General features: G+C 33.8%; 42 protein-coding genes and 4 riboswitches (2 of these 46 running past the window's edge). Of the genes, 14 read left to right on the top strand and 28 right to left on the bottom strand.

The features are described from left to right. Window positions 1-363: the 3' portion of a LysR family transcriptional regulator gene (locus ABEY15_RS07510; RefSeq protein WP_429889498.1), read on the top strand. Its footprint begins 546 nt before the window's first position; only the last 363 of its 909 coding nucleotides appear in the window; its start codon lies off the left edge, out of view; its stop codon occupies window positions 361-363. Between the two features lie 51 nt (window positions 364-414). On the opposite strand, the gene ABEY15_RS07505 is transcribed toward ABEY15_RS07510, so the two are convergent. Then, a complete protein-coding gene (locus ABEY15_RS07505) occupies window positions 415-1449 on the bottom strand; it encodes an AI-2E family transporter (protein ID WP_429889497.1) in 1035 nt (344 codons plus the stop codon). 362 nt (window positions 1450-1811) lie between these two features. Here ABEY15_RS07505 and ABEY15_RS07500 point away from each other — a divergent pair, with 362 nt between their 5' ends. After that, window positions 1812-2249, top strand: coding sequence for a hypothetical protein (locus tag ABEY15_RS07500; RefSeq protein WP_429889496.1), 438 nt, complete (start codon window positions 1812-1814; stop codon window positions 2247-2249). A 13-nt stretch (window positions 2250-2262) separates the two neighbouring features. Beyond that, window positions 2263-2385: a hypothetical protein gene (locus tag ABEY15_RS07495; RefSeq protein WP_429889495.1), complete on the top strand. Its 123-nt coding sequence runs from the start codon at window positions 2263-2265 to the stop codon at window positions 2383-2385. Window positions 2386-2397: 12 nt separating this feature from the next. On the opposite strand, the gene ABEY15_RS07490 is transcribed toward ABEY15_RS07495, so the two are convergent. Genes ABEY15_RS07490 through ABEY15_RS07480 form a run of 3 tightly spaced genes read right to left on the bottom strand, consistent with a single transcriptional unit; the run spans window position 2398 to window position 6058 of the window. Further along, on the bottom strand, window positions 2398-2904 hold the full coding sequence (locus tag ABEY15_RS07490) for a (2Fe-2S)-binding protein (RefSeq protein WP_429889494.1): 507 nt from the start codon (window positions 2902-2904) through the stop codon (window positions 2398-2400). Next, window positions 2904-3737, bottom strand: a complete 834-nt coding sequence (locus tag ABEY15_RS07485; RefSeq protein WP_429889493.1) for an FAD binding domain-containing protein — start codon at window positions 3735-3737, stop codon at window positions 2904-2906. Before ABEY15_RS07485 ends, ABEY15_RS07490 begins: the two co-directional genes overlap by 1 nt. Window positions 3738-3739: 2 nt before the next feature. Continuing rightward, complete coding sequence (locus ABEY15_RS07480; protein WP_429889492.1) at window positions 3740-6058, bottom strand: xanthine dehydrogenase family protein molybdopterin-binding subunit; 2319 nt, start codon at window positions 6056-6058, stop codon at window positions 3740-3742. Window positions 6059-6428: 370 nt separating this feature from the next. Between ABEY15_RS07480 and ABEY15_RS07475 the strand changes: the two genes are divergently transcribed. Genes ABEY15_RS07475 through ABEY15_RS07465 form a run of 3 tightly spaced genes read left to right on the top strand, consistent with a single transcriptional unit; the run spans window position 6429 to window position 10016 of the window. Further along, window positions 6429-7820 (top strand): spore germination protein, encoded by a 1392-nt coding sequence (locus tag ABEY15_RS07475; RefSeq protein WP_429889491.1) that lies wholly within the window; start codon window positions 6429-6431, stop codon window positions 7818-7820. Beyond that, window positions 7807-8877 carry a GerAB/ArcD/ProY family transporter gene (locus ABEY15_RS07470; RefSeq protein WP_429889490.1) on the top strand — a complete coding sequence of 357 codons (1071 nt, stop codon included), beginning with the start codon at window positions 7807-7809 and terminating at the stop codon, window positions 8875-8877. Before ABEY15_RS07475 ends, ABEY15_RS07470 begins: the two co-directional genes overlap by 14 nt. Next, complete coding sequence (locus tag ABEY15_RS07465; RefSeq protein WP_429889489.1) at window positions 8874-10016, top strand: Ger(x)C family spore germination protein; 1143 nt, start codon at window positions 8874-8876, stop codon at window positions 10014-10016. The genes ABEY15_RS07470 and ABEY15_RS07465 overlap by 4 nt, the downstream gene beginning before the upstream one ends. A gap of 46 nt (window positions 10017-10062) precedes the next feature. On the opposite strand, the gene ABEY15_RS07460 is transcribed toward ABEY15_RS07465, so the two are convergent. From ABEY15_RS07460 to ABEY15_RS07435, 6 genes are all read right to left on the bottom strand, one after another. Further along, complete coding sequence (locus ABEY15_RS07460) at window positions 10063-10962, bottom strand: LysR family transcriptional regulator (protein WP_429889488.1); 900 nt, start codon at window positions 10960-10962, stop codon at window positions 10063-10065. A 324-nt stretch (window positions 10963-11286) separates the two neighbouring features. Then, the gene (locus ABEY15_RS07455) at window positions 11287-19323 is read right to left on the bottom strand and encodes a S8 family serine peptidase (protein ID WP_429889487.1); all 8037 of its coding nucleotides are present in this window, start codon (window positions 19321-19323) and stop codon (window positions 11287-11289) included. A 454-nt stretch (window positions 19324-19777) separates the two neighbouring features. Then, window positions 19778-23959 carry a S8 family serine peptidase gene (locus ABEY15_RS07450; RefSeq protein WP_429889486.1) on the bottom strand — a complete coding sequence of 1394 codons (4182 nt, stop codon included), beginning with the start codon at window positions 23957-23959 and terminating at the stop codon, window positions 19778-19780. Window positions 23960-24556: 597 nt separating this feature from the next. After that, on the bottom strand, window positions 24557-25813 hold the full coding sequence (locus tag ABEY15_RS07445; RefSeq protein WP_429889485.1) for an MFS transporter: 1257 nt from the start codon (window positions 25811-25813) through the stop codon (window positions 24557-24559). 223 nt (window positions 25814-26036) lie between these two features. Beyond that, window positions 26037-26888 (bottom strand): lipase family protein, encoded by an 852-nt coding sequence (locus ABEY15_RS07440; protein ID WP_429889484.1) that lies wholly within the window; start codon window positions 26886-26888, stop codon window positions 26037-26039. A gap of 17 nt (window positions 26889-26905) precedes the next feature. Continuing rightward, window positions 26906-27757, bottom strand: coding sequence for a lipase family protein (locus tag ABEY15_RS07435; RefSeq protein ID WP_429889483.1), 852 nt, complete (start codon window positions 27755-27757; stop codon window positions 26906-26908). A gap of 433 nt (window positions 27758-28190) precedes the next feature. On the opposite strand from ABEY15_RS07435, the gene ABEY15_RS07430 reads away from it, so the two are divergent. Continuing rightward, window positions 28191-29321, top strand: coding sequence for a Ger(x)C family spore germination C-terminal domain-containing protein (locus tag ABEY15_RS07430; protein WP_429889482.1), 1131 nt, complete (start codon window positions 28191-28193; stop codon window positions 29319-29321). Between the two features lie 143 nt (window positions 29322-29464). Here ABEY15_RS07430 and ABEY15_RS07425 read toward each other — a convergent pair whose 3' ends face one another. The 5 genes from ABEY15_RS07425 to ABEY15_RS07405 all read right to left on the bottom strand — a co-directional run bounded on the left by ABEY15_RS07425 (window position 29465) and on the right by ABEY15_RS07405 (window position 34560). After that, on the bottom strand, window positions 29465-31369 hold the full coding sequence (locus tag ABEY15_RS07425; RefSeq protein ID WP_429889481.1) for an APC family permease: 1905 nt from the start codon (window positions 31367-31369) through the stop codon (window positions 29465-29467). Between the two features lie 78 nt (window positions 31370-31447). After that, window positions 31448-31582: riboswitch (cyclic di-AMP (ydaO/yuaA leader) on the bottom strand. Between the two features lie 205 nt (window positions 31583-31787). Then, complete coding sequence (locus ABEY15_RS07420; RefSeq protein WP_429889480.1) at window positions 31788-31976, bottom strand: hypothetical protein; 189 nt, start codon at window positions 31974-31976, stop codon at window positions 31788-31790. A 108-nt stretch (window positions 31977-32084) separates the two neighbouring features. Next, complete coding sequence (locus tag ABEY15_RS07415) at window positions 32085-32273, bottom strand: hypothetical protein (RefSeq protein ID WP_069033508.1); 189 nt, start codon at window positions 32271-32273, stop codon at window positions 32085-32087. 255 nt (window positions 32274-32528) lie between these two features. Further along, window positions 32529-33182 (bottom strand): potassium channel family protein, encoded by a 654-nt coding sequence (locus tag ABEY15_RS07410; protein WP_429889479.1) that lies wholly within the window; start codon window positions 33180-33182, stop codon window positions 32529-32531. 37 nt (window positions 33183-33219) lie between these two features. After that, the gene (locus ABEY15_RS07405; protein ID WP_429889478.1) at window positions 33220-34560 is read right to left on the bottom strand and encodes a TrkH family potassium uptake protein; all 1341 of its coding nucleotides are present in this window, start codon (window positions 34558-34560) and stop codon (window positions 33220-33222) included. 184 nt (window positions 34561-34744) lie between these two features. On the opposite strand from ABEY15_RS07405, the gene ABEY15_RS07400 reads away from it, so the two are divergent. Continuing rightward, entirely contained in the window at window positions 34745-35998 is a 1254-nt protein-coding gene (locus tag ABEY15_RS07400; protein ID WP_429889477.1) for a cation:proton antiporter, read from the top strand. Window positions 35999-36060: 62 nt separating this feature from the next. Here ABEY15_RS07400 and ABEY15_RS07395 read toward each other — a convergent pair whose 3' ends face one another. The 7 genes from ABEY15_RS07395 to ABEY15_RS07365 all read right to left on the bottom strand — a co-directional run bounded on the left by ABEY15_RS07395 (window position 36061) and on the right by ABEY15_RS07365 (window position 44175). Then, window positions 36061-36423, bottom strand: coding sequence for a MerR family transcriptional regulator (locus ABEY15_RS07395; protein WP_429889476.1), 363 nt, complete (start codon window positions 36421-36423; stop codon window positions 36061-36063). 10 nt (window positions 36424-36433) lie between these two features. Then, entirely contained in the window at window positions 36434-37144 is a 711-nt protein-coding gene (locus ABEY15_RS07390; protein WP_429889475.1) for an SDR family NAD(P)-dependent oxidoreductase, read from the bottom strand. 199 nt (window positions 37145-37343) lie between these two features. Continuing rightward, complete coding sequence (locus ABEY15_RS07385; RefSeq protein ID WP_429889474.1) at window positions 37344-39680, bottom strand: histidine kinase; 2337 nt, start codon at window positions 39678-39680, stop codon at window positions 37344-37346. 51 nt (window positions 39681-39731) lie between these two features. Further along, window positions 39732-40292, bottom strand: coding sequence for a potassium-transporting ATPase subunit KdpC (gene kdpC / locus ABEY15_RS07380; RefSeq protein WP_429889473.1), 561 nt, complete (start codon window positions 40290-40292; stop codon window positions 39732-39734). A 24-nt stretch (window positions 40293-40316) separates the two neighbouring features. Next, the gene (gene kdpB, locus ABEY15_RS07375) at window positions 40317-42356 is read right to left on the bottom strand and encodes a potassium-transporting ATPase subunit KdpB (RefSeq protein WP_429889472.1); all 2040 of its coding nucleotides are present in this window, start codon (window positions 42354-42356) and stop codon (window positions 40317-40319) included. Window positions 42357-42392: 36 nt separating this feature from the next. Next, the gene (kdpA, locus tag ABEY15_RS07370; RefSeq protein WP_429889655.1) at window positions 42393-44066 is read right to left on the bottom strand and encodes a potassium-transporting ATPase subunit KdpA; all 1674 of its coding nucleotides are present in this window, start codon (window positions 44064-44066) and stop codon (window positions 42393-42395) included. 31 nt (window positions 44067-44097) lie between these two features. Continuing rightward, window positions 44098-44175 carry a potassium-transporting ATPase subunit F gene (locus ABEY15_RS07365; RefSeq protein WP_088012318.1) on the bottom strand — a complete coding sequence of 26 codons (78 nt, stop codon included), beginning with the start codon at window positions 44173-44175 and terminating at the stop codon, window positions 44098-44100. A gap of 468 nt (window positions 44176-44643) precedes the next feature. Next, window positions 44644-44787, bottom strand: a riboswitch (cyclic di-AMP (ydaO/yuaA leader). Between the two features lie 136 nt (window positions 44788-44923). Continuing rightward, a riboswitch (cyclic di-AMP (ydaO/yuaA leader) is annotated at window positions 44924-45062 on the top strand. A gap of 115 nt (window positions 45063-45177) precedes the next feature. Between ABEY15_RS07365 and ABEY15_RS07360 the strand changes: the two genes are divergently transcribed. From ABEY15_RS07360 to ABEY15_RS07335, 6 genes are all read left to right on the top strand, one after another. Next, window positions 45178-45564, top strand: a complete 387-nt coding sequence (locus ABEY15_RS07360) for a DUF2294 domain-containing protein (protein WP_429889471.1) — start codon at window positions 45178-45180, stop codon at window positions 45562-45564. Window positions 45565-45585: 21 nt separating this feature from the next. Further along, a riboswitch (cyclic di-AMP (ydaO/yuaA leader) is annotated at window positions 45586-45730 on the top strand. Window positions 45731-45836: 106 nt separating this feature from the next. Further along, on the top strand, window positions 45837-46295 hold the full coding sequence (locus tag ABEY15_RS07355) for a hypothetical protein (protein WP_429889470.1): 459 nt from the start codon (window positions 45837-45839) through the stop codon (window positions 46293-46295). Between the two features lie 25 nt (window positions 46296-46320). After that, window positions 46321-46725 carry a CBS domain-containing protein gene (locus tag ABEY15_RS07350; RefSeq protein ID WP_429889469.1) on the top strand — a complete coding sequence of 135 codons (405 nt, stop codon included), beginning with the start codon at window positions 46321-46323 and terminating at the stop codon, window positions 46723-46725. Between the two features lie 275 nt (window positions 46726-47000). Then, window positions 47001-48449 carry a spore germination protein gene (locus ABEY15_RS07345; RefSeq protein ID WP_429889468.1) on the top strand — a complete coding sequence of 483 codons (1449 nt, stop codon included), beginning with the start codon at window positions 47001-47003 and terminating at the stop codon, window positions 48447-48449. A gap of 306 nt (window positions 48450-48755) precedes the next feature. Next, complete coding sequence (locus ABEY15_RS07340; protein ID WP_429889467.1) at window positions 48756-50129, top strand: aspartate aminotransferase family protein; 1374 nt, start codon at window positions 48756-48758, stop codon at window positions 50127-50129. A 19-nt stretch (window positions 50130-50148) separates the two neighbouring features. Beyond that, a complete protein-coding gene (locus ABEY15_RS07335; protein ID WP_429889466.1) occupies window positions 50149-51615 on the top strand; it encodes a CoA-acylating methylmalonate-semialdehyde dehydrogenase in 1467 nt (488 codons plus the stop codon). Between the two features lie 208 nt (window positions 51616-51823). On the opposite strand, the gene ABEY15_RS07330 is transcribed toward ABEY15_RS07335, so the two are convergent. The 6 genes from ABEY15_RS07330 to ABEY15_RS07305 all read right to left on the bottom strand — a co-directional run. Further along, window positions 51824-52045, bottom strand: a complete 222-nt coding sequence (locus tag ABEY15_RS07330) for a hypothetical protein (RefSeq protein ID WP_429889465.1) — start codon at window positions 52043-52045, stop codon at window positions 51824-51826. Between the two features lie 3 nt (window positions 52046-52048). After that, the gene (hydA, locus tag ABEY15_RS07325) at window positions 52049-53470 is read right to left on the bottom strand and encodes a dihydropyrimidinase (protein WP_429889464.1); all 1422 of its coding nucleotides are present in this window, start codon (window positions 53468-53470) and stop codon (window positions 52049-52051) included. After that, entirely contained in the window at window positions 53467-54774 is a 1308-nt protein-coding gene (gene preA, locus ABEY15_RS07320; protein WP_429889463.1) for an NAD-dependent dihydropyrimidine dehydrogenase subunit PreA, read from the bottom strand. The genes hydA and preA overlap by 4 nt, the downstream gene beginning before the upstream one ends. A 16-nt stretch (window positions 54775-54790) precedes the next feature. Continuing rightward, entirely contained in the window at window positions 54791-56119 is a 1329-nt protein-coding gene (locus tag ABEY15_RS07315; protein WP_429889654.1) for an NAD(P)-dependent oxidoreductase, read from the bottom strand. A 258-nt stretch (window positions 56120-56377) separates the two neighbouring features. Beyond that, complete coding sequence (locus ABEY15_RS07310; protein WP_429889462.1) at window positions 56378-56947, bottom strand: TVP38/TMEM64 family protein; 570 nt, start codon at window positions 56945-56947, stop codon at window positions 56378-56380. A gap of 211 nt (window positions 56948-57158) precedes the next feature. Continuing rightward, on the bottom strand, window positions 57159-57671 hold the 3' portion of the coding sequence (locus ABEY15_RS07305; protein ID WP_429889461.1) for a zinc metallopeptidase. Its footprint extends 177 nt past the window's final position; 513 of the gene's 690 nt are visible here — the last part of the coding sequence; its start codon lies beyond the right edge, outside the window — the gene reads right to left on this strand; its stop codon occupies window positions 57159-57161.

Below are 57671 nucleotides of genomic sequence, written 5' to 3'. Positions count from 1 at the left end.
AAAATTACACCTGAAGAATTACTTTTTGAAAAGTTTATCTTATACAACGGAGATTGTATGAAATGGTTTACGAGTAAACTTCAACAGAAATACGGGGATATGAATATATTATTTTCATCAAATCACTCAGATGCAATTGCGAGAGCGGTTTTAAGTGGAGTAGCAATTAGTTTTGCTCCTGATTTTGTTTTAAGAAATAACCCATATGTATTGCAAGGTGAAATTGTCGAAATTGATTTAATAAATTACGATCAATTAGACGTATCACTTGGACTGATCCGTTCAAAAAACAAAACTTTCTCTCAACTTGAAAAGCAGTTCATAAAATTTATAAAATCTGAAATGCACTCATATGTAGGCTAAAAATAAAAAGATGATATCAATCGCATGAAATACGATTAATATCATCTTTTTTTATTCTGTCGCTTCATTCTCTTTCTTGTCATGATCGGTTACATCAAGTACATCTAGTAAAAAGATAAATACTGGAATACCGATGATCAGACCCCATACGCCAAAAAATCGTTCTGAAAATACAAGAATCAAAAATGTATAAAAAACAGGTAAATTTGTTTTAGCCGATATAAGCTTTGGATTTAAGAAATAACTTTCTAGCGCATGTAAGATTAAAATCATGATAATCACATACATAATATGAGGCATTCCACCAATTGTATAGGCAATCGTACAAAGAGGAATTAGTGAGATAAACATCCCTGCTACCGGAATTAAACCAAGTAAGAAAATCAGAAAGCCTAATCCGATTAACTGAGGGAATCCCATAAAATTTAATGCTATGACCGATAGGATACAATTGACAAATGCAATGATAAATTGTGCCTCAATCACTTTTCCAAAAGAACGTGAAAACCTTTCACCAAAATAAGCCATTTCATTATAAAATAGTGATATTTTACTATCTTTAAATTTTCGTGTAAAAGCGATAATGCGAGGCTTTTCAAGTAGGAAAAAGAAACTTAGAACTAAAGCAATTAATACTTCAATCCCCCATTGACTAATATTAGATGCGTACTTATATAAAAAGTCTAGTCCTTGTTCCGTATAACCTGATATTTCTACCTTTTTAATTGCTGTAACGATATAATTTATGATTCGTTCGTCTGGTGGATTCATATAAAACGTTTTTATTTGGACGATTAGTTGAACGACCTGAGTTGTAATAATCGGTAAATAATTATAGATTCCAAACACTAACGCCGCCACAATGACAACATACAAAGAATAGACAACAACTAAACGGTTAACTGGCAGTATCTTATTCAATCTATTCGTAATAAATTTATGTATCCGATCCATTAAATAAGTAAAAATGAATATTAGTAATACTAAATTTATTATTTTCCGAATTAAAATCAACACTAGAGCGATACATAAAAAGATCGCTAATCGTCTAAATGTGCCGCTTTGAAAAAATTTTTTCACATCCATTCTACAACCTCCTTGCTTTTTATCCTAATTGCCTAAGTAGTATGGATTTATCTTATACTTATACAAACATAACCACATTCCAAAAGGAAGTGGTTTATAAACATTGCTTCTCTTTTCATTTTTATTTAGTAAAATCTTCATTTATGATTTTCTTTTAATAAATTCTTAATATTGAACAGCACCATTATATATTTTACCAATTCTATCACTAAAAATAAAGATGCTGCTACGAATAAAGTGTAGCAGCATCAGGGTTTTTGAACTTTTTATGTCAAAATTTGTTTTCTTAGCCTTGCCTTCCTGACTTTCTCCATTCACACTTGGGCACTTAATGAATATGATAGGCATGAGGGTGTGATCCAATGAATGACTATAAGATTAAAGAAGATCTTCGTATTATCGCTACTCTTCAAAGAGATTTAAATGTCGCCGCTGCAGCATTATTACTAACTGGCCAAATTACGATAATAGGTGTATTTGTAACGTCTGGAGAATTTAGTCTTTCTCTAAGTGGACCCTTATTAGGTAGAGAACGTGTAGAAAGTAAATATGGAGATCAATTTACAAATACTCTCATTGATGTAGTCGATATCATAATTGCTATTTTACTATTAATTGATGAAGTTCGAGTTGTAAGCTCAGTTATAGGACCCGGTAGATTCTCATTAAATGTGAGTGGTCCTATTTTTGGTGCGCCAGTTAGCGAACCGACACTTCCTTTTCTAAAAAAAACGTATTACTTTTGTAAAAAAATTGTATCGAAACACTTCGATATTGATCCGCAAATCTTTAGTAAATAAAGGAATGGTGATTATGTCTTTAACAGATATCCCTACGGTAAGACCGACTGATACCCAAGTTTTTCTTTTGGCAATTTCCGTTATTTCGTTTATTTTCTTCTTTACACAACGAAAATCAAGTGACACAGTACAATGATTGAAAAAAGCATTATTCGACCTTTTCAATCTCATTATTATTTGGTGTTTCACGATTTTCAATAACTGATAACACAGCTGCTTCAATTTCTTCGTAGCAAGTACATCTACAAATATTTGAAGATAGCCACTCTTTCATCATTTCATAGGTCGGCTGAGAATTCTTCAATAATAATGCATGACAATTCATAATAAATCCAGGCGTACAATAGCCACATTGAAATGCAAACTGTTCAACAAAGGCTTTTTGAATTGGCGAATTTTTTAATCCCTCAATTGTAGTGATTTTTTGACCAACTGCCTCAACAGCAAGCATGATACATGACTTATAAACAGTATCATTAATTACGACTGAACAAGCACCGCAGTCTCCATTAAGGCAGCCTGGCTTTGCACCGGTGAGACCGAGTTTTGTTCGCAACACATAAAGGAGAGTGTCTGTTGGCCGGATCTCCACTTCTCGAATTTCATCATTAATCGTTAAAGAAACACTTAATTTTTTTGTTGGAGACTGGTCCATTACCTTCCCTCCATTTCTGAAATCATCTCTTCTAATAAGTTTCTTAGGACAAACAATCGGTACTCTTTTGAACCTTCTACATCATCAAGTACTTCCCCTGGAATGAATTGTAATGCTTTTTGAATTCGTTCTACTACATTTACACTCGAATTATTTAATTCGGCTTCCATTTGTTTTGATCGAAATGGAAATGGACATAAACCGCTAATTGCAAAGCGTATTTGATTATCTATTTTAATTGAAGCAATCGTTAGTAATGGATAGCCTGTATCCCATTGCTGACGTTTTTTTATACTTAGAAAAGGTAGATTGATATATTTTTTATCTGTTAAAAGCTGGATGATAAGTTGTCCGTCCTCGAGCTGAAAGTTTTGATTGAAGATTTGATTGATTGGAAAAGCCTCTGTACCCTTAAATCCTGCAACAATTACTTGGCTATCACAAAGTAGAAATGGCAAAACTGCTTCACGGTAAAAAATTTGACCACATAAGTTTCCACCTAGCGTTATTTTATTTCTTGCAGTATGGTCAGCTATTTCCATAGATGTTTTACTTAATAATGGAAAGAGGTTTTTTTCTTCTATATCAGTTAGTGTAATGACAGTACCTGAAACTAAATAATCCTGATTAAATTCAAACATTTGACATTCTTTTAATTCTTTTATATCAATTAGGGCATCTGTTTCGACTAGATTTAACCGGCCAAGTGTTAAAATTTCAGTCCCACCTGCATAATAAATTGGTCTTCTGTTATTAGCCTTTAAAAAATAAAAAAGCTCCAATGCTTCTTTAATTGTCATTGGTTTATAGTATTCTATATTAGAAGATAACAAACCTAGATCCCACCTTCTTTTACTTTCCATAATAGTTCTGGGATAATTGGTAAATTATTTATGTTTACTGAAAGTGCAGCAGAGAGGCTATTGCCTAGAGCAGCTGGCATTCCTAATAAACCGTGCTCCCCTACTCCTCTTGCACCAAAAACCGCATCAACTTGTGGCGTTTCAATAAATGCTACTTCATATTTAGGGTTCTCTCCAAATCGAATTGGTCGATATGTTCGTAATTGCGGATTAAGTACTCTACCATTTGTATCAAAATGGAAGGTCTCCCTTCCTGCAAATGATAATCCCATGCTCATCGCACCTTTAACCTGACCTGTTGCGGTTTTTTCGTTTAGTACTTTGCCAATATCAACAGCTGTAACTGCTTTAAGTATCCTATATTCATATGTTTTCGTATTAACTTCTACTTCTACACCATGTACACAAACCGACCACTCTGGTCCTGGTTTTCCAGCTCCAGTTTCTCGATCAATTTTTGTTAAGCCTGTTAAAATATAATGTCCCCTCCCAATTATTTGTCCACCTATTGAGTTACCATTTGGAAATGTGTATCCATAAGCGATCTTTTCAATTGCTATGTTATTATCCGGTTCACTTCTTAAGTACACTTTTCCATAACCAACTTCTAAATCTTCTACAGGAGCACGCAATATAAATGAGGCTAAATCTTTTAGTTGACGAATCAAATCTTCAGCTGCTGCGAGCAGAGCTCTTCCGGCCATAAACGTTCCTCTACTTGCAACAGTTTTCCAATGCTCAGGTGTATTTAATGTATTGATATTCATTTGAACATGGATATCTTCTATATCCATTTTGAGGATTTCTGCCAACATTTGAGCAAGAATCGTTTTTGTTCCCTGACCGATTTCTACAACGCCAGACATTAAATTAATACTACCATCAGCATTATAGATCAATATGACACCTGAGCTTGCATTTGGAGTAATCGTAGAAGTTTTCCAGGAACAACTAATCCCTTTTACTCTTAATTTATGATTTCCTAAGTCAACAACTTGACCTTCCTGCCAATTCATTAATTCTTTCATTTTTTCAATGCATTTTGGTAGATTCCCAACCGTACTAGAGTTTAAAACGACTTGAGTTGGTGTTGTATCACCTGGTTTAATGGCGTTTCTTTCACGTAGTTCAATAGGATCCATATTTAGTTTTCTAGCAAGAATATCCATCGCTCTCTCAAATGCAAAATGGACTTCAGAATGGCTAAATCCTCTAAAAGGTGCTGGATATGGATGATTCGTGTACATACATAAAGAATCACACCAAATATTTTCGATATTGTAAGGTCCAGTACAATCAACAGCTCCAGCCCGTGTTAAGTCAATTGATTTATCAGCATATGCGCCGCCGTCCCATAAAAACTGAATTTCTGCGACCTTGAGCATTCCCTCTTTTGTACATCCTAATTTCACATTGGCTTCAAGTCCAATATGACCAGGTGATGAAAGCATGTCATTTTCTCTGGTGTTATATATTTTTACTAATCGTCCATTTACTGCTCTTGAAGCAATATAGGCTAAAAGCTCTAACTGGACAGCTCCTTTTCCACCGTAGCCCCCACCTACAAAGGGCGTGTTTACAATAACTTTTCCAGGCTTAATACCAAAATACTCTCCAATTAAATCCTTAACCATAAACGGGCATTGTGAAGAAGTAGTAATTTCAATTGTCCCATCATGATGTATTTGAGCAAAAGAACATCTTGTTTCCATTGCAGAATGATCAGATGGTCTAAATCCAAAGCTCTCGTCAATCATTACTTCACTTTCTCTCCACCCTTTGTTAAAATCACCTTTTCGAATTTTGATTCTTGTTGCAATATTTGTACCTGGCTCTGGATAAACTCCTTCATTAACTTCATATTCACCTAGATTAGGATGGACAAGTGGAGCGTCTTGTTTAAGCGCTTCAGAGGGAGAATTTACAATAGGAAGTAATTCATATTGCACTTTTATTAAATTAGCAGCTTCTTGTGCTGCAAATAGTGTATCTGCCACTACAATTGCTACAACCTCACCAAAAAATCGAACACGATCATAAGCGATTGGATATCGATCAAGTATAGCTTCTCCTACTAAAGGTAGGTTTTCACCAAATACAATTTTTCGAATCCCCTTGATGTTTTGAGCATCGGTTGCATCTATGCTTTTAATAATGGCATGCGCATATGGACTTGTGACCAAACGAGCATGAAGCATTTCGTTCGTCTCATAGTCATCTGTATATTTTGCATGACCGGTTACTTTTTCGAATGATTCTTTGCGGGGTATTCCTTTTCCAATTATATGCATGATAAATTCTCAACCCCTTTCTTAAAAAAGCATTCATATATTAATTAAATCTAAAAAAATCTATATACTAAGATGCCGTTTTAAAAGCTCAGCAAATTGAAAATCACCTATTTATGCCGATATCAAGTTAACATTACTTAAGTATGAGATTCACTACAAAATTTATGTTTACGAAACAAAAAAAATGCCCTAATAGACAAATCAGGCATCGTTAATCGAAACAAAAAAGAAAATTGAGATTGTTTGATTCTCTACGTATGTTACTTAACCATCTATTGATTTTGTTAATTATAGGATTGTTTTCCATACATATCCAATTTAGTTCAGGGAATATTATTTATATCTTGTGGTGTTTTTAAGGGGTGAATTTATGATGGAAGTAAATGAAAAAACCTCCATGCTCGAAGAACTAAAAAGTGCATTTAAATTGAGTTCAGATTTTAAATATAAAAACTATTCAACAGGTGAGATTTCACTTCATTTATGTTATTTAGATACATTGATTGACTCTGAATTGATTCAATCCCATATTTTAGAAAGTGCTTTCAAAAAGAAAGATTCAAATCATGTTGTAACAAGTATTCTAGATTCGACAGATGTAACTGCTATAGACGAATGTTTTCAATTAATACTTAATGGTAATGTCATTGCATTTAATGACAATGATAAAAATATTGCAATTGCGTATGCTACACCAAGTAATAACGATCGTTCAATTGATGAATCCAAGATCGAAGCAATTACAGTAGGTTCTCACGACAGTTTTGTTGAGAGTCTTAAAACAAATTCAAACTTAATCAGAAAAAGGATACGGACAAAAGACTTAATCATAAAAAATATGACTGTTGGTAAAAAATACCCAATAAATCTTTCTATTTTTTATTTAACTAATCTTACACCGCAATCAATGATAACAACAATTGAACAAAGAATAAAAAATCTAGAGGCTAGTGGAAAAGCTGAGACTAACGGAATGATTGAGTCGGGACATATTCAATATATAATGGAAGAATATCCTTCATCTCCGTTTCCACAGGTGATGAGGACTGAAAGACCCGATCGTACAGTGCGTCATTTATTAAATGGTAAGCCGGCCATACTTCTTGATAATGAGCCAAACGCTTTATTATTTCCACATAATATTTATAGTTTTTTTCAAAGTACAGAAGATCTTAATTTCCGATGGCTACTCGGAGTATCTTTTTATATTATGAGAATATTTGCATTTTGGATAACCTTATTATTACCAGCTTTGTATATTGCTGTTACTACTTATCATTCGAATATTTTACCTCTATCTATTTTTTATACTTTAAAATTATCAATTGAAAATGTACCTCTTCCGCCGTTAGCAGAAGCATTTACGATGATGATTATTTTAGAGCTTTTGAAAGAAGCTTCAATCCGATTACCAAATCAAATCGGATCAACAATTGGTACTGTTGGGGCCATTGTCATTGGAACTTCTATTGTACAAACAAATTTAATTTCAAATTCAATGGTCGTTGTAATTGCAATTACAGCTGTTGCATCTTTTTCACTGCCTTCAAGAGATATGTCAATTTCGTCACGATTTTTGGGATTCCCACTTCTAATCCTGGCATCTATATTTGGATTCCTTGGAATATGTTTAGGAATTTTTATTATTTTAGCACATATAGCAAAAATAAGTTCTTTAGGTTTTCGTTATGTAGAAAATCCAGCCTTCTCTGAATTTTTATTTCTAAAAAATAGAAAGAGTAAAAATCATGATCAACAATAAACACTTAATCTATTTAATTCTGTTTACTCAATTTGGAGTCACAATTACTAACTTACCAAATGCCATATACAAAATAGCTGGTCAAGATGGATGGATTTCTGTCCTGGTTGGTGGAATATTAGTTCAAATTATATTATTCATTTATTTTAGTTTATATAAAAAATTTCCAACTAAAAGCTTTACTGATTATACTAAAATTTTGACTACTCCATTTATTGGAACATGTATCAATATTTGTTATTACATTTATTTTCTTTATGTAGTTCTCGTCATATCATTAAGATTTTCTGATATTGTTACAATTTGGCTATTTCCAAAAAGCCCTGCTTGGCTAATTCTTATTTTATTTTTATTAGCTGCATTTTTTGTTGCTAAAAAAGACTTACAAACTATTGCTAGAACATATGTACTTTGTACTTTTATTTTTATTATTTTTATATTATTGTTGATAAGCGCATATCAAAATGTACATATTGGAAGAGTATTACCAGTAGGTCAAATTGGAATTAAACAAATCGGTTCTGGAGCATATGCTTCTTTTTTACGAATGTTAGGTTTTGAAATATTTTTATTTATACCACCTAGTTTTCAAGATACAAAAAAGAAATTAATTACCCTATCTTTCGTGAATCTTTTTTCGACATTACTATTCACTTTTGTTATATTTACTTCTTTTGTCAAATTGAGTAATAAGGAAAATAGTATCATCATTGACCCAATCCTTTATATTTTTAAAACATTTCAATTTAAGATGATTGACGGGCTTGATACTATATTTTTAAGTCTTTGGACAATTGTAATTACTGCAACTGTTGTGAATTATATTTATATCGTAAGTGAGGACGTACATAAACGTTTATCATTACTTATAAAAAAGAGAACTAGTATATTACTTTTCATCATAATACTAATATTTTCTTTCTATCCGTTAATTTCAAATCTAATAATTCGAAGAGAAACACTAATTCAAATTGGAGGCTATTTGGATCCAATTTTTATCATTATCATTCCATGTCTATTGTTCCTTATAAACAAAGTTAGGGGGCTAATAAAATGATTCGTAAATCGCTGAAATTATTATACTTATTTTCAATGCTATTATTAGTTACTGGCTGTTGGGATACAAGAACTATAGGAGAAAAAACTATAATTAATGGAATCAGTTTTGACTTAGATAAAGATAACAAAATTGAAATTAACACACTTATTTTAGAACTGATTGGAAAAGGTGCTGGTGTTTATGATTTCAAAAATGAATTATTAACTGCTAAAAAAGATTCTGTTTATCATGCCGGTATGAATTTACAATCATATCTTCCTGGAGATATTACTACATCAAAAACAAGAGTTTTTTTAATTGGTGAAGAATTCTCAAAAGTAAATTTCAAACGATTAATAGATACTTTTACCCGGAAAACTATTTCAAATATTAATGTTGAGTTAGCAATTGTTAATAAGCAACCCGCAAAAAACATTTTAGATTTAAAAATAGTACAAAACAAACCATTATCTTCTATATTATCTGATACACTAAAAGCTGCAGCAGTTCGTTCTATCTCTCCCCAAATGGATTTACATGATTTTTATACTATAAATGCAGAAAGAGGTATTGATTCTGCTTTACCAATTATAGATAAAACAATTAACGACAATGTTGAAGTAATTGGAACTGGATTACTTCATAATGGTATGTATACAGGGAATTTTATTTCAGCTGATCAATCCCCTCTACTTCTTATGATGATGGGGAGATACGGAATAACAGGGAATTTTATTACAACTATTCCTGAAAATAAAAAAATAAAAGCACCTTTTAACACAATTGCTTATGAGATTATCCGCCCTAGAAAAAAACTATCAGTTTCAACTTCTAAAGATAAAATAGTAGTAAATATAGCGATAAATACAAAGGTGAGAGTAAACGAATTAACGACTATTAAAATTTTAGGTGAAGAAGAAATTAGATCATATATTCAAAAGGATTTAAATAAAAGAGCTCAAAATGTGATTGATGACATTCAACTTGCTAATAGTGATGTAATAGCTATCGGGCGTTATTTAAAAGAACATAACCCACAGATGTGGAAAAAGCTTAACTGGGAAAAGGTATACCCTACGATTAAAATACATACTAAGGTTAATGTATCAATTTTAAGTACAGGTGCAATTGGAAAAGAGTCTCAGCTTGAAGAATAAAAAAAGATAGTGTAGTCAGTACATAACCTGGCTTCACTATCTTTTTTTAAATAAGATTATTAAACTTACTTTTAAATTCCCTAATAAAGTCCATCGCGAGTGGTGATAAAATTTTAGATTGTAAATAAATCAACCAAAAATCTAACTCAAAAAACGTTTCTTCCTTTAAAGGAACAATTCGAATATCTCCATTTAATACCATTGGGCGATTTCTTATTGAAAAATCATGTAAATATAAAATTGCTTGACTTTCTTTAACTAGTTCATAGAGTAAGCTACTTCTATTTGTTTTAAGGACGACATTTTTTGGATTCATTTTTGAAATCTTTTGCAAAGATTTATAATCTGAGTTTTTATACATCACAATTTTTGTATTTATTAAATCACTTGGCGTAACAGTATCTTGAGAATAAAACGGTGATTTCTTACCGACTGCAATACAAATATGTCCAGTATATACATGTTCAGACTCAATAAATTTTTCTTTTTTTAATTCTTCCATTGAACCAGGTATAAGAGCAAAATCATAATCTTGCTTACTGAAATTCTGAATGATATTAGCAGGATTTTCTTCAACAACTTCAAACGACACATCATTATTTTTCTCATTGTACTCGATCATCGTTTCCTGAAGCATAGCAGAAAAAGTAGGCGCTGTTAAAATCTTTAAATGAGAATTACTTTTATTTTTAAAATCTTCTATTTCTTTATTAAGTTCTTTAATCGTACCTAATAAAGTAATCGCTTTTGATATAACAATTTTCCCTTCAAACGTAGGTGTAACGCCTTGTTTAGAGCGATTAAATATTTTTATGCCAAGCTCATTTTCTAACTGAGTAATTGATTGACTCATTCCAGAAGGAGAGATAAATAATTTTTCAGCTGCTTTTGTAATTGACAATTCATTAGACGCAGTTACAATATGTTCCATTTGATCAAAATTCATGGTTCCAACTACTCCTTAAGAAAACTAAATCAATATTCCATATGTACTAATTTTCATTTTTATATTAAAAATTAATTCATTTTTATTATTAACATATCTAACATCAAAATGCGTAATAAAAAGTCTTATATTTCTCTAAAATGAAGAAAAAAGAAGACAAGAATCCAATTAAGTATTCTTGTCTTTACTATTTTTAAGGGAAAGTTTTTAATTGAAAAAAGCTGATCTAATTATTTACTTTATCAAAAAGGGTGTTTAATCCATCTTCTTAATATCATAAGCACCCTTTTTGATTTTTTACTTGAGAGTAATTTGTATTGCTTGTTATTTCTTTACAACTTTAACCTTTGTTGCAGAACTTTCATTACCAGTTGAATCCTTTGCATAGACTGATAACTCTGTACCTACTTTTTGTTGTTTAATTTGGATACTAAATATTCCTTTAGAATCAGCTTTTCCAGTTGCAATTACAACATCATTGATTTTTATAGTAATCGTTGCATTTGCTAAAGTGGATCCTGAAATCTTTGGATCATTTTCATCGATTTGGTTAACGTTCGGTTTATTTAGAGACCATTTTGCGTACATTGTTGTGTCACTCGTTACTTTATCAGTTGCAAAATTCCATGGTGTTTGACCTGCAGCATCCTTGTACCATCCAGCAAAAGTGTAACCTGTTCTTGTTGGTACAGTTGGCTGAGCAATCATAGTGTTATAATTTGCTTTTATAGCATCTACTGCACTTCCACCTTGGCTATCAAATTTAACTGTGTACGAGTTAATGTTCCACTTAGCAAATAACTCTGTATCTGCTGTTACTTTATCTGTTGTAAAATTCCATGGTGTTTGGCCTGCAGCATCTTTATACCATCCAACAAAAGTATATCCAGTTCTTGTTGGTGCTGTTGGTGCTGTCATTGTTGTTTTATAATCCACTTTCTTTGTTTCTACTAAGCTTCCATCTTGCTTGTTAAATTCTACTGTGAACTTATGAACTGACCATTTTCCGTAAAGTGTCTTTGTAGAGTAAATTGAATTCGTGAAATCCCAAGGAATTGTGTGTTCACTATCAATAAACCATGATAAATCGTAACCGTAAACTACTGGTTCTGTAATACGACGAGTAACGATCTTGTCTGTTACTGCTTGTTTCAATTCGTCCGGTGCATCCCCTGGAAGAACGAAATGAACTTCTACTCCATTTACAATTTTCTGTACTAAAGTAACTTCTGCATATTCGTTTGCTTGAATGCTAATCGTGTAATCTTTTACTTTAGTGAATACACTCTTATCAAGAGTAATCGTGCGTTTTGAAAAATCAATTGCATATTTTGCTTTATCTACGCTTAAGCCGTTCAACTTAATACCTGAAATTGCTTTTGCCCATTCGTTATCGCTGAACTCAAGGACAACATCGTTTCCAAGTGCATTATCAGTTGTATCAGGTGACACTACTGAACCTGCTAACGCGTATTTTGCATATAGAGTAATCGGTTTACTCACGATTGTGGTTGAAAAATCATATGGCAGTGTTAAATCTTTATCTGCATACCAACCGTAGAACTTATAACCAACCTTCGATGGATCAATTGGTTTTGCTGCAGTTCTGTCAACGATTTGTGCTGGAACAGCATCTCCACCATTTGATTCAAATGTTACTGTGTATCCTACGATTTGATCAGTCACATTAACATCTTTATATCCTTCTGATTCAATCGTTACATTGAATTTTTGAGCAGTTTTAAATAGGTCTGCTTTTAACGTAATACTATTCGTATTAATCGTGTAATCAGTATTTTGAACTAATGTTTTTGAACCAATTTTTACTGCTTTAATGTTCGATTTCCACGTTCCATCATCGTTAAATGGTAACGTAATATCACTTCCTACGATGTTTCCAGTTGTATCCTTTGAAACAGTAGGCGGTACTTTCATCCAACATAAATAGTAAGTTGCATTATCCGTTATAAACTTACTGTTATTTTGAGAAATATCGGACTTCTTATCACTTGAACCAGCTGCATCCAAATATAAATCATTACTAATAGTCAAACTACCATTCGTTACATGTGTTGCACCAGTTTCCATATTCGGAACATTCGCCTTCCCATTGACAAGAGCATCAGCGAAGAATACATCATTAGAATTCTTTAACGCCCCACCGTTTAAATCGATATGACGTCTGTATCCAAGTTTAATATTCGGAACAGTGACATTTTCACCTGTTGTTGACGTTATTGTCAGATTATATCCAAGGATACCACCAATATTTCCAACCGTTGGCATTTCACTAAATGCAAATTTCTCTCCTAATTTCGTTTGACCCGCTTTAACAGCTTGATCATGAGTTGCTGTATTGAATGAAAGAACTCCGTTACTACCATTAGAAGACAAGTCATAAGTGCTTGGATCTAAAGTATACTTAGTCGGTGTCGTTTCTGTTGAACCATCACTCTTCAGTGCATAGAAAGTTGCTTCTATTTTAGAAATCTTGTCTTTACCTGTTAACCAAGCAACATTTGTTAAATAGTCAGGAATGTTAATTTTTAAATCGCCTTCTCCTAACACCCAACCAATTCCACTAACGGCACCATTCGTTCCGTCAAATGATAATCCATTTGGATTCGCTTTATCGACAGGTGAATAGCTTTGAGTTGTATTCATTTGCCATTTCGCATAAACCGTAATGTCCTTCGTCAGAGGACTTCCAGTATCCATATACGTTATTCCTGCTGGCTCATTAAACCAACCTAGGAATTTATATCCAGGTCTTGTTGGAGCTGGTTTGTTATAGTTTATTAAATCACTATTTGGTCCATCAGAACGGCTTGCGCCTGTTCTATATCCAATTGCCATAGGCTTAATGTATGATCCACCTTGGCTATCGAATGTAATACTGTATCCAACCGGTTGTTGACCTGTGTAAACTGGGTCAGAACCCGCGATTACATCTGGATAAACCGTTCCATTCGCACCTGTTGAGCCAATTGTAAATCTGTAAAGCTGTGGCAGATAGCTTGTTCCACCTGGGTTTACTGTCGCTTGCCCATAAGTTGAACCATTTTTCGGATCAAGAGTTGAATTGGTCATAAATGTTTTTGCATTGAATGTAATTTTTCCTGATTGACTAATGTCATAATATTTTTTATTCGTATCTGGATTAATTAAATTCGTAATGTCCATACTCTTTCCATTATATGTTGTCACAATTACTTTATTGATTCCATTTCGCCAGTTCGCATCTTCAGGGAAAGTTAATGTTAAATCTTGCCCGATATGCGCTTGAGTTGGGTCCGTGATTATAGGAATCGCAGGCGTTGGAATTGGTACAGCAGAAACAGTTAAGCTTTTCGTTATATCTTGGTATCCTGTTGCTTTAACAGTCAAAGTGTAATTCGTTGCTGTTGGAAATAAATTACCAGGTAACGTAATTTTAGATGGCATTGTTTGCGAAACACCATTGGCATCATTATACATATAAGCTGGTGTGATTGTTACTTTATCTGTTACATCGGTTGAACCGAGCATGATTTTTGTAATCGCATTTCTCCATACCACATCGTCAACGAACACCGTGCTTGATGGAGACATAGAAACGGTTGCCCCATTTTGTAAGTCCTGTAACTTCGGTGCAACTGGGTTAGCTTGGGCTGGAGCTGTAAAGTTTAGCTTTTGCATAACTTGTTGCATCGTGTCGCCCGCATTTAACGTGATATTACCACCATATTGAGTCGTAATCGTTGTATCTTGATCCACTGTCATTTGTGGCGTTGACACTGTTAACCCTGCATCAATTGCACTTTGATTTTGCTTACCAAAGTTTTTAAAGATGAAATAAAAGTCATTGTAATCAATGCCATAACCAAAACCAGATGGCTTAATCCAATAAATATCTGCATTACGGTTCGTGTTTAAGAATGCCGTTTTATTTGCTAGTGTATTGTCTGGATTATTAAAATTATTTAAGTTTTTATACTGATAATAAACATCGGTTTCTTTCATCAAATCTTTCATGTCGATGACGTTATCGCCATTAACATCCCCACCTAAAAGAATTGGGAATAGACCACGCATATCTTTTACTGTACCTGATTGGTATCCATATTTATTTTCACCAATAACCGGCGTTTTACCATATCCTTTGAAATGTCCTGGAACACTCGCCTCTACAGAGTATGGCTTATCACTTACATCCATTGTTACGGCATAATATGGGTTAATAAACGCATAGGCCATTGTATTATTTAGTGATGTCGGGTTATCCGTTGTAAACGTTTTTCCTTTGTCATTTGTTACCGTTACTTTTGCTCCTGAATCCACTGTGAATTGAGGATAGTTATTGTTTATGTTGTTTCTCGAAAATGACTCAGCTGCTACTTGGCCTCTAAGCAGTGACTTCGACTGTCTTACATACGGTACATTTGTCGGGAACCACGCCACTTGCGTATCTTCACCTGATAAGGTTAAATTCGATTGTAATAGCGGAAATTCTCTTGCTCCAACAATCGGATCCTCGCTTTGATAGGTCACATCTGCTTCAATAATATTCATATCCTGTTCAAGTGCACCTTTTGCTTCAATTCCAGAAATTGTTACATCCGTGCTTTTACCTATTTGATAATATGGATGTGTATATGGTTGACCGATTGTTAAAACATTATCAGGATTGATTCCTTTACTGATTAGATAGTTTTTATACTCATCTGTCAATCTAATATTACTAAATTTGTATACTCCAGTGTCGTTCAGAGTGAATTTACCGCCAGTCATTCCTTTTCCATATTTCGTAGCGATTGTCACTTTGAAAGGCTTGTTATCATCAACTACAACCTTATCTTGATTGTTTGCTCCAGCATCTACACCTCCAGAATAGGTAAGTGTTACATATGGGTTTCCTTTTTTGATAAAGTAATATGTCTCTTTTGTTGTATCGAAATCTTCTTCGCCTGCATAGTCGACCGGATCAATAATAAATTCACTTCCGAATTTATTTGCTACATCCTCAGCTGTAACACCAAAATGGAAACGACCATTCGCATTTGTATCGAAGTAAACTGTCGGATACATACTATCTTGATAACCCACTACTCTGTTTAACGCTTGATTTACAGGCACTGGCTTTCCATCTTTTGGACTCGGTACTGATGTTTCACCATTATTTTTCATCACATCAACATTTGAATCATATACAGTTCCTTCAAATGATTTAATTTCTTGTCCTGGCAAGTACCCTGCCGGATCAATTTCATAAATACCTGACTTAGAATCACTGTCCATCTTCATTGTTGGAGGTGTACCATCTACATAAACGGTATCTTCAGCTGTGTAGCGTTTCCCCTCTTTATCCGTTGCAATCATCTCCAATGAATATGCGCCTTCAGGTAATACTTCTGTTTTACTTGAGATGCCAGATGGGTCATACGTTCCATCGTAGTTTTTTGTAAATGGTAGATACAAACCATTGAAAAGTGTTAGTAATGGGCCATACTGGACACCAGGTGTTATGTTACTACCACTTGCTAATGTGTTCGATAACCCGATATATTTTCCATCTTTATCCTTTATGACAGTATAGAAGTTTGCCATTTCGTTATTCACTGAGAAAGTATAGGCCGAAATACCCCCAAATCCCATCGCTTTTATCGCGACATTAAACGAATTAATCCCTTTTTCTGCAACAGTAATCGTAAACGGAATACGATAAGTTTCATTTGAATCTGCTGCATTTACAAGGTTAATATACCCTTCATACGTTCCATCTAAAGCGTTTGCTGGAACGGTTATTGTAGCAGTTGTTTTCGCTGTACTGTTTCCACCAACCTCGATCGATGTTCCTTTAACTCCGTTCGTTGTAAAGTCGATTTTCACATCATTTCCTGTACCTGGACCTACTTTATTTGATTGTGCAAATTTCGTAGACAGATATGCAGTACTTACTTTAAACGTTTTTGATGCACTTCCCGTATTTACAACATTAAAGTCTTTAGACGATACAACATCATCTGACCCGTTTGTTGCACCTTCTCCACGTCCTTTAAAACCAAAGAACATACTTCCAGTAATCTGATCAATTTCTTTTACTCCAGAAGAACCATCCATCGTGTCACTTGTGATTGCCTTGTCTAGAACTTGTACCTTAATATCAGAATTGATCGCGCGAGTAGGATCAATTCGACCTGCACCTACTTGATACACACTGTATTTTGTCGAATCAGTATTGATATCTTTTGCTGTATTCATTAACGCCGTTTTAACATCAGCTGGCGTGTAATCAGGATGAGCTGAAAGCACAAGTGCAATTGCCCCAGTTGTATGTGGTGCTGCCATTGATGTACCCGACATTGATGCATATGCATACTTATAGTCGTGCGTTGTATCGTTTTGTGGTTCCCAAATGTCATATGGCTGTGTTGAAATGATATCCACACCTGGTGCTACTACATCTGGTTTAATTGTCCAGTCTTTAACAGGTCCAGTCGAACTAAAGCTTGCTAATTCATCACCATTTTTCACGATTGGCGTATCTAGCGTCGTTGGGAATGTGATCGTTGCTGTATCTGGACTTGCTTTAATCGTATTTGACAGCTTTTGACCTTGTTCTTGTGTTAATTGAACACTATATACATTGTCTTGGCTGATCCCTAAGAAGTTCGGGATATATCCTTGTGTTGCTTCGTCGGCATTATTATCCCAGATGATCATCGCCTTCACACCTGCATTATGTGCATTTGCCATTTTGGTTTGTAAATAATCACCGCCACGGTGAACAAGTACAATTTTTCCTTTTACATTTTTTCCATCGTAATCTGCTGCACTACCTAAACCCACGTCTACTATTGGAAGTGTTTGGCCTTTTAGTGCATCGTCTGCATCAGCGAAACTCTTTCCGAATAAACGCGATGGATAAGAATCATTACCATTTTTAATTGTCATTGTTGGAATTTGTTCAGGAATACTACTTGCCCCAACCGTGATTGCAAGTGGTGATGTTCCTGGCGATCCAACTGTCGCTTGACCTGGTCCACTGTTTCCTGCTGAAATCGAACAAACAACTCCCGCTAATGTTGCATTATTAATTGCAATACTCGTTGGGTATAATGGATCGTTAATAGTTGCACCTAATGAAAGATTAATTACGTCCATTTGGTCTTTAACAGCTTGGTCAATTCCGTTTAGAACAGAATCCGATGTACCATGTCCACTAGGACCTAATACACGATAACCATGAAGTTCAACATCAGGCGCCATACCATTTGCAGAAAACACGCCATTATTATCCGTTGTGTTAGCTGCAATCGTCCCAGCAACATGCGTTCCATGTTCAGTAATATAATCCTTGTAATTGCCAGTCGCAGGTGGTTGGTATGGATTTGGATTTGCCTTTTGCTCCTCCCAATCCGGATAAATCGTCTCCATCGGATCATTGTCATCGATATACTGGATATTTCCTTGTGCATCAACTTTCGAGTTTACAAAGTCATGACCTTCATATAATTTTCCGTTTTCATCATGCGTTACTTTGTATAGGTCAGGGTGATTGTAATCAATACCTGTATCTAATACCCCAACTTTTACTTTTTGACCTTGACGAGGTCCTTTTTTAATTACTCCCGTGTATCCTTCCTCATGAAGCTTGTCGACACCTAGTAATTTTAGTCCATCTGTTGGCTTTCCAACCGAACTAGATACTGAAGTCTGTGATGTAGTTCCTGATTCTGCCGTAAACTCTAAGATTGGCCAAACAGAAGCAACATCAGGGTTTTCCGCTAATTTTGCCACTTGATTCCCTGGAAGTGATAACTCTACACCATTAAAAGCGTCTGTGTATTTTCTAGTAATTTGCATCCCAGTGTTCACTGATTTTCCGCCAACAATTTGCGTTTTCGGTTGCGCACTCACAAATTTTTGAAATGATGAATGAGAATCCTTTACTTTTTGTTGTGCATCAGCATATTCAGATGCAAAAGCTTGACTATTTGCAGTTGCTCCACCCTTAGCCAAAGATTGCTTAATGATTTCGACTTTAGCTGGATCTTGTTTAAATTGAACAATTACTTTAATATTTTTTGAACTATTTAAATCCTTATGCTCGACACGTATTTTTTGAGCATTATCTGCTCCAGTTAGTTTATTAATATTTGCTTTTTGCTCGGGAGTAAGCCCGTCAAGAATACGGTTTACCTCTTTTGCACTAAAAGTATTACTTGATAAACCTTGTTCATTTAGTTTCGTTTCAGCAGTATTTACACTAGCGAAACTATGAGGTACAACAACGTTAAGAAACATTGAACTCAATGCGACGATCGAGAACACTTTCTTAGTTGGCCTCAAACTTTTTTTAGACACTTTTCTATCTTTCATGTTTTCCCCCCTCTGAAGATTCAAATAATTCATTAAAAATCATCCGTTCTTCATTTTTAGAAAATTCAAGCATTAACAACTTTTCTTAATACTTGAATTTAAATAAAGTTTACTCCATGTTTTATCTGTCGTGTATTGGGGGAAATCATCGAATTATCGTATCGTTTTTTGTCGGAAAATACAAAAAAATTTATACATATGGAATATTTTAGTTTTTTTTTACCGGTTAACAGTAAGAAAACTTAGCTTGAATAAGGTGAATTCTAAATAAATAAAAAAAAACCTGTTTATTGTAAATTTGGGGGAATTTGATGATTTTTCGTTAAAAAATCCGAAAAAATTGAATATTCCTTTTTTTTACAAAGAAAAACTATCATACTTTTAAGCATAAAAGTATGATAGTTTTAATATTTTTTAATTTATCTTAAATAAAATTAATCAAAATCTAATTTATTTACTTTAATCCTAATTGAGTTAAAACATCGTCTAAAGTTACACCCTTATAAGAAGTTTTAGCTTTAGGTGGATTTGGTACAGTAGTATTTTGTAAACCAAAGTTCTTAACGACAAAATCCATATCCTTTTTATTAACAACACCATCGAAGTTTAAATCGGAGCCTAATTTATTTGAACCCCAATCTGTTTGAATATTTAATGCATCTAAAATATCAATGACATTATCTTTATTTGTATCTCCAGCTTTCGCTTGATTTAAGTTAAAACCTATTCCTCTACCTAGTTGTTCTCCTCTAACTTCATCTGAAACCACTAAGTCCTTATACATTGTAAAATGGCCCGGTGCATCAACTTTAATTGTTAGAGGCATACGATCAGGTTTAATTCCAACTACAACATAACTTCCATTTTTGTTCCTAAACTGTGCATCTAAAACATTTCCATCATTAGTAGTAACCGTTACTTTTGCACCGATATTTAGTTGATTAAGAGCCAAATTTGTTTGGTTAGTTGCAGGATCAACTGTGCCTTCTAAGTCCATTCTACCCTCTAATTCAGAGAATGTTTGTTTTAAATCCATTGATTCCATATAAGCGTATACCTTATTTGTTACAACGTCATTTTGATCAGTTGTCGAACTAGTAAACTCCATACCATACCAGTAAACAGGGAACCCTTCATTATATATCTTTGCTGTTTCTAAATCAAAATTAACTAGTTGTAGATCTTCAGGCAATGTTTTATTTCCTAAGTAGTTAAACGTAATTGCATACTTTGTATAAATTCCATTAGATGTTGTTGTAACATTTACTTGTGCATCACCATATTGCTTAACGGCATCATTTACGACTATATTTTTAATGGTAGCAAGGTCTCTTCCATCTTGCATTAAAATTGGAATGGTTATCTTCGCTGTTTTTAAGTTTTTCATATTATTAGATCGAATTGAATAGTTGATTGTATCACCTGTTGATGCCGTCTTTTTATTAGCTTTTAAATAATAGTACGGATACGAATCAGAAACAAACACAACTCTTTGGAATGCAGAAGCATCAGAAGTAAAGTTTCTAGCAGCATCCATTCCATAAAACTGTACTTTCAAAGGAGTTGCTCTCTTTTTAACTAGTATTTGATCATGATAATTTCCATTTTTATCAGTGTTAACGGGATCATAAAAATACGGACTATCATATTGTGCAGCAACCATATTATTTGATTGGTCCACTGGTAAACCAAATTGTTTTGCTTCCTCAGTCTCTGGATCATTTAAATTAATATTAAAGTCATATAAATATTGTCCGTTTGCATCAAATTGACTTTCCTTATATTCAATGACTTTCTGATCTAATGAATCAAAGGTTGAAGTCATAGTTGGTGCACCTTTTTCATACATAAAGTCAACTGATTTAGAGAATGTTTTGCCTAGATCATTTGTTCCAATTAATCTAAATTTATATTTTCCTGTTTTGGCCATCACCACTGAATTACTGATTGGATTTTTCGGGTCACCAGTGAATGGAAAATAAGCTCCAGAAAATCCACCTGCAATTCCATAAGCTACGTTTTCATTCAATAAACGACCATCAAATGATCCAAGTATACCGATATCTTCGCCCGTTGTTGCATCTTGTAATACAACGTCTACATTTTTCATATGCGATTTTAATGAAAAGTTAAATGAAAGATAAGGATTTGCAGTAGGAGAAAATGCTAAATCCCCCGAATACATTTGAGTACTAAGATTAAGTGTATCAATTCCTTCATTAACGACTCTGCCACCAAATGGGATTTGGTAAGTTTCAGTTGGGTCTGAATCGTTTGTAAAGACGATATATCCTTCATATGTTCCTTTTTCAGCTGTCTTAGGAATAGTTAAATTAAACTTAATATTTTTTGTGCTCATTCCATTTAATTTAACAGAAGTTGGTCCAGTTAATGTTACATTATTTTTTGTAGCATCTAATGATCCTCTTAAGCCCGTTTGAAATTTAACGTTAACACTAAATGTTTTCGCATTTTCGGTTCTATTTTTTAGTGTAACAGTACGATCATCATTTATATCTTGATCATCGAACCCATATGAACCGAAGCTAATGCCACCAGTTAATTCTTTAATCGATTTTTGTTTATCTTTGTTATTTAATGTCGTAGTTTGATCAACTACTTGTAACTCTATATTAGAATGAATTGCTTCATATGCATCAACTCGTCCGCTTCCAATTTCAAACACACTATATGCTTTTGATAATGGATCCGCTGTATTCATTAATATTGATTTGATGTCTGCTGGCTGTAAGTCTTTATTTGATTGTAGTAATAATGCAGAAACACCTGCCACATAAGGTGTAGCCATTGACGTACCAGATAAGCGCTGATAAGAATATTTGTAGTCTTCAATATGAGTACCATCTGCTGTTTTATTATTAATATAAAACGGAACAGTTGACATGATTGCTACTCCTGGTGCCGTTACTTCAGGTTTAATTTCATAGTTTACTCGAGATGGGCCTCTTGAACTGAACCCTGCCAATTCATCATTAGCTGTTTGGATTTTTGAATAGTCCCCAAATGTGAAGTTAGCATTTCCTGCTTTTATAGCAGCTAAGATTGTATTTCCTTCACTATTTGAAACCGAAAACGCTGGAACAGCATCAATTGACTCACCCATAAATGATTGAATTGCTCCTTCAGCTTGATTCGCTTCATCGTTATACATTAGTACTCCGACTGCACCTTTAGCCTTTGCATTTTTGATTTTATCAGCTAATGCAGTTGTTCCACGTTTAATGAACGCAATTTTCCCATTTAAATCCTTGCCATTAAAATCAACTGTTCTAGCTAGACCAACATCAACAAGTTGGAATGTTTTCCCTTTTAGTTGAGTAAGATCATCCGTATAATTTCTTGCTAATTGCCTTACCGTGTAATTTACACCATTTTGAACACCAGCGTATTGAAATACATCAAGCGAAATTGATGAAGCACCAACTGTTAAGGCCAATGCAGCAGCACCTGGTGAACCTAAAGTATAATTTTTATCACCACTATTCCCTGCTGCAACAACTGTTGTCACACCACTTAAAACAGCATTATTTACAGCAATTGATGTCGCGTAAAAAGGGTCATTTATTGATGCGCCCAATGATAAGTTCAGAACATCCATACCATCCTTCACTGCTCGATCTAATCCAGCAATGATTGCATCAGTTGTTCCACTACCATATGGTCCAAGTACTCTGTAAGAGTAAATATCAGCTTCTGGTGCCGCACCTAACATTTTATATTCACTATCGGCCTTACCACGACCACCAATAATACCAGCAACATGCGTTCCATGTTCTGTATAATAAACTGAAGATCCACTTAGTTCAGGCTTTCCAGATTTTTTCCAATCAGCATATGTTGTTTCCATCGGATCGTTATCATTGTCAACGAAATCATATCCGCCTTTAAATGCATCTTTTAAATCTGGGTGATTATAATCAATACCTGTATCTAGAATCCCTACTTTTATACCTTTACCAGTGAAACCCTTCGCATGTAAACGATCTAAACCATCATACGGCGTATAGTTTCCGACTTTTGCTTCATCAGCTTTTAGTTGATTATTATCATTTGCATTTGGTGGATCAATTGAAAATGTTTCATTGCTCCAAACTGCCTTAACTGCCTTTGATTTTAATAGATTTTTTATTTGATTAGTTGGTAGGTTAATAGATACACCATTAAATGCATTTTTATATGAGCGAGTAATCTCGTAATCTGCCTTTTTATGATTTTCGTCGATTAAGATTTGATCAACATCTTGATTAAATGTGTCATGATCTTGATCAATTAAATTTGTTGCTTCATTTGCAGTTAAATTTTGACCTTGAAGACTCGCTTCCATTTGCGCAACTTTTGTAGGTTTATTTGCAAACTCTACAATTACTGATGTTTGTTTCGTTGAATTTTGATCAATATCAGATGAAATTTGAAGACCTGTTGCTTCATTAGTTGAAAGTTGGTTTAATGAAGATCTTTGTTCTGGAGTTAAGTTAGCTAGTATGTCTTCAACTTTCGAATAACCCGCTGCTTTTGTAAGATGTAAATGTCCAAGTGAACCTAAAATAACACTAGATGATAATGCAACTACAGATAAACTTTTCACAATTTTACCATTGTATGACTTCTTACTCATTGTTACCCTCCATGCATCTGTTTATTACATATGTAAGTGTTCATGAATAACGATACTAGTATTTAATTACAACTATTGCTTTTAGTTCTCATTAAATTTTCGTATGTTCCATTTCAAACTACAATGTTAATCCTATTATTGAAAAAATTGTATATTGAGTAAATTGGGGAAATTCGAGGATTCGACATTGATTCAAAAGACTTATTTTTTCTTTTATTTTTTTATTAAATTTGTCGATTATTAAAATACTCTGCAGAAATATTATTCTTTTTCTAAGGTTTTTCAAACTTTCTAATAACAAATTTATGATCTCCTCTAAAAAATTAATTTAAAAACTTGGGGGAAAACTTTAAAATCTAATAAAAAATATTGTTTAAACGTAAAAAAAAAAATATCTAAATTATCAGAATAATAAATTTGACCTATGAACTAAACTAATTTAAAAAAATGAACAAGAAGTAAATTCTACTTTTCATATTAACTTAACCTTTACTTTACTTTAAAAAGAAAATCTAACAAAAAAAAGCCTAAATCCACGATATACTTGGGATTTGGCTTTCTGCTAGTTTACTTTATCTAATTAAAGTGAACTCTTATTCATGCTCCAAATTGTTTTGACTCCTGAACCACTTTTTCTATTTTATAGTCAGGTCTCGCAAAAACTATAAAAACAACTCCGAAAATAAGCATTAAACTTGAAGATAGCAATATCGAATAATTAAATCCAATTCCTATGTTGGAGCCTGCTGATTGAACAAATTTACCTGTTACAATCGAAACAATCATACCAGCTGACGTACTAAATCCGACCAATATCCCACTCATTAAACCTTTTTTTGTTGGTAATAAACTATTAATTACCTGCGGACATAGTCCAAATATAAGAAGGCAAAATCCTTGTATAAGCGATAAAAAAGCGACAGTCAATCCAGTCGAAGAAATAAGTGTAATAGAATAAGATAGTAACCCTGCTAAAATTAAACATAAACCACCAACCTTGACATGCGATTTTCTATAGCTTTGATTTTTTTTATATATTAGGTCGACATATCTCGAAATAATGATGTTCACAATGACTCCGAAAACTCCCATTAAAGCAATCACATAGCCCATCTGACTTTGTGTGAAATGCTTAGCTTGTACTAAAAATGATGGCATCCAAACAATACTAAATGAAGTCATCCAGTAAGCGGCAAAGCAGGCTAGAGCTGTAACAATAAACGTTGGCGTTTTTAAAACTGAAATAATTTGCGTCAGTTTTACCTTTTCCTCGGAAACTATTCGATGTTCAATAGTATGAATTGGTTTTTCACGGCCATACCATAACCAAAATATGAGCCAAATCATACTAAGAATACCTAAAAAGCCATAAGCCATTCTCCAGCCACTTTTCGAAATAATTGCAACTAAAATTGGAGCAGATATTAATGCACCAACCGTATTCCCTAAGTTCAAAATTGATAACGCAAAACTTTGAGAATCTGGTTTAAACCATTTACTCAAGTGATTAACAGCTGTCGCATAAAAAGGTCCTTCCCCAATTCCAAGCATTACCCTAGACAAAATAAGGAATGGAAAGCCGGTAATAACGAATGCTCCAAGCTGTACAATAGACCAAATGATTGCTAGAATTGCCAACATTTTTTTTGTTCCGATTCGATCTGACAAAGCAGCTCCTACCGCACCTGCAATTGAAAATAACCAAAAGAAACTACTCCCAACGATTCCCCATTGTTCATATGAAAGATGCAGTTCCTTCATTATAGGGACAGCAGATAATCCAGCAACTGACTTATCTGCAAAATTTATCATTCCTAATACAAAAACAAAAGCAAGAATTTTCCAACGATTCAACCCATATCTCTCCTATAAACTCAATGATCCTTCGTCAAATGATAACGAATAAAAACTCATTTTTGTTACGTTAATCATACATTAATAATGTCATGATAACTATTATAATATGATTTTTTTAAATACACATATAGGACTAAACTCACTTTAAAAGGTAAACAAAATAAAAAAAGAGAGCACTTATGCCTCTTCTGTATTTCGTTTACATACTTTATTCAATCATTTACATAGATTTTTTATCAATACAGTTCCCATTAAAAGGAACACAAATTTTTGTATTCGGACAAAAGCCAGGATTATTAGTACATAGTGAATTAGCGTATTCTGGATTCAACCTACTCATTTGATTAAAATAACAACCTATATAGTGATTTCGAGCAATACTATTTAGTTGAAATGATACCGGAAATTGATCGTTTACATGTCGATAATATAAACCTCTAGCCGTAAATGGTGGTGGATAAGATTCTGCTGGCAATGTAGGAATAATGTCATGAACATTAAAAATACGCACACTATTTTTCACGACTTGGTTAAATCGATGTGAAAACTCTGGATCTGCAACTCTTGGACTACCGAATGTATATACAAACGGTGTCTTAAAATCTGTGTTAATCGCAATATCAAAAGTAGATAAAACCGCTAATGCGCCTCCTAGGCTATAACCTGTTATGAATAGTCTTTTATCTGTTGAAAGTTTCAATAATTCTCTTATCATTTCATTTCTTGCAGATTGATAAATACACGTAAATCCACGATGAGTTTTGCCAACATTTTCGACAAATGGATACTCCACTTGATATAAATCTTGATCAGATTCATTATCTTTAAATGAGTCCGTACCCCTAAAAGCAATAATAATTTCATTTTTTGACTCTGCGATAAACCCAAACGGTTCTGACTCTGGCTCTTCAACTCCTGCAAAAGCGTAAATTATTTGTCGAAGTTTAAATCCTTTAGGTAAGAAAATTTCTCCTTTATCATTTTCAATTAGTTGATTCGACTGATGGCACATTGCTGCAAGTAATATTGCAGCTTTACTATTAAACACATTTGAATTAAGAGGATATTCCATATAAACCACCACCTTCTTTAAGGACAAGGTTTTGGACAATTACAAGTTCGTTGAAATGGAAAGCACATTTCTGAATTAGGACAAAAACCAGGATTTTCGGAACACAATGTTTTTGAATACTCCGGATTTAAGTTACTTAAGCTTTTAAAATAGCAGCCAATCCCATCATTTCGTGGTGTGTCGTTCAGTTGAAAAGAAAGTGGATACTTTGTATTTACGTGTTTATAATATAATCCCTCTTCTGTAAACGGAGGAGGATAAATTTTTTCTGGAAAGGTTGGAAAAGAATCATGGATATTCACGATTCGATGGCTGTTTAGCACCGTTTGATTAAATCTGTAAGCAAATGCTGGATCACCAACACGAGGACTTCCGTAAGTATAGACAAATACATTCTCAAATTTTGTATTCACTACAATATCTAAAGCTGCTAAAGACGCTAATGCTCCACCATAATTATGTCCAGTTATCAATAGCTTCTTTTTCTTTGAAAATGTATTAATTTCTTTCATTAATTTATTTCTTGTAGATTCATAAATACATGTAAAACCACGTGATGTCTTACCGCTATTGTCTACATAAGGATAAGGAACTTGTAGAATATCATACGCTGCAATCAGATCTGCTGGATAAGAAGCGTATCCTCGAAAAGCAATTATAATATGCTCTTTTGATTCAGCAATAAAGCCAAATACTTCATTAGTAGGATTTTCCACATTTACATCAGCATGAATAATATATTTTAGATCATAGCCTTTTGGCAAAGTAACTGTGCCATTTAAAAAATGTACATATGTTTGATAACTAAATACTGCAAGCAAAATAGCTTCTTTATTATTGAAAAGATTCCTATTGTATGAGAGATTCAAATACTCACTCCCTCTCTTATATGAATCACAAATGAATTTTCAATTTTTTAATTACACCTTTTATAATTCACCTCATACATTGTATGTTGCGTTCTCCGATATTAAGAGTATTTTTGAATTGTAAAAATAAAAAAACAAAGAAGAAAATCAGCTTACTCACAGTTTAGTTCAATAGGAGAAAAGACTTAAAAGGCACAATGTTTTTCTATTCTTCTATTTTCAGGATTTAGTCAAATTACTTTAAACAATAGAGTCTTAAAATAATTAAAAAAAGAATAGTAAAATGTGTTAAGTATAAAATAAAAAATATAAAAATTTAGGAAAATAGAATGATTGTCGATGGATTCCGGGAAAATGAGATATTGATTTGAATTTTTTTATAACTTGAACTAGAATCGAGTGATTAATTGGTTCCTGAAGAGGTGAGAAAATAATGAAAAAAACTGCAATAGTTCTATATATTATTTTATTATTCCCCCTCTTGACAGGTTGTTGGGATCAATTGCCATTACGTAAACTGAAAATGATGGATGTTGCAGGCCTTAATCTAAATGAAAGTGGAGAGGTCGAATTACACAAAGTTGAATCAACTCTAAAAACGAATGGGCAAGGTAACGGAGATGTCACAACAGTCATTACGGTTGCAAAGGGTCCAAGTCTATTATTAGCTAGTGGGAATAGTAGTTATTCAAGTCATGTAGTTTATGGAGTAAGTAATAGACTCTATTTGCTAAGTGAAAAGTTCGCTTTAGAATATCCTACTTCAGAGATGTCATTTCTTCTAACTGCACCTTATTCATCAATTAACTCACCAGTTGTTATTTTTGAAGGAAATCTACCTAAATATATGAAAGATAACTCTAAAAAACCTAAGGGATTTACAGATGAATTAAATGATTATATTTTGACATCAGAAAAGAGACGGATGATTCAAAAGGTTACCATGATGGACTTATTACTATCACAAGAAGAAATACTGGAAGATTTATCAATACCGGTCATAAGACAGTCCGATAATGCGATTGAATTGGATGGAGCATATTTATACAGTCATGGGAAAAACACTGGGGTAAAACTATCAAAAGACCAAGTTACCATGATGATGTTACTTTTAGGAAAGCACTTTGTAAGGTTAAATCTGACTGGGGATTTAACCGAAAAAAATAACGAAAAAAAAATATCAAATCATGAGAAAAAAAGCGATTATGGCTTTTCTGTAAAAGAAATAAATTCAAATTTCACTGTTTCGAGAGGATCAAAAGAGTTACCTACAGTTACCATCAAAGTCCGTCTGAAGGTTTATGCATACGATCTTGGTACGGGTATTCATCTTCTTAGTAATACGTATATTAATCAGAAGGAAAAAGAATTGAGTAAACATTTGGAAGAAATGGCTAAGTCTACAATTGAATCGATGCAAAAAGCAAATAGTGACGCCATTGGAATTGGGAAAGAAATAAAGGCAAATCACCCCAATATTTGGAATTTATTGAGTTGGAGTAAAGATTATCCACGAATATCCATTCAGCCAAAGTTCGAGGTAGAAATACTTAACTCGAATTAAAGCTTTTTGAAAAAATAGCCTGTATCAATGATTACTTGGTAATCTATGATACAGGCTTTATTTTTCAGTAGATAAATGTCCTTATCTATATTTAACAAAAAAGACTCTTCTTCTATACGTTAATCAATTGACAGTCCAAAAAACTATTTTCTCAAATGGTAAGGAACCGTAGTCACAACAACATCTTTTTGACTAATCAACCAAAGTCGAAGTAAAAGTGCTGTTTGGTTATGAAGTAGATTATGCCACCATTTTTTAGGAATAAATTGCGGAATTACAATTTGAACATGGCTACCTTGTTCTTTTGCTTCAATTAACTTAATGAATCTTGATAGCGGTGCTAAAACTGATCGATATGGGCTTTTTAATACGACTAGGCGACAAGGTGTACCCCATTCTTCCCACTTTTCTTCCATTCCCTTGATTGATTCATCATCAAAACCTACATAGACTGCTATTGGTTCAGTAGCAATACCTTTTGCAAATGATAATGTATTGTGAACAACACGATGAGTACCCGACACTAATACAACTGTTATAACTTTATTTGCTTCTGGTTTAAAAGAACTTAAATCAATCCTTAATTCGCTTGCTACATTTTGATAATGTTTATAAATAGCTAATGAGAAGAAAATTATTGTCGGAATAACAACTAAAACAACCCAAGCACCATCAACAAATTTTGTAACTGCAAATATAACCGTAACAACAGACGTTACAATTAAACCGATAATATTTATTGCTAATTTCACTTGCCATTTCGGTCCTTTGACCCGTTTCCATCTTCTTGTTAAACCTAATTGTGCAATTGTAAAAGATAAAAACACACCGATTGCGTACAGCGGAATAAGTGCATTTGTATGAGCTTGGAATGCAATGATTAAAATACTCGCTGCTGCCGCAAGTGCGATAATTCCATTTGAGTAACCTAATCGATCTCCTCGGTTTGTAAATCCTCGAGGTAAAAATCCATCTGCAGCTACAATCGCCGCCAATTGAGAAAATCCTGTAAACGTTGAGTTAGCAGCTAAAATTAAAATGATAAACGTAAACCAAATGATAACTTGATACAGTATTCCATGTCCGAAATAGACTTTTATTAATTGAGATAACATTGTATCGTTTGGATTAGGTGAAATACCGTTCACATATAAATGATAAGCAAAGCCTAAAAGTGTAATAGAAGTAATCACCCCTAGTGCTATGTATGTTTTAATTGCATTTTTTTGACGAGGTTCTCTAAAAACTGGTACTGCATTTGAAATGGTTTCAATACCTGTTAAAGCTGAACATGCAGAACTAAATGCTTTTAAGACAAGTAATATACTTAACCCTTGTGGAACTGTACCAAATGTAGGCGTATGATGCTGTACAAAACCATGTTGCAATTCATCAAAGAATCCGGTAAAAATCAAGAGTAACATACAGATCATAAAACCAAATGTTGGCCATGCAAATATTTTAGCTGATTCAGCAACCCCACGAAGATTAACAACTAATATGATAAAGACACAAAAAATAGCTAATACAGTTTCATAAGGTACAACAGCTGGGTATGCAGATGACACAGCTTCAAGTGCAGCAGAAACTGAAACCGCAACCGTTAAAATATAATCAACTAAAAGTGAGCTTGAAGCAATGAGTGAAACCCATCGAGGTTTAAAATTATCTTTTGCAATTGCATATGCTCCTCCACCACTTGGATAAGCTAAAATTCCCATAATATATGATAGAATTAGAATTCCTAATAAAAGAACAGTTGCTATTGTAATCGGTATAATATACCAGTGTGCTTTTGAACCAAGACCAATTAGCTCAGTCATACCTGCCTCTGGTCCATAAGATACAGATGAATACAAATCTGCTGCTAATATAGGTAAAGCAATGAACCAAATCAACTTATTATGCTGAGCATGAATCTCAGCAGTTCTCATTGGTCTACCAATAAAGACTCGTTTTACACTGTTAAAATTTGCAACCGCGTAATAAATTCCAAAAATCGCTAAAATAAATAGTCCAAGTTCTATATAATCGGATGGATGATGCATAAATTTCTCCCCTTTTCTTAAAAAAACGTACAAAAAAACACTAAGCTTTACTTAGTGTTTACAAACAAGACTAAATAAACCCCCTTCTTTAAATGCTTACGAGGTTAGCTGTCGGATTCGGGATTAAAGAATACCCCTACCTTTACAAAAAAGGATTCACCCCTATAAAGAAATGGTTCCCCCGCTCTTTTTAAGATTAAGCAACTATGGTTTGAAAATAGAGAAATATAAATTTTTCAAATGTAAATATATAACTTTAGGATAAATTTGTAAAGAGACTTTTTTTAAAATTTACATTATAATTTTGGAATCTCTAAATAATAACAATTTAATGGATCAACAAATATAAGAAGTAATGAGTGTCCAAAAAAATCTCTTTTTAACTCTAATGCTCTTGTTTTCTCTCTTCCTGCTATAATTATCGTACTTGATTCCAAACGATTTGTTGTGAATTTGCAGTTACAACTATGTTTGTTAATACACTTTGTACTTCTTCTTGATTAAACGTTGAGATTTTTTTATTCGTTTCTGACATATTCGTTTCGTACCCTGTCATTAAAATTGAAAATCCACATCCAACTACTAAAGATAAAATTATTTTTTTCATTTTTATTTTCTCCTCTCAATTTTTTCAAATAAAAAAACCATGACCTATGGCCGTGGTTTGACGTTCGTTATTAAACGTAAGACCATCTTTAGGAAAATTCGCTACTAATTAGCGCGCTTGATTCCAAACGATCTCTTTCGATTGATCAACTGCTACAATACTTGATAACACGTTTTGTACCTCAGTTTGATTAAACATAGAGACCTTTTTATTAACTTCTGACTTATTCGTTTCGTACCCTGTCAGTAAAATAGAAAATCCACATCCAACTACTAAAGATAAAATAACTTTTTTCATTTTGTATTCTCCTTTCGATTTTTTTCATATAAAAAAACCATGATCAAATGGCCGTGGTTTGACGTTCGTTTTTAAACGTAAGACCAACTTTATCATGATAAAATACACTCGTCAAATGGTGATTTTTGGAATATTTATTGTAAACGATTACTTGAAATAAATGATTTTAGTTGCTCTATTTTTGGTAATCGTTTACATATTAAAATCGCTACTCATGAGAAAACAATTTTTAATTTAAAATTGTTTTTTTAAAACTTATTCGATATTTGAAAATCTATGTAAATCCCTATTTTCTCCAATCATAACCAATACATCTCCTTCATGTATAACTTCATCAGGAGAAGGCGAGATATTAACTACTCCTTCGCTTTTTATAGCGATGACAGTTAAATTGAATTCTACTCTAATATTTAATTCCTTCAAACTTTTCCCAACCATTTTTGAAGGTAACTTAATTTCTTCTATACTGTAGTTTTGAGCAAGTTCAATAAAGTTTAAAACATTTGGTGACATTAATTGATGCGCAACTCGTTCTCCCATATTCTTTTCCGGATAGATAACCCAATCAGCCCCAACCTTTTTTAAAACTTCACCATGACGCTTATTTAATGCTTTAGCAACGATTTTTTTAATTTTTAATTCATTTAAAACTAAGGTTGTTAAGATACTAGATTGCATATCATTTCCAATCGCTACAATAACTGTGTCAAAGTTACCTATACCAATAGCCTTTAAAGCTTCATCATTTGTAGAATCTGCAATTACTGCATGTGTAGCTATGTCTGCAAACTGATTAATCCGCTCTTCATTACTATCAATTACTAACACTTCATTACCGTGTTGCAATAAAGTATTCACTATACCTGAGCCGAATCTACCGAGTCCAATGACTGCATATTGTTTTTTCATATTCACATTGCTCCTATAAATTGAATTATGGTCCGATTTAACCAATCATGATTTTACCCTTTGGTCGTTTAAAAGGATCCGAAGTTCTTCTTAGTGTAACAGCAAAAGCAATCGTCAATGGACCAACCCTTCCCGCAAACATTGTTAAAATGATCAAAATCCTTCCAATTGGTGTTAGATCAGGGGTCAATCCCATAGATAATCCAACAGTTCCAAATGCAGAAGTTGCTTCAAACAAAATCATTAAGAAATCCTTTCCATGTTCTGTAATTGTCAATATCATGGTTACAAAGATAACAATAAGCAGACCACATACAGTAACAGTAAGTGCCTTATAAATAGTGTCGTACATTATACTTCTTTTAAAAAATACAACATCCTCTTTTCCTTTAATCTGTGATCGAACTGCGCCTAATAATGTAGCGAAAGTCGTCGTTTTTATCCCTCCACCCGTAGAACCCGGAGATGCCCCAATAAACATTAAAATGATAATAATGAAAAGTGTGGGTTGCGTTAAATCAGGTATATTGAGTGTATTGGATCCTGCCGTTCTAGGTGTCACAGATTGATACAATGAACCAAGAAATTTGCCAGTCCAAGATAAAGGCTGTAATGTTTTAGGATTATGCAATTCTAGGAAGAAAATCAGAACAGTTCCTAAAACTAATAAATAAATACTTGTTTGAAGAACTACTTTAGTATGTAAAGAGAGAAAGCCTGTTTCTTTATATTCATATAATTCGTTCATTACGATAAAACCAATTCCGCCAAGTGTAATCAATAAACAAACCACAATTGTAACAGTAGGATCTGCAACATAACCAGTTAGACTCTTAAACCCTCCCATTAAATCAAACCCAGCATTGTTGAAATTTGAAACAGAATGAAATAGTCCAAAATAGATTGCCTTTCTAATTGGCATATCGAATGAAAAACGAATTGCTAATATGATCCCACCAACTAATTCAATCACAATTGTAAAAATAAAGATTCTCTTTACTAAACGAACAATTCCTGCAATTGATAAATTATTCAATGCTTCCTGTAATAACAACCGTTCTTTTAAAGAAATTCTCTTACCTAAAAGAACTGCAAAAAAAGTAGCAAATGTCATAAAACCTAAACCGCCAAGTTGAATGAGCGACAATAAAACTAATTGTCCAAATAATGTGAACGTTGTACCAGTATCCACTACAACTAATCCAGTCACACATGTAGCAGATGTAGAAGTGAATAAAGCATCCAACCAATTCAGACCTTTTCCATCCACAGTAGCGATTGGTAGAGTTAGAAGAATACTACCTAAAACAATTATTAGAGCAAATCCAATCACTAAAACTTTTGATGGGTCTAAGGAAGGCTCCAGCTTTTTTTTCATAGTAGTACATCCCCTCTTTTTGCCTAATTTTGTATACGAAATTTTTCTTCCTCATTTCATAATTAGCGTCCCCATTGAGGAAAAAATATAATAATAATTCGTTATTTTAAATTGGATATTCGTAAATATTTCGAGTTCAACAAGGTCAATCTAAGATAAGTTTAAGTGCCTAAAGAGGTGTATTATGGAATCAGTAGTAATGAAGACTGTTGAACATGAATTATATATAATTACTTTCGTCTTGATTTTTGGATTACTGGCAATTAAATTAGCTGAAAAAGTAAAAATTCCTGATGTAGCTTTATTTATGATAATCGGAATATTAGTAGGTCCATCCGTATTTAATTTCATTTCATTGCCAAATGAATCAGTGGCTAATCAGTTCATTATTGTCCTAGGTTCTGTCCTAATTCTGTTTGAAGGAGGTAGAGCCATTCATGTTTCCGTTTTAAAAAAAGTATGGATTACTATCTCTCTTCTATCGACTCTTGGGGTCATTATTACAGCTTTAGTTGTAGCAGTTACAGCTTTTTATTTATTAAAGTTACCTTTCTTATATGCGCTTTTGCTTGCATCAGTCATCGCATCTACTGACCCAGCAACCTTGATTCCAGTTTTTAAACAAGTTACGATTCGTGAAAAAGTAAGACAAACTGTAGAAAGTGAATCAGCTTTTAATGATGCAACGGGTTCTATTTTGGCATTTACTATACTCGGAGTCATTTTAGGACAATCACAATTATCCTTTTCAGCTAGTATTTGGAGTTTTTTTCGTGAAGCTGGTGGTGGCATATTAGTTGGAATAATCATTGGTTTCTTTGGAGCTTTTTTTACTTCATCACATAGATGGGCATTTTTAAATAAATTCAGTACAATTGTCAGTCTAGTATTAGCGATTAGCTCATATTTAGCAGCTGGATTTATTCATGCCAGTGGGTTTATGGCAACTTTTACAGCTGGTCTGATTTTAGGTAATCCACAATTGTTTCGTCTTCAAATTTCAGATGAAACTAAAACAACCGATGCACATTTTTCGGATAATGTTACATTAATTATGAGGAAACTTATATTTATGTTACTTGGTACCCAAGTTAATTTTCATATTTTAAGTAAATTTTGGATACAAGGAGTACTAATTGTTTTAGTTTTCATGTTTATTGCGAGGCCGCTTACAGTCCTTTTTTGTGCTTTGCCAGATCGAAAAGCAAAATGGACATGGAAAGAAATTTTGTTTATGTTTTGGGTTCGTGAAACTGGAGTTATTCCTGCTGCACTTTCTGGGATGATTGTAGCTGCTGGAGTTAAATATGCAAACGAAATAACAACCGTTACTTTTATTGCCATTCTAATGACAATTCTTATACAGGCTAGTACCACGGGTTATGTAGCTAAAAAATTAGGTCTTGTTATAGAGAAATCTAATTTAAACAAGAATTAAAAAACCTTAAGTATATACTTACGAAATAAATAAAAAAGACAACTATAAGTTGTCTTTTTTATTTATTTATTTATTTCGAATTCATATTTAGCAATTTTCCGTTGAATTTTCTTTAAATTTTCTTCAGTTTCTTTTATTTGCTCTAAAATATTTTTTTCTTGCTGTTTCATAAGCTCTAAACGTTGATACAAAGTTTCTTCTCCACGCATAGTCCAGTCAACAAATTGCTTTATTTTTTTGATCGGCATTCCTGTATTTTTTAAGCATAAGATCATTTCGATGAATTTAAGTGAATCTTCATCGAATAGTCTGTCTCCACTTTCAGTTCTTTTTAGAAAGGGTAACAATCCCTGTTTGTCATAGTATCTTAATTGAGAAATTGTTAAGTTATTCAACTTTGCTACTTGCCCAATTGTATAATTCATGAACTCTCCCTTACCACGGCATAATACCATTTGCATTTAATATTTTACCATTATAATTTATATTACTTAACGCAAAGTCAGTTATGATTTTGGCACCCTCAGCTGTTGTTTTTCCTCCAGCCGAATTATGATTTAAGTCCGTTGTTGTAAATCCAGGTGTAACACCGAAAATTTCTGGACCATTACTTCCAAATTCTTTACCAAATGTTAGTGTTAAAGAATTATTAGCTGTTTTTGAAGAATTATAACCTAAAATATTAATTGAGTCAGTTTCACCACGGTCAAACATTGTTTGGGATGCCATATCGGTCGTTACATTAATAATTTTTCCTCGTTCTGATTTTTTAACCAATGGTAAAAAAGTTTGAATCATTTGGAAAGTTCCAAAGAAATTTACTTCAAAGGCCTGACGTAATGTTTCAAGTTTGAGATCACTTGGTAAAATATTAAAATCAGGTGCAATACCTGCATTATTAATTAATAAATCTAGGTGATCAGTCAACTCCTGAATCTTAGAAAAAGATTTTTGAATAGATTGGGTCTCAGAAACATCAACTTGAATAAAGGTAACATTTGATAACCCTAAAGATTGTAAAGCTTGGTTTCCTAATTCCCCATTTCGAGCCCCTAAAAATACATGATAATCTTTTTCAGCTAATTGTCGAACAATTTCTAATCCAATCCCTTTATTAGCACCTGTTATAAAAGCGTATTTCGTCATTTTTAATTCCTCCGATTTATTTAATTGTTGCTTACAAATCCGAGAATACAACCTAAACCTAAGTTTAGGTCAAGGGTTTTTAAAAAAATTTTAAAAAATTTTTTTCGTTGAGAATCACTCCTAAAAAACAAAAAAGCATGAAATTTTAACATTTCACGCTCATACCAGAAAAATGTATTTAAATAAATCCTTTGAAAAATCAAAGATTTAAACTTTGATCAGCAACTACTAAAACGTCTAAGTGACGTAACTCCCTTAACAGCTTTTGAACGATTGATCCTGCTTTTATTTCCTCCCATCTAGAACGGGCTGACTGTCCAATAATTACATGAGTTGTCTTTTTTTCTAGAATATTTTTTACTAATTCAATAAAAACGTGTCTTCGATCAGTTGTTTCATACATTTCAAATGTTCCACCTAAGCGTGCAGTTAAATCTTTTATTTTTTTTAATGAAAGTTTTTCTTCTTCTGAAAAATTGTCATGTACTTTAACATACGATACATACAATTTAGCTTTTAGCCGATATGCAATTCGAAAGCCTCTTCGAATAAGTCTTTCATTAGTAGGTTTTAAATTTACACATACAAAAATGACTTCCTCTTGTCTCCAAGGTCCTCTCAGTGTTAAATCCCGTTCCCATGCCTCAAGACGTTCATCTACATCATCAGCTACTTCTCTAAGCGCTAATTCCCTTAAAGCAATTAAATTTCCAGTTTTAAAGAAATTATTTAGTGATTGTTCGATTTTAATTGGTGCGTAAATTCTCCCTTCTTTCATTCTTTCTCTAAGTGCTTTTGGAGAAATATCAACTAATTCGATCTCGTTGGCATCTCTAAGTATATTGTCAGGAACTGTTTCCCTAACCCGAACTCCAGTAATTTGTTCGACACTATCATTTAAACTTTCTACATGTTGAATATTCATCGTAGAAATGACCGATATCCCTGCTGCCAGGATTTCTTCAACATCCATGTATCGCTTATTAAATTTACTACAAGGTACATTCGTATGCGCTAATTCGTCTATTAACACTACCTCTGGATTTCTTTGTATAATAGCCTCAGTATCCATTTCTTCTAAAGTTGTTTCTTTGTAAGGAATGACTTTTCTCGGGATTACGTCTAAAACTCCTACTTTTTCCAAGGTTTCTTTCCTACCATGCGTTTCAAGTAACCCAATGACGATATCGATTCCTTTTTTCTTTAACTCATTACCTTCTCTTAACATCGTATATGTTTTTCCAACACCAGGAGCAGCTCCGATATAAACTTTTAAAGAACCACGTTTAATTTTATGAATTTCCTGAGCAAGCTCTTGTGGACTTAAGCGACGATATGGATCCGTTATTTCTTTATTTACTTGCATTGTAGGAATTAATCTTTCACCATCTTTTTCGGCTCGATCAGCAACGATAAATACATCAATATTTTTACTTTTCCTTAAAATTTTATTAATGATCGAACCATTCACAATCTCTTCCCAGCGAGTTCTTTTTGATTGCCCGAGTACAATACTTGTTATATTATTTCGAACTGAATATTCAACTATTTCACTCGCAATTGATTTACTTCTTAATGGCAATTCTTCAAAATTCCCTCCGACTTTTTCAACAAGTTTTATGATGGAGCGTTTAAACGTTAATTCATCAGTAGTGAATTTTTTGTTTGGGGGTTGAAAACATACTACTTGTAAATCTCCACCTAATCTTTTTGAAATTTGTTGCCCCCTACGTATCAAAATAGAACCATTCCAATGATATTGAACAGTAACTAAAATTTTTTCTGACGCTCCGGATGGTCCTACGATACCGTGTATTTCTCTATATTCATCAAGCTCATCATTTACTTCGTTAGCTATAAAACGTAGTGCTAACTCCCGAAGTACTGCTAAGTTGCTTTTATGAAATAACTGAGTATGTTTTGTGTTTTCATCATTATTGTAAAAATCTTCTTTTGATCTTTCTAAAATAACTTCAGGTGTTACATCTAATAACTTAACTTCATTAGCCAATGACAAAGTATCTTCTGGAACAAATAATTCCACTTTAACTTTTCCACCGGTCAATTTGTCAGCTTCATCATAAACTTCTTTTATTTCATATATATTCATAGTTGTAATAACGCTTATATTTTTGGCGATTAAGTAGTTAATATCTTCTAAACGTGTTGAAAACATTGCATCTGGTCGATTTAGATGGGCTATGGAATCAACAAGTACTACTTCAGGATTTCTTTCAATGATTGCATCCAAATCAAGGTCATGTTTAATCGTTCCTTCTTCTTCCCATTGGAAAGTCGGTACTTTATCCAAATATCCAATTTGATCAATTGTTTTTTGACGATTCGTCTCACTAATTAAACCAATTACAACATCAATCCCACGGTCTTTTAAAACATTACCTTCTTGTAGCATATGGTATGTCTTTCCAGATCCACTTACTGTCCCAATGATTATTTTTAATCTGCCTTTTTTGATTTTCTGTATGGATGCTAGTAATTCCTCGGGTGTTTTTCTACGAAACTGCTTGCCACTCAATATTTTTCCTCCTTTCTATACATAGGAAAAAGGAGAGACTTCTCTCCCCTTTTATATTAACTTCTGTAATGCTAAGTTTAGTTCTAATATATTCACACGCGGCTCTCCAAATATTCCTAATTGACGACCAGTTGTATGAGAATCGATTAAAGCCCTTAATTTATCCTCTGAAATCCCTGTTGCCTTAGCAACCCTCGGTACTTGAGCTTTTACTGCTTCAGGGGATAAATCTGGATCAAATCCCGAACCAGACGTTGTTACTAAATCTGCTGGTATCGTTTTACCAAGATCACTATTTTCTTTTTTTAATTGATTTATTTTATCTTTTGTTGCTTTAACATATTCCTTTGATGCAACAGCAGCATTAGTTGCTGCTGAAGCAGTAGGATTATAATTCGCAGCAGACGCTCTAGAATGGAACCATTCAGGCCCTTTAAATTCTTGAGCTAGTAATTTGGATCCCTTAACTTTTCCATTCGTTTCTATTAAACTACCATCTGCTTGTTTCGGAAAAATAACCTGTGCAACCCCTGTTGTAGCTAATGGATATCCCAATCCGCAAATTAAAAACAATACAATAGATGCTCTTATCGCAATCATAACTGATCTCACATTAAATCCTCCATTTCCAATCTATTAAACAAAATGCAATGTGGATACAAGCATGTCAATAATTTTAATTCCAATGAACGGAGCAATAACACCACCAAGTCCGTAGATTAATAAGTTTTTGGATAATAGTTTATTTGCATCCATTGGTTTATATTTCGCACCCTTCATTGCCACTGGTATGAGGAGAGGAATAATAATCGCATTAAAAATTAATGCAGATAGGATTGCAGACTTCGGTGAATTCAATCCCATAATATTAAGATAATCTAATTGCGGAATTGCCATGATAAAAAGTGCTGGGATAATCGCGAAATATTTCGCAATATCATTTGCAATCGAAAATGTTGTTAATGAACCACGAGTGATTAATAATTGCTTACCAATCGCAATTACTGATAGTAGTTTAGTAGGATCTGAGTCCAGGTCAATCATATTTGCTGCTTCTTTTGCAGCCATCGTTCCTGAATTCATCGCTAAACCAACATCAGCTTGAGCTAGAGCAGGAGCATCATTTGTTCCATCACCTGTCATCGCAACTAACTTACCCTCGTTTTGTTCTTTTTTAATCGCTGCGATTTTATCTTCAGGTTTAGCTTCTGCAATAAATTCATCAACACCTGCTTCTCTTGCAATTGTTGCAGCAGTTAATGGATTATCACCTGTACACATAACCGTTTTGATCCCCATTGCTCTTAATTCATCAAATCGCTCTTTTAACCCTGGTTTTACTGTATCTTTTAAATAAATAACACCGAAAATTTGATCATTAATTGCAACAGCAAGTGGAGTACCTCCCGCTTTTGCCACAATATTTGATTTTTCCTCAAGGTCGGAAGGAATACTTCCTCCTTTAGCGGTTATATATTTTTTAATTGCGTCTACCGCTCCTTTTCGAATTTCAGTTCCATCTTTTAAATTTAAACCTGACATTCTAGTTTCAGCAGTAAATTCAATTATCTCGGCGTCTTTATATTCATTTTGATCCCAGCTTAGTCCATTTTTATGAGCAAGCTCGACTACGGAACGTCCTTCTGGCGTTTCATCTTTTACAGAAGATTTTAAAGATGCTAAAGTTACTTCTTTTTCTGTTACACTACCAACTGAGATAAATTCACTAGCCATTCGGTTACCAAATGTAATTGTTCCAGTTTTATCTAAAATCATCGTATCAATATCACCAGCTGCTTCAACTGCTTTACCAGACATAGCTAATACATTAAATTGTGTAACACGGTTCATCCCTGCAATACCAATTGCTGAAAGTAACCCACCAATTGTTGTAGGTATCAAACAAACTAGTAGGGCAATTAATGTTGCTACATCAATTGAGACGTTTAAATAATTTGCAATTGGAACTAGGGTCATAATTACGATCAAAAATACTAAAGTTAACACCGCTAATAGAGTAGTTAACGCAACTTCATTTGGTGTCTTTTGACGAGCCGCTCCTTCAACTAATGAAATCATTCGGTCAATAAATGATTCACCAGGATCAGTTAAAATTTTAACAATAATATAATCTGAAACGACAGTAGTTCCTCCAGTAACAGATGAAAAATCTCCTCCTGCTTCTTTAATAACTGGAGCTGATTCACCTGTTATAGCTGATTCATCAATCGATGCAAGACCTTCAATAATTTCTCCATCTGAAGGTATAATTTCTCCTGTATCTACTCGAACAATATCTCCTTTTCTCAGGGAGGTTGATGGTACTTCAATATATGACCCATCTTTTTGTCTTAACTTTGCATTTGTTTCTGATTTTGTTTTTCTTAGTGTATCTGCCTGCGCTTTACCACGCCCTTCAGCAAGTGCTTCTGCAAAATTAGCAAATAATACTGTAAATAAAAGAATTAAAAATACCGCAATATTGTATGTTCTACCTACTGTACTGATTCCAAAAAGATCTGGTTTAATTGAAAGAATAAGAGTTATGAAAGTCCCGACTTCTACTACAAACATGACTGGATTTTTTATCATCACAAGTGGATTTAATTTTTTAAATGAATCAATCACAGCTTGCGTTTTTATTTCTTTTGACAGTGGCTTATTTTCGATTGCCATTTGTTCATTCTCCTCCTTAGCTATTACCGTTTCCTACTATTTGAACATCCCTAAATGCTCTGCGATTGGACCTAGTGCAAGTACAGGGAAAAACGTTAATGCACAAACAACTAAAATAATCGCAACTAATATGACTGTAAATAAAGGTGTATCTGTTCGGAATGTTCCAGATGTTGCTGCAACAACTTTCTTAGTAGAAAATGACCCAGCAATCGCTAGCATAGCAATAATTGAAATGTATCGACCTAATAACATGACCACTCCAATTACGATATTATAGAAATCCGTATTAGCAGTTAAACCACCAAATGCTGATCCGTTATTCGCAGCCCCTGAAGTAATTGCGTACAATACTTCAGATAAACCATGAAATCCAGGATTTAATATAGAAGAAACAGGTCCTTTTAGCGCTAATGCTAAAGCAGTAGGAACTAAAATAATTAATGGGTGAATTAAAATAGCAATGGATGCTAGTTTAATTTCTTTTCCTTCAATTTTCTTTCCTAAAAACTCTGGCGTCCTTCCGACCATTAGCCCACATATAAAGACAGTTAAGATGACATATAATAATCCGTTTAATAAACCTACACCTTTCCCACCAAAAACATTGTTTAACATCATTTCAGCAAGTGGAATCATCCCACCAATAGGTGTTAATGAATCGTGCATAGTATTCACAGAACCTGTAGTGGCAGCAGTTGTAACAGCTGTGAATAGGGCTGATTCAGATAGTCCAAAACGAACTTCTTTTCCTTCCATATTTCCATGAATGCCAAGTGCTTGTAATGCTGGTGTTCCATTATATTCTGCAACAAATACGGCAGTAAGTAGCCCTAGAAACAAAATCCCCATTGCAGCAAACACTGTCCAACCTTGTCTTTTGTTTTTAACCATTACACCGAACGCATACACTAATGAAGTTGGTAAAAGCATCATACAAACAATGTGTACTAAATTTGATAAAGGGGTAGGATTTTCAAATGGATGTGCAGCATTTGTACCAAAAAAACCTCCGCCATTTGTACCAATATGTTTAATTGATTCCAGTGCAGCTACTGGGCCTCTAGTAATGACTTGTTTTACCCCTTCAATTGTTGTTACATCTACTGCACCTTTTAAAGTTTGTGGCACTCCTTGGAATACTAAAAATATAGCCACTATAAACGATAAAGGTAAAAATACACGAGTAATTGAACGAACTAAGTCTACGTAAAAGTTTCCTAGATTATCTTGGCGTCCTACTAACCCTCTTATAAAAGCTATAGCTACTGCAAAGCCGGTAGCAGCTGAAGTAAACATTGGGAATGTAATAGCCGCCATTTGGGAGAAATACGATAGTGAATTTTCACCACTGTAAGCCTGCCAATTTGTATTTGTAATAAAAGAAGTTGCTGTATTAAATGCCAAAGCTGATGGCATATTAGCTATATGATCTGGATTTAAAGGCAAATATTTTTGTAGTCTAAAAATTGCATATAAAATAATTAGCATCACAAAGTTACTTAGTAACATTGCTAATACATATTTTTTCCAACCCATTTTCTCTTCTTCTCGAACACCTATTAATCGATAAATGAATCTTTCAAAAGGTCCAAAAAAGCGATCTAATCCTGTTTTCTCACTGTCATACACTTTAACAAGATAGCTACCTACTGGTTTTACTAATAAAATAATAATAAGCAATGTAATAACTACCTGCAGAATTCCCATGGACATTTAAAAATTCCTCCCACATGTTTAACTAAAATTTCTCTGGCTTAATTAGAACAAAAACCAAATATAGAATAAGAACAATCCCTATAATTGCTGGAATAAGCATCAATATATCCCCCTTACGCTTTTTCGCAAAAAATTGTAAAAGCCCAAAAAACTGCAAAAACGATAACAAGTAGACCAATCATTGTTAAGTCATTGATCATTCAAATTCTCTCCTCTCATTTTTGATACAAATTTCATGCCTTTTTCTGAACAACAAAAAAGACCAATGGACACTAATCCTCCAGCAAATTAACTAAATTTTGTAGATATAAACATAGTTTTCAAATTAAATATGTCTACATCTATTAACGATTTAGTTAATTGAAATTTGGAAGAAAAGTATTCATTGGTCTACCTAACACCCAGCTAGCGTATTGCTCTCTTTGTGTTCTGTCTCCCTGATCTTTTCTATTTATAATCCAGAATTTTCCAATTAAAAACAAAATAAAAAGACCTACACAGTGATTTGCTCAGGTAAATTTATTGCAAAAAGGCAATAAAAAACCCGCTCAAATTAGGCGGTCTATTTGACCTCCCTCGCTTTAGCCTACGAAGTTAGCTGTCGGGTAGGATGGCGAAAGAGTATCTCATCCCTTCTACATTCATGTAAAATTAACCCCAAAAAATTGGTTCCTCCGCTTACGAATGATTCGTAATTAAGCCGATAATTATTTTGTTGACTTGATTATACGGCGATGTTTTTTTCATGTAAAGAGTTTTTCAATGAAAATTTTTATAAAATTTTTGTAAAAATTTATTCCTTTACAATTTTATTTATCTCTGTATGATATACATATCAACAAATAAATTTGCTGTAATCGCTAAATCGTTTATACGAGCGGGGGAACCAATTCGTGCAATGCACATGGGGTGAATCCATTTATGGTAGGGCTACTTTTCAAGCCCGAATCCGTCAGCTAACCTCGCCAGCGTTTGAAGAGAGCAAAATCCAATCGTGTTATTAATATTTCAATATACTTTTTTATTGAAGAAAATAGCTACGAGAAGATTGCTCTTCTTGTAGCTATTTTTTGTTCTTATAAACAGTATGGGAGAGATATTAATGAACACATCGAAAAAAAAGCTAGAAATAGAATTAAGTGAGGCATTTATTAAATTCCAAAGAGAACTAATAGGTAGAGGACCTCAAGAAGCAAAAACATATATAGTTGAAGACATGATTATTATTCGATTTAAAGGCGTATTGACTACAGAAGAAAAACATTTAGTTTCTCATAGTACAGGGAAAAGCCTTGTAAAAAAAATGCGTCAAGTTCTGAGAGAAATGTATAGTAAAGAATATGAGGGAATTATTGAAAAACATACTGGTTGTGAGGTTTTATCAAGTCATAGTGATACTAGTACAAACACAGGTGAAAGAATTGAAGTTTTTGTAATGGATCGAAATATTAGTAAAATGTTTGAATCTATTAATAAGTATAACTCATAAACGAATATTTATATTAAATGATATAACACTTCGCTGAATTCATTATGAAACGGGGAAACCAATTTGTAGTGGTATTATACTACTTTGGGGTGAATCCATTATTGGTAGGGCAACTCTTTAAGTCCGAATCCGACAGCTAACCTCGTAAGCGTTTAGGGAGGGATACAGGTGTCTTTTTTTAACACTGGGTAAACCCCAGTGTATTTTTTTATATTCTTTTTAAGTAATAGCGCTTAATTATTATTTTAAAATAATTGAACGAGGTGGGTTTCATGCGAAATGAAGTCAAAAAAATCGTTATTTGGAGTTGTCTAGTATTATCCCTTGGTTATCAAATGACAAAAAGACGAGACCTACAAACTGTACAAAAAAATAAAGTTAAACCAAAAATTACAATTAATTTAGTAAAAAAGACACATAATAAACATAATATAATTTACATTTTTAAAATGCAAAATGCTTCAAAACGGATTATAAAACAAAGTAATGTCTATTTACATTTTAATATTAAAACGATTAATGGTTATAAGTTAGATCCTTTTAAAGTAGAAGCTATTGGAAATAAATTAAATATTAAACCGCATGAAAAAATAATATTAACATTTAAAATACCAATTGAATCGGCACTAAAAAACCATTTATTTAGTTTGGATCATCCTGAAATTGAGATTAAGGGTTATACAGAGAAAGTGAGTAACTCTCACTTATTTAACTTAAAAAAACTAATATAAATTAAAACTATTAGGAGATTTAAAAATGAATATCGCGTTTTTCTTTACCCCAAAAAACGAACTAGTATATATGAATAGCAATTCAACAATGCGTCAAGCACTTGAAAAAATGGAACACCATCGTTATACGGCTATACCTTTAGTAGATGATGATGGAAAATACGTTGGTACACTTACTGAAGGTGACTTATTATGGAAATTAAAAAATTCGGCAAGTTTATCATTTTCTAATACGAACGAAATCAGTTTACAAGAAATTTCCTTGCACAACTTATATGAGCCCGTATCAATTAATGCACAAATAGAAGATTTATTTACAAAAGCAATTAATCAAAACTTCATTCCTGTTATTGATGATAAAGACGTGTTCATAGGTATGGTTAAAAGAAAGGAAATTATTGAATATTGTGCTAAAAACTTATTAAGTTAAGTTTTTCTCAAAAAGATATGGATTTGTCTTTTTTAGATTAGATGAAAAATAAGAAAATGAGCAACTACTCAATATTGTAGTTGCTTTTTCTATTGAATTAAACTCGTGTAATATTGTCCATTTTTATTCAAAAGTACTTTAATCATTTCTTGAGTAATACAAGTATTTTGAATGTCTTATAAAGTAAAAATTAATGCTATAGTTTATATTCATTTTTTTTAGGTAATTCTTTTTTATATGAACCTTTTTAATTGCATAAACCTAGGAGAGATTTTATGAGCGAAACTACATCCGCTTCTTTATCAATCAGTTTGCATAGAAATCTTAAACAAATTGAGGAAACAATTAATAAATCCTCTGATCTAAAAATACGTACATTTTCGATTAGAGATGAAGTTGTTCGAGATGCTGCCATCTTTTATATTGATGGAATAACTGATACAAAAAATATACAGGAAAACATTCTCAAACCTCTACAAGGAATTTATCGAATCAAAAGTTTAGAAACGCTCATGTCAGAAAGACTATCGATCATTGACGTTAGTCTTGTTTCTCAATTTAATGAAATTTTTTTAGCTTTAACAAAAGGGAAGGCGCTCGTTTTAATCGATGGATTTGATCAAGGGATTTTAGCAGAATCTTCCAATTGGCAAATGAGGGCTTTAGCTGAGCCAGATACACAAAGAACATCAAGAGGGCCATTAGTTGGATTTAATGAACAATTAAAGGTAAATGTGAATCTTCTACGTAATATGATTCAAACCCCAGATTTTACTGTAGAGAACATTTCAGTTGGAACTAAATCAAAGACCGATGTGGCAATCGTCTACATTGAAGAATTTGTAGATAAGAAAGTTCTAGAAGAAACAAGAAGAAAAATAAAAGAAATTGATGTAACCTACTTACTCGAAGCAAGAGTAATTGAGGATGCTTTAGAAGAAAAAAATGCAATATTTCCTTTAGTATTTACATGTGAACGACCTGATGTTTCAGTCTCAGCTCTATACGAAGGAAGAACTGTTATTCTCGTAAACGGTATTCCTTATGTGCTAATTGTTCCTACCCTATTTATTCATTATTTTCAACAACCTGATGAATACAATGTAAAAGGAAGTAGGCTTATTATTAGATTTATACGATTTTTCACTTGGTTTCTGGCAATTGGCTTACTTGGCCTTTATGTAACGCTAGTCCACTTTCACCAAGATTGGTTTCCACCAAAATTTAGTAAAGAACTCTTAACACAATCAGATACATTTCTACCAATTATACTGGAGTTATTGTTTTTACAATTTATATTTGAATTACTCTCAGAAACATCATTAAGAATACCTAAAACAACCGTTTTATTAGTATCACTCATCGGTGCTACAATAATTGGACAAACTTCAGTTGAAGCCAAAATAGTCCATTCATTAAGTCTAATTGTAGTCGGGATAAATTTTCTAGCAAGTATGGCATTAACAGCAGGCGGATTATGGGGGGTAATGCGTGTACTCCGAGTCGCTTTTCTTTTTATCGGTTATTTTTTCGGATTAACCGGTATGGCCATTGGTTTGATTTTAACGATCATTTACATGGCATCACTAAAATCAGTTGGTGTACCATATTTAGCACCATTTATTCCTTTTCAATTCAAAGAGTTCAAAGACGTTTTAATTCGCGGTGATTTGCGAAATATTATTAATAGTAAACATACCTATCCACATAAGGATAAGGAATAGAGAAGTATCTATTTTATAGAGCTTGTAAAATTTACAAGCTCTTTTTGCTATTCATTCAAAATTGAAGGCAATGGCATACCAAAGGATCCTATAATTTGTATTTCATTGACCAAATATAAAAGTCATGCCACAATTCGGTGCAAAGCTTCTCCCGGTGTACCTAACTCCCTTATCAAATTCAAATCCAACATCTAACAATTTGTCTAATCGTATTAGGATAATATGCACGACTCCGTAATATTAATTAATAAAGATATAAAATTAGATTTCAATAAGACAAGAATAGTGAAAGTTGGTGACACTTAAGTGAATGATAAAACTGTAAATGGCACTCAATCTACTTCCCTGACTAAGGAAGAACTTCTTGAATTAGACCGAAAATATGTATGGCATCATATGTCTCCTCATAATCCAAATCCAATGGTTTTAGTTTCGGGCAAGAATAGCACAGTAACTGATATTGACGGTAAAAATTACTTAGACGGTATGTCAGGATTATGGTGCGTAAATGTAGGTTATGGGCGTGAAGAAATTGCTAAAGCAGCTTCTGAACAAATTCAAGCAATTCCATATGTACCAATGTCCCAAGCTAATGTTCCTTCTATTCTATTAGCTGAGAAGTTAAATGAATGGCTAGATGGAGACTATCGTATTTTTTATTCTAATTCAGGTTCTGATGCGAATGAAGTAGCCTTCAAGATTGCTAGACAATACCATCAACAAAATGGCGAGCCCCTACGCTATAAATTTATATCAAGGTATCGTGCTTATCACGGTAATTCTATGGGTGCATTAAGTGCTACTGGTCAAGCTAACCGAAAAGTTAAATATGAACCTCTTTCTTCGGGCTTCCAGCATGTGGCACCTCCTTATTGTTACAGATGCCCTTTTGGTAAAACATATGGTGATTGTGGCATACAGTGCGCTAAGGCAATTGAGGATGTTATTAATTATGAAGGTGCTGAAACGATAGCAGGGATCATAATGGAGCCAGTTATTACAGGTGGAGGAGTTATTGTACCTCCTGCAGAATACTTAACTAAAGTTCGGAAAATTTGTGATAAATATGGTATTTTGCTGATTGTTGATGAAGTAATATGTGGCTTCGGCAGATCCGGGAAACAGTTTGGACATCAAAACTTCGGAATCAAACCTGATATTGTTACGATGGCTAAAGGAATGACGAGTGCCTATTCTCCTCTTTCAGCAACTGCAGTTAGAAGCGATCTATATGATGTATTTAAACAACCTGGTGCAGATCAGCATTTTCGTCATGTAAATACATTTGGAGGAAATCCAGCCTCATGCGCAATTGCACTTAAAAACTTAGAAATTATTGAAAGTGAAAATTTAATAGAACGTGCAGCTTTTTTAGGTGAAGAACTTCGGAAAAAATTAGATAGTTTACTAATTTATAAAAATGTTGGAGACATACGAAGTTTTGGTTTTATTGCAGGAATTGAGCTTGTTGAAGATAAAAAAAGTAAAATACCTGCTAGTCCAGAATTGGTATTAAAAATAATAACTGAATGTAAGGCACAAGGATTAATAATCGGTCGAAATGGAGATACCGTCCCAGGCTATAATAATATTCTTACACTTTCTCCTCCATTTACAACAACTGAAGAAGAGATCGACTTTATCGTAAATACTTTAAACAAAGCATTTTCAAACCTATAATCGTACGAGGTGAAATTCTATGTCTACCCAAACAAATATTAAAGTTTTAAAGAATTTTATTAATGGCGAATGGAAAGAAGCTTCACCTAATGCCCAAACCATTCCAGTACCAAATCCTGCTACTGAAGAACTATTAGCATTTGTACCTCTTTCAACTAAATTAGATTTAGAAAGTGCTGTAAAAGCGGCTAAAAAAGCTTTTATTTCATGGAGTAAAACACCAGTTCCGAGAAGAGCAAGAATACTATTTTCATACCAACAATTACTAATAAAACATTGGGATGAACTTGCTAATTTAATCACGATTGAGAATGGCAAAAGCTATAATGAGGCATATGGTGAAGTTCAGCGTGGAATTGAATGCGTAGAATTTGCAGCCGGTGCACCAACATTAATGATGGGTAAACAATTACCTGACATTGCTACTAATATTGAGTCAGCCATGTATCGGTACCCTGTTGGTGTAGTTGGCGGAATTACCCCATTTAATTTTCCTATGATGGTACCTTGCTGGATGTTCCCATTAGCGATTGCATGTGGAAACACGTTTATTTTAAAGCCTTCTGAGCGTACACCGCTACTTGCAAATCGTTTAGCAGAGCTCTTTACCGAAGCAGGTCTTCCAAAAGGTGTATTCAATATTGTTCATGGAGCACATGAAATTGTAAACGAATTACTTCAAAACAAAGATGTTCCAGCTATTTCATTTGTCGGTTCTCAGCCTGTGGCGGAATATGTATATAAAACTGCCTCTGCAAATGGTAAAAGGGTTCAAGCATTAGCAGGTGCTAAAAATCATAGTATCGTTTTACAGGATGCAAACTTAGATGAATCGGTTAAGCAAATCATTACAGCTGCATACGGTTCTGCAGGTGAACGCTGTATGGCTTGCTCTGTAGTCGTAGCAGTTGGCGATATTGCGGATCCTTTAATCGAAAAATTAAAAATAGAAGCCAATAACATCACGATTGGAAATGGGTTAGAGGAAGATGTATTCCTAGGTCCTGTCATTCGTAAGGAACATCGTGAACGGACGGAACAATATATTGAATGTGGAATAAAAGAAGGTGCGACCTTATTACGCGATGGACGAAATGATTTAATTAGAAAAGAAAAAGGTTACTTTATTGGACCGACAATCTTTGATAACGTGAACCCGTCTATGAAAATTTGGAAGGAAGAAATTTTTGCACCAGTACTATCCATTGTTCGTGTAGAATCATTAGAAGATGCAATCGAGCTTACGAATAAATCAGATTTTGGAAATGGTGCTTGCATTTTTACAGACAGTGCAGCAAGTATTCGATACTTCCGTGAGAACATTGAAGTAGGGATGTTAGGAGTAAATATTGGCGTGCCCGCACCAATGGCCTTCTTCCCATTCTCTGGTTGGAAAAACTCGTTCTACGGTGACCTACACGCTAATGGCGCTGATGGGGTCGAATTCTATACAAGGAAAAAAATGATTACGAGCAGATTTGAGTAGATAAAATCTAGCTTTTCCATTAGTTTAGGAATTTGACTAATGGAAAAGCTTTTTTATGCAGAAAAAAATCGCATATTCCGTTAGAATGACGGATTAGATGCGATTTGAAATTAATAATTGAATATGCTTGCTTCTTTCCTTTGAAGAAATCACCTCGTTGTACAATTGCGATTCAGAGATTTATTCACAAATCACATTTCTATTAAACTCAAAGATGAATCCCAAACTGTTTTATAATTAACGACCCAAAATATTTCCGAGTATCAGCATTCATAATATGGAGAGTTATAAACCGATCCTCTTCCTCTTGATTTTCAAAGTCAACATATGCACCGTCTAGGGTTTCTCGAACATTATTAATCTTGTAGCCTTTCTTTATAAGGGAATCGATTTGATTTCTTTCGATTAAAAATTCCTTATAAGTTGACATTGATTATTCCTTCCCTTCGTTACTAATCTCTTCTATTAAACTAGTTTCACCATACTTCTTCCTCTTTAAGAACTGCCCACTTCCTGCATTACCTACAAATCGTTTTTCTCTTATGACAAATTCTCCACGAACTAATACACTCACTGGTTCACCGGTTACCTCCATTCCCTCGAATGCATTATAGTCGACTGCCATATGGTGGGTTTCGGAAGAGAGTGTTCGTCTACTATTTGGATCAAAAATAACTAAATCCGCATCTGAACCAATTACAATTGTCCCTTTCCCAGGATATAAACCAAATAGTTTTGCACTTCTAGTAGAAGAGATGTCAACAAACTGGTTTAATGTTATTCTCCCTTTTTTAACTCCTTCAGAAAACAATATACTTACTCGATCCTCAATCATCGGTCCACCGTTTGGAATTTTTGAAAAATCGTCACGACCTAAGTCTTTTTGTCCTTTAAAGTCAAATGAACATTGATCGGAACCTAACGTTTGCAGATTTCCATTTTTTAATGCATTCCATAACACATCTTGGTTCCATTTTTCACGAAGTGGTGGAGACCACACGTATTTTGCTCCTTCAAAGTCAGGCTTTTCTAGCATAGACTGATCAAGCACTAAGTATTGTGGGCATGTTTCACCCCATATATCAATTCCATTATTTCGGGCTTCCGTTATTTTTTCAACAGCCTCTGCACAAGTAACATGAACGACATATAATTGTGAATTTGCTAGACCAGTTAATGTAGCCGCTCTTCCAGTCGCTTCACCTTCTACTTCTGGAGGACGTGTTAATGCATGGTAAATTGGCGCTGTTTTTCCTTCAGCTAAAGCTTGATTGATTAAATAATCGACGACATCCCCGTTTTCCGCGTGCACCATTACTAGTGCCCCATATTCTTTTGCTGCTAATAAAGTACGATACAACGTCGCATCATCAGCTTGAAATACATTTTTATAAGCCATAAATACTTTAAATGATGTGATTCCCTCTTTCTCAATTACTCTAGGTAACTCTTGTAATACATCATCATTTATTTCACCAATCATAAGATGAAAACTATAATCGATCACTGCTTTATTTTTTGATTTTTCATGCCATGTTTCAATTGCTTTTTGCAGTGGTACTCCTTTATTCGTTAAACAAAAATCAATAATTGTTGTTGTTCCACCAAAAGCAGCCGCAATCGTTCCTGATTCAAAATCATCTTTTGTGACAGTCCCACCAAACGGCATATCTAAATGTGTATGAGGATCTACTCCACCTGGAAAAATATAATGACCTGAAGCATCAATAACTTCAGCATCTGTCCGATCTAAATTAAATCCAATTGCAGAAATTTTGTCTTCCTCTATTAAAATATCAGCCTTGTAAGTATCCGTTGCAGTAACAATCGTTCCATTGCGAATGATCTTCTTCATTTTCTTTTCCTTCCCCCCTTTAAAATTGAATATTGATTAGCTCTTGCTAATGTCTTTAAAGCATGTTGGCGATTATTCCAAGTCATCGAAGGTTGTTTACTTGGGGTCTCTACCATGTTAATCGCATCTTCCACTGGACACACTATTTTGCATAAATTACATCCTACGCAGTCTTCCTCCCGAACCTTTAAATATGACTTTCCATTTTCATCGATCGCCATATCTATACATTGGTGAGATGTATCTTCACAAGCAATATGGCATTTATTACAGTTAATGCACTCTTCAGTATCAATTCTAGCAACTACTTGATAATTTAAATCTAAATTTCCCCAATCCGAATACTTATGAACTGCTTTACCTACTAGCTCCGTTACTGAGGAAAGACCTTTTTCGTCTAAATAGTTATTTAACCCATCAATCATGTCTTCAACAATGCGGAATCCATGATGCATTGCTGCCGTACAAACTTGAACACCTGTTGCTCCCATTAATAAAAACTCTACTGCATTTTGCCAATTCGATATTCCTCCAATACCGGAAATTGGTACTGAAATTCGTGGGTTACGTGCACATTCGGCTACCATATTTAATGCAATTGGTTTTACTGCTGGCCCACAATACCCACCATGCGCACCCTTCCCGGCAACATGTGGAACAGTATTCCAAGAATCTAAATCTACACCCATTAAACTATTGATTGTGTTAATCATACTGACTGCGTTCGCTCCACCTCGAACTGCTGCTTCCGCCGTTACTGTAATATCAGTAATGTTTGGAGTTAGTTTTACAATAACAGGTGTCTTTGCAACTTCTTTTACCCAAAAAGTTTGTTGCTCGACTAATTCAGGAACTTGACCTGATGCAGATCCCATTCCTCGTTCTGCCATTCCGTGTGGACAGCCAAAGTTCAGTTCTAATCCATCAACGCCGACATCTTCAACTCTTTTTACGATTTCATGCCATTTGTATTGCTGCGGTTCAACCATTAGTGATGCAATAATCGCTCGATCTGGAAATTTCTTTTTCGTATCGTAAATTTCTTTTAAATTTACTTCAAGAGGTCGATCAGATATGAGTTCGATATTATTAAACCCAGCAACTCTTTGTCCATTGAAGTTAATCGCAGCAAATCGGGAGGAAGTATTAATAATCGGTTCACCTAATGTTTTCCAAACTGCCCCTCCCCAGCCAGCCTCAAACGCACGTTGCACTTGATATCCCGAATTTGTTGGAGGAGCAGAAGCTAGCCAAAATGGGTTAGGTGACTGTATACCTGCAAGATTTATTCGTAGATCTGCCATGTAAGAAAACCTCCTTTTAATGGTTTAGCTGCTTATGAATCGCATAAGCTACTTCTTTACCTTGCTGTGCTGCAGTCACGACCATCGCTTCCCCTTGCCCTTTTCCAAATATGACATCACCACAAGCAAATACTTTAGGATTTGAAGTCTGAAACGTTTCTTTGTTGATTTTTACAACTCCATCATTATGTTCTAACCCAAATTGTTCGATTAACTCTGTATAGCGTGTTTGACCAATCGCTTTTATGACCCCGTCAACTGGAATCGTAAAATTTGAATCTGGAATAAGCACAGGCCTGCGGCGACCGTCTTTACCCACTTCACCTAACTCCAATCGAACACACTCAAGTGCGATTACTTTTCCGCTTTCACCAATTATTCTGATTGGTAAAGTTAGCCACCGGAATTCCACACCATCTTGCTTAGCAAAATCATATTCAAATTGATAAGCAGACATTTCTGATTGCGTCCTGCGGTATAAAATTTTAACATTGCCAGCACCTAAACGAACTGAACATGTCGCTGCATCAATTGCCGTATTTCCAGCTCCAATTACCACCATGTTTTTACCTATAAAGCGATTTGTAAACTCGCCCGATTTTGTCTCTTTCACGAAATCAATTGCATCATAAACTCCGTCCAAGTCCTCTCCTTCTATATCAAGCATCGGTACTTTTCCCATACCTACTGCCAAAACTACCATGTCATAGTTTTCTACTAAATAGTCTGATGATATATCCGCTCCAACTCTAGTGTTCGTATGAATTTTCACATCTAATTCTTCTATTTGCTGAACTTCCCAGCTAGATATTTTTTTTGGAAGACGGAACGAAACAATTCCATATCGATTTAATCCTCCTGCATGATTTTCCGCTTCGTAAATTGTTACATCATAGCCAAGTAGGGCAAGTTCACGAGCAGCTGCTAAACCGGATGGACCGCTACCCACAATAGCAACTGTTTTTCCATTCTTATTTCCAGCTTTAAATAATGCTTGATTATTTTTGATCGCCCAATCTGTTGCATAACGTTGTAAATTCCCAATCATGATTGGTTTTGTAGAATGATTAAGTACACATGCACCTTCGCACAGTTCTTCAGTAGGGCAAACTCGAGCGCAGCTTGCTCCAATTGGGTTCGATAACATAATTGTTTTGGCTGAACCTTTTAAATTACCTGAACCTATTTTCTTAATAAACGTGGGAATATCAATCCCGGTAGGACACGCTTTAATACATGGAGCATCATAGCAATAAAGACAACGATGCGCTTCTTCGAATGCTTCCCGTTCCGATAATCCAGGATGTACTTCTTCAAAATTCTTCGATAAATCCTTTGACGAGATTCTATTCACTAACAACACCCTCCTAGTAGCTATAAGTTACTTTTTAAGAACGCGGAATATACGATTCATTAAAGCTATTTCTAAAATTGAGGTATTTCAATATATGTTAAATTAAATTGATTTAGACATGTTTATGTAAGGCCTGTCATATTGAATGTTTTTCAATTTTAGGTTGATAAAAAAATAAAAGCCCAAACCCTTACTAACCTGGGTTTGAGCTTTTTGCACAACAGTAATTGTTATGAATTTGATTTTTCTTTATATTTTATTCTTCACAAAAACAGTAAATCGTTTTCTATAAAAATAGATCAACAAGACGATAATTAACAGTCCTAAAATGACTTTACCGAATAAAGTAAACTCTAACACTTGATTAACAGAATACGATTCAAATAATATGACAGGTAACTTGCCAATAAAACTAGCTAACATGAAGCTTGACCATGTGATTTTTCCAAAGGAAGCGAACAATGTAATCAGGCTAGATGGAATAAAAGGAATAAAACGTAAAAATAACACCCCGTAAAAAGCTTCTTTTCCTTCTAAGCTTAACAGCCTATTTAATCCTTTAAATTTAGTTGAATTACTAATAAATCTTTTTTGTAAACCCTTTCTATATAAAATGAAAGATACGAATGTACCAACTAATTCACCTATGAAAGAGACTAAAAATCCACCAGTAAAACCGAATAATTTAATATTGATTGCTGTCAAAAACCAAGCTGGTATAATACCAACAATACTAATTAGAACATTAATTAATATACTCAGGATGACAGCGTAGTCTTTGTATGTATTTAAAAAATGTTCTATTGCCGAAAGTGTCATAATTTTCCCCCATTTTTTTAACCACTTAATTGTACAACATTTAGTATGATAAAAAAGCTAAGGTTACAAAAATACATAAATCTTCCAAAAATTAAAACCTATTTACTAGTTTAGACATCGAAATTTTAAACATACTAACCAATTTAAATTTAATTTTTCAATCAAAAAAGATGATTTCGAATACATCACGAAATCATCTTTATGACTAATTTTATTCTTCTTCAGTTTGTCCTTGGAAAAATATAAATAAATATTTTACTAATTCTAAAACTGATATTAAGGTTGCCGCTAAATACGTAAGAGCAGCAGCTCCTAAAACTTTATTTACACCTTTTCTATCAGAATCGTGGATTATTCCTCCTGCTAGCATTAATTTCTTTGCTCGTGAACTTGCATTATATTCAACTGGTAAAGTGATCAGTTGAAATGCAACCGCTACTGAAAATAGTAAAATCCCTACCCCGATTAATGAAAATGCTTGAAGTAAAAATCCTGCTAGTAGTAGTAACGGCGCTGCTCCTGATGCGATGTTAACAATCGGAAAAATCCGATGACGAAGTGTTAAGAATCCATATGAGGTATCATGCTGTATCGCATGACCTACTTCGTGAGCTGCAACTGATACAGATGCAATCGATCTACCATAATATACTTCTTCTGATAAACGAACTGTTCTTGCCATAGGATCATAATGATCTGATAAGCGGCCAGGTACTACTTCCAC

It is taken from the genome of Gottfriedia acidiceleris, assembly GCF_050457485.1.
Taxonomy (GTDB): domain Bacteria; phylum Bacillota; class Bacilli; order Bacillales; family Bacillaceae_G; genus Gottfriedia; species Gottfriedia acidiceleris_D.
This window is presented reverse-complemented; position numbering and strand designations above follow the sequence as displayed.

Bases quoted from the DNA above. Each gene is read 5' to 3' on its own strand.
- ABEY15_RS07505 (WP_429889497.1), bottom strand. From the start codon at position 1,449: ATGGATGTGAAAAAATTTTTTCAAAGCGGCACATTTAGACGATTAGCG.
- ABEY15_RS07500 (WP_429889496.1), top strand. From the start codon at position 1,812: ATGAATGACTATAAGATTAAAGAAGATCTTCGTATTATCGCTACTCTT.
- ABEY15_RS07495 (WP_429889495.1), top strand. From the start codon at position 2,263: ATGTCTTTAACAGATATCCCTACGGTAAGACCGACTGATACCCAAGTT.
- ABEY15_RS07490 (WP_429889494.1), bottom strand. From the start codon at position 2,904: ATGGACCAGTCTCCAACAAAAAAATTAAGTGTTTCTTTAACGATTAAT.
- ABEY15_RS07480 (WP_429889492.1), bottom strand. From the start codon at position 6,058: ATGCATATAATTGGAAAAGGAATACCCCGCAAAGAATCATTCGAAAAA.
- ABEY15_RS07475 (WP_429889491.1), top strand. From the start codon at position 6,429: ATGATGGAAGTAAATGAAAAAACCTCCATGCTCGAAGAACTAAAAAGT.
- ABEY15_RS07470 (WP_429889490.1), top strand. From the start codon at position 7,807: ATGATCAACAATAAACACTTAATCTATTTAATTCTGTTTACTCAATTT.
- ABEY15_RS07465 (WP_429889489.1), top strand. From the start codon at position 8,874: ATGATTCGTAAATCGCTGAAATTATTATACTTATTTTCAATGCTATTA.
- ABEY15_RS07460 (WP_429889488.1), bottom strand. From the start codon at position 10,962: ATGAATTTTGATCAAATGGAACATATTGTAACTGCGTCTAATGAATTG.
- ABEY15_RS07455 (WP_429889487.1), bottom strand. From the start codon at position 19,323: ATGAAAGATAGAAAAGTGTCTAAAAAAAGTTTGAGGCCAACTAAGAAA.
- ABEY15_RS07450 (WP_429889486.1), bottom strand. From the start codon at position 23,959: ATGAGTAAGAAGTCATACAATGGTAAAATTGTGAAAAGTTTATCTGTA.
- ABEY15_RS07440 (WP_429889484.1), bottom strand. From the start codon at position 26,888: ATGGAATATCCTCTTAATTCAAATGTGTTTAATAGTAAAGCTGCAATA.
- ABEY15_RS07430 (WP_429889482.1), top strand. From the start codon at position 28,191: ATGAAAAAAACTGCAATAGTTCTATATATTATTTTATTATTCCCCCTC.
- ABEY15_RS07425 (WP_429889481.1), bottom strand. From the start codon at position 31,369: ATGCATCATCCATCCGATTATATAGAACTTGGACTATTTATTTTAGCG.
- ABEY15_RS07420 (WP_429889480.1), bottom strand. From the start codon at position 31,976: ATGAAAAAAATAATTTTATCTTTAGTAGTTGGATGTGGATTTTCAATT.
- ABEY15_RS07415 (WP_069033508.1), bottom strand. From the start codon at position 32,273: ATGAAAAAAGTTATTTTATCTTTAGTAGTTGGATGTGGATTTTCTATT.
- ABEY15_RS07410 (WP_429889479.1), bottom strand. From the start codon at position 33,182: ATGAAAAAACAATATGCAGTCATTGGACTCGGTAGATTCGGCTCAGGT.
- ABEY15_RS07405 (WP_429889478.1), bottom strand. From the start codon at position 34,560: ATGAAAAAAAAGCTGGAGCCTTCCTTAGACCCATCAAAAGTTTTAGTG.
- ABEY15_RS07400 (WP_429889477.1), top strand. From the start codon at position 34,745: ATGGAATCAGTAGTAATGAAGACTGTTGAACATGAATTATATATAATT.
- ABEY15_RS07395 (WP_429889476.1), bottom strand. From the start codon at position 36,423: ATGAATTATACAATTGGGCAAGTAGCAAAGTTGAATAACTTAACAATT.
- ABEY15_RS07390 (WP_429889475.1), bottom strand. From the start codon at position 37,144: ATGACGAAATACGCTTTTATAACAGGTGCTAATAAAGGGATTGGATTA.
- kdpB (WP_429889472.1), bottom strand. From the start codon at position 42,356: ATGGCAATCGAAAATAAGCCACTGTCAAAAGAAATAAAAACGCAAGCT.
- kdpA (WP_429889655.1), bottom strand. From the start codon at position 44,066: ATGGGAATTCTGCAGGTAGTTATTACATTGCTTATTATTATTTTATTA.
- ABEY15_RS07365 (WP_088012318.1), bottom strand. From the start codon at position 44,175: ATGCTTATTCCAGCAATTATAGGGATTGTTCTTATTCTATATTTGGTT.
- ABEY15_RS07360 (WP_429889471.1), top strand. From the start codon at position 45,178: ATGAACACATCGAAAAAAAAGCTAGAAATAGAATTAAGTGAGGCATTT.
- ABEY15_RS07355 (WP_429889470.1), top strand. From the start codon at position 45,837: ATGCGAAATGAAGTCAAAAAAATCGTTATTTGGAGTTGTCTAGTATTA.
- ABEY15_RS07350 (WP_429889469.1), top strand. From the start codon at position 46,321: ATGAATATCGCGTTTTTCTTTACCCCAAAAAACGAACTAGTATATATG.
- ABEY15_RS07345 (WP_429889468.1), top strand. From the start codon at position 47,001: ATGAGCGAAACTACATCCGCTTCTTTATCAATCAGTTTGCATAGAAAT.
- ABEY15_RS07335 (WP_429889466.1), top strand. From the start codon at position 50,149: ATGTCTACCCAAACAAATATTAAAGTTTTAAAGAATTTTATTAATGGC.
- ABEY15_RS07330 (WP_429889465.1), bottom strand. From the start codon at position 52,045: ATGTCAACTTATAAGGAATTTTTAATCGAAAGAAATCAAATCGATTCC.
- hydA (WP_429889464.1), bottom strand. From the start codon at position 53,470: ATGAAGAAGATCATTCGCAATGGAACGATTGTTACTGCAACGGATACT.
- preA (WP_429889463.1), bottom strand. From the start codon at position 54,774: ATGGCAGATCTACGAATAAATCTTGCAGGTATACAGTCACCTAACCCA.
- ABEY15_RS07310 (WP_429889462.1), bottom strand. From the start codon at position 56,947: ATGACACTTTCGGCAATAGAACATTTTTTAAATACATACAAAGACTAC.